This window comes from Parasaccharibacter sp. TMW 2.1884 (assembly GCF_023337695.1).
Lineage (GTDB): Bacteria > Pseudomonadota > Alphaproteobacteria > Acetobacterales > Acetobacteraceae > Bombella > Bombella apis.
Window position 1 is genome coordinate 398641 of record NZ_QORR01000001.1, and the last position, 57671, is coordinate 456311.

Annotated in this window: 48 protein-coding genes and 2 tRNA genes (2 of these 50 only partly in view); 27 read left to right on the top strand and 23 right to left on the bottom strand. The window is 59.1% G+C overall.

The window, feature by feature from the left end; genetic code table 11:
• The 4 genes from DTI93_RS01755 to galE all read left to right on the top strand — a co-directional run.
• Positions 1 to 502: the final stretch of an ABC transporter substrate-binding protein gene (locus DTI93_RS01755; protein WP_043560542.1), read on the top strand. The gene continues 638 nt to the left of window position 1, outside the view; only the last 502 of its 1140 coding nucleotides appear in the window; its start codon lies beyond the left edge, outside the window; the stop codon is at positions 500 to 502.
• Between the two features lie 37 nt (positions 503 to 539).
• Positions 540 to 1586, top strand: a complete 1047-nt coding sequence (locus DTI93_RS01760; RefSeq protein ID WP_249079458.1) for an iron ABC transporter permease — start codon at positions 540 to 542, stop codon at positions 1584 to 1586.
• Position 1587: 1 nt separating this feature from the next.
• Positions 1588 to 2385 (top strand): ABC transporter ATP-binding protein, encoded by a 798-nt coding sequence (locus tag DTI93_RS01765; RefSeq protein ID WP_043560539.1) that lies wholly within the window; start codon positions 1588 to 1590, stop codon positions 2383 to 2385.
• A gap of 148 nt (positions 2386 to 2533) precedes the next feature.
• A complete protein-coding gene (galE, locus tag DTI93_RS01770) occupies positions 2534 to 3520 on the top strand; it encodes a UDP-glucose 4-epimerase GalE (RefSeq protein ID WP_043560537.1) in 987 nt (328 codons plus the stop codon).
• Positions 3521 to 3558: 38 nt separating this feature from the next.
• On the opposite strand, the gene hemF is transcribed toward galE, so the two are convergent.
• Positions 3559 to 4464: an oxygen-dependent coproporphyrinogen oxidase gene (gene hemF / locus DTI93_RS01775; protein WP_081563047.1), complete on the bottom strand. Its 906-nt coding sequence runs from the start codon at positions 4462 to 4464 to the stop codon at positions 3559 to 3561.
• A 261-nt stretch (positions 4465 to 4725) separates the two neighbouring features.
• Here hemF and DTI93_RS01780 point away from each other — a divergent pair, with 261 nt between their 5' ends.
• Positions 4726 to 5622, top strand: coding sequence for an S-methyl-5'-thioadenosine phosphorylase (locus tag DTI93_RS01780; RefSeq protein ID WP_043560531.1), 897 nt, complete (start codon positions 4726 to 4728; stop codon positions 5620 to 5622).
• A gap of 75 nt (positions 5623 to 5697) precedes the next feature.
• Here DTI93_RS01780 and DTI93_RS01785 read toward each other — a convergent pair whose 3' ends face one another.
• Entirely contained in the window at positions 5698 to 6486 is a 789-nt protein-coding gene (locus tag DTI93_RS01785; RefSeq protein ID WP_249079459.1) for an SDR family oxidoreductase, read from the bottom strand.
• Positions 6487 to 6808: 322 nt separating this feature from the next.
• Here DTI93_RS01785 and groES point away from each other — a divergent pair, with 322 nt between their 5' ends.
• On the top strand, positions 6809 to 7099 hold the full coding sequence (gene groES / locus DTI93_RS01790) for a co-chaperone GroES (RefSeq protein ID WP_043560528.1): 291 nt from the start codon (positions 6809 to 6811) through the stop codon (positions 7097 to 7099).
• 54 nt (positions 7100 to 7153) lie between these two features.
• Entirely contained in the window at positions 7154 to 8815 is a 1662-nt protein-coding gene (groL, locus tag DTI93_RS01795; RefSeq protein ID WP_043560525.1) for a chaperonin GroEL, read from the top strand.
• Between the two features lie 105 nt (positions 8816 to 8920).
• Here groL and DTI93_RS01800 read toward each other — a convergent pair whose 3' ends face one another.
• Entirely contained in the window at positions 8921 to 11914 is a 2994-nt protein-coding gene (locus DTI93_RS01800; RefSeq protein WP_249079461.1) for an ATP-dependent DNA helicase, read from the bottom strand.
• 94 nt (positions 11915 to 12008) lie between these two features.
• Between DTI93_RS01800 and DTI93_RS01805 the strand changes: the two genes are divergently transcribed.
• Both DTI93_RS01805 and DTI93_RS01810 read left to right on the top strand, forming a co-directional pair.
• Positions 12009 to 13631 carry a lysine--tRNA ligase gene (locus DTI93_RS01805; RefSeq protein ID WP_248630427.1) on the top strand — a complete coding sequence of 541 codons (1623 nt, stop codon included), beginning with the start codon at positions 12009 to 12011 and terminating at the stop codon, positions 13629 to 13631.
• A gap of 3 nt (positions 13632 to 13634) precedes the next feature.
• Positions 13635 to 15674: a lysylphosphatidylglycerol synthase domain-containing protein gene (locus DTI93_RS01810; RefSeq protein WP_249079463.1), complete on the top strand. Its 2040-nt coding sequence runs from the start codon at positions 13635 to 13637 to the stop codon at positions 15672 to 15674.
• On the opposite strand, the gene DTI93_RS01815 is transcribed toward DTI93_RS01810, so the two are convergent.
• Positions 15671 to 16264 (bottom strand): 2'-5' RNA ligase family protein, encoded by a 594-nt coding sequence (locus DTI93_RS01815; RefSeq protein WP_249079465.1) that lies wholly within the window; start codon positions 16262 to 16264, stop codon positions 15671 to 15673. The two genes, DTI93_RS01810 and DTI93_RS01815, sit on opposite strands and share 4 nt — an antisense overlap.
• A 154-nt stretch (positions 16265 to 16418) precedes the next feature.
• Here DTI93_RS01815 and DTI93_RS01820 point away from each other — a divergent pair, with 154 nt between their 5' ends.
• The 5 genes from DTI93_RS01820 to cyoD all read left to right on the top strand — a co-directional run bounded on the left by DTI93_RS01820 (position 16419) and on the right by cyoD (position 21591).
• The gene (locus DTI93_RS01820; RefSeq protein WP_248460507.1) at positions 16419 to 17183 is read left to right on the top strand and encodes a Bax inhibitor-1/YccA family protein; all 765 of its coding nucleotides are present in this window, start codon (positions 16419 to 16421) and stop codon (positions 17181 to 17183) included.
• A 432-nt stretch (positions 17184 to 17615) separates the two neighbouring features.
• Positions 17616 to 18608, top strand: coding sequence for a ubiquinol oxidase subunit II (gene cyoA, locus DTI93_RS01825; RefSeq protein WP_232086318.1), 993 nt, complete (start codon positions 17616 to 17618; stop codon positions 18606 to 18608).
• 14 nt (positions 18609 to 18622) lie between these two features.
• Complete coding sequence (locus tag DTI93_RS01830) at positions 18623 to 20620, top strand: cbb3-type cytochrome c oxidase subunit I (RefSeq protein ID WP_043560513.1); 1998 nt, start codon at positions 18623 to 18625, stop codon at positions 20618 to 20620.
• An 18-nt stretch (positions 20621 to 20638) separates the two neighbouring features.
• Complete coding sequence (cyoC, locus tag DTI93_RS01835; RefSeq protein ID WP_043561362.1) at positions 20639 to 21253, top strand: cytochrome o ubiquinol oxidase subunit III; 615 nt, start codon at positions 20639 to 20641, stop codon at positions 21251 to 21253.
• A complete protein-coding gene (gene cyoD, locus DTI93_RS01840) occupies positions 21253 to 21591 on the top strand; it encodes a cytochrome o ubiquinol oxidase subunit IV (protein ID WP_043560511.1) in 339 nt (112 codons plus the stop codon). The genes cyoC and cyoD overlap by 1 nt, the downstream gene beginning before the upstream one ends.
• Positions 21592 to 21753: 162 nt before the next feature.
• On the opposite strand, the gene fdxA is transcribed toward cyoD, so the two are convergent.
• The 3 genes from fdxA to DTI93_RS01855 form a co-directional block, all read right to left on the bottom strand.
• Positions 21754 to 22086, bottom strand: coding sequence for a ferredoxin FdxA (gene fdxA, locus DTI93_RS01845; RefSeq protein WP_043561359.1), 333 nt, complete (start codon positions 22084 to 22086; stop codon positions 21754 to 21756).
• Positions 22087 to 22188: 102 nt separating this feature from the next.
• Positions 22189 to 22476 (bottom strand): RNA-binding S4 domain-containing protein, encoded by a 288-nt coding sequence (locus DTI93_RS01850; protein WP_043560508.1) that lies wholly within the window; start codon positions 22474 to 22476, stop codon positions 22189 to 22191.
• Positions 22473 to 25079, bottom strand: a complete 2607-nt coding sequence (locus DTI93_RS01855; RefSeq protein WP_249079467.1) for a helicase-related protein — start codon at positions 25077 to 25079, stop codon at positions 22473 to 22475. The genes DTI93_RS01850 and DTI93_RS01855 overlap by 4 nt, the downstream gene beginning before the upstream one ends.
• Positions 25080 to 25178: 99 nt before the next feature.
• On the opposite strand from DTI93_RS01855, the gene DTI93_RS01860 reads away from it, so the two are divergent.
• The 4 genes from DTI93_RS01860 to DTI93_RS01875 all read left to right on the top strand — a co-directional run bounded on the left by DTI93_RS01860 (position 25179) and on the right by DTI93_RS01875 (position 28786).
• The gene (locus DTI93_RS01860) at positions 25179 to 26585 is read left to right on the top strand and encodes a M17 family metallopeptidase (protein ID WP_249079469.1); all 1407 of its coding nucleotides are present in this window, start codon (positions 25179 to 25181) and stop codon (positions 26583 to 26585) included.
• A 240-nt stretch (positions 26586 to 26825) separates the two neighbouring features.
• Entirely contained in the window at positions 26826 to 27227 is a 402-nt protein-coding gene (locus DTI93_RS01865; RefSeq protein WP_043561353.1) for a MarR family transcriptional regulator, read from the top strand.
• Positions 27228 to 27231: 4 nt separating this feature from the next.
• Positions 27232 to 28386, top strand: a complete 1155-nt coding sequence (locus tag DTI93_RS01870) for a DegT/DnrJ/EryC1/StrS aminotransferase family protein (protein ID WP_227656582.1) — start codon at positions 27232 to 27234, stop codon at positions 28384 to 28386.
• A complete protein-coding gene (locus DTI93_RS01875) occupies positions 28370 to 28786 on the top strand; it encodes a hypothetical protein (RefSeq protein WP_043560501.1) in 417 nt (138 codons plus the stop codon). The genes DTI93_RS01870 and DTI93_RS01875 overlap by 17 nt, the downstream gene beginning before the upstream one ends.
• A 13-nt stretch (positions 28787 to 28799) precedes the next feature.
• Here the strand turns inward: DTI93_RS01875 and DTI93_RS01880 are convergent, their stop codons facing one another.
• A complete protein-coding gene (locus DTI93_RS01880) occupies positions 28800 to 30002 on the bottom strand; it encodes an AI-2E family transporter (RefSeq protein WP_086431072.1) in 1203 nt (400 codons plus the stop codon).
• A 70-nt stretch (positions 30003 to 30072) separates the two neighbouring features.
• Positions 30073 to 31989 carry an ABC-F family ATP-binding cassette domain-containing protein gene (locus DTI93_RS01885; protein ID WP_086431071.1) on the bottom strand — a complete coding sequence of 639 codons (1917 nt, stop codon included), beginning with the start codon at positions 31987 to 31989 and terminating at the stop codon, positions 30073 to 30075.
• 112 nt (positions 31990 to 32101) lie between these two features.
• On the opposite strand from DTI93_RS01885, the gene ndk reads away from it, so the two are divergent.
• A complete protein-coding gene (gene ndk / locus DTI93_RS01890; protein WP_043560494.1) occupies positions 32102 to 32524 on the top strand; it encodes a nucleoside-diphosphate kinase in 423 nt (140 codons plus the stop codon).
• Between the two features lie 96 nt (positions 32525 to 32620).
• Here the strand turns inward: ndk and purN are convergent, their stop codons facing one another.
• Together purN and purM are read right to left on the bottom strand one after the other, a co-directional pair.
• Positions 32621 to 33211, bottom strand: coding sequence for a phosphoribosylglycinamide formyltransferase (purN, locus tag DTI93_RS01895; protein WP_081563055.1), 591 nt, complete (start codon positions 33209 to 33211; stop codon positions 32621 to 32623).
• A gap of 7 nt (positions 33212 to 33218) precedes the next feature.
• On the bottom strand, positions 33219 to 34277 hold the full coding sequence (gene purM, locus DTI93_RS01900; protein WP_043561347.1) for a phosphoribosylformylglycinamidine cyclo-ligase: 1059 nt from the start codon (positions 34275 to 34277) through the stop codon (positions 33219 to 33221).
• Positions 34278 to 34448: 171 nt separating this feature from the next.
• On the opposite strand from purM, the gene DTI93_RS01905 reads away from it, so the two are divergent.
• The 4 genes from DTI93_RS01905 to DTI93_RS01920 all read left to right on the top strand — a co-directional run bounded on the left by DTI93_RS01905 (position 34449) and on the right by DTI93_RS01920 (position 40380).
• Entirely contained in the window at positions 34449 to 35159 is a 711-nt protein-coding gene (locus DTI93_RS01905; protein ID WP_081563056.1) for a DnaA ATPase domain-containing protein, read from the top strand.
• Positions 35160 to 35411: 252 nt separating this feature from the next.
• Positions 35412 to 37529: an RNA degradosome polyphosphate kinase gene (locus tag DTI93_RS01910; protein WP_249079471.1), complete on the top strand. Its 2118-nt coding sequence runs from the start codon at positions 35412 to 35414 to the stop codon at positions 37527 to 37529.
• Positions 37530 to 37531: 2 nt separating this feature from the next.
• Positions 37532 to 39043, top strand: coding sequence for a Ppx/GppA family phosphatase (locus tag DTI93_RS01915; protein ID WP_249079474.1), 1512 nt, complete (start codon positions 37532 to 37534; stop codon positions 39041 to 39043).
• A gap of 743 nt (positions 39044 to 39786) precedes the next feature.
• The gene (locus DTI93_RS01920) at positions 39787 to 40380 is read left to right on the top strand and encodes a hypothetical protein (protein WP_154981563.1); all 594 of its coding nucleotides are present in this window, start codon (positions 39787 to 39789) and stop codon (positions 40378 to 40380) included.
• 515 nt (positions 40381 to 40895) lie between these two features.
• On the opposite strand, the gene DTI93_RS01925 is transcribed toward DTI93_RS01920, so the two are convergent.
• From DTI93_RS01925 to DTI93_RS01945, 5 genes are all read right to left on the bottom strand, one after another.
• Positions 40896 to 43568 (bottom strand): DUF4175 family protein, encoded by a 2673-nt coding sequence (locus tag DTI93_RS01925; RefSeq protein WP_249079476.1) that lies wholly within the window; start codon positions 43566 to 43568, stop codon positions 40896 to 40898.
• 5 nt (positions 43569 to 43573) lie between these two features.
• A complete protein-coding gene (gene lysA / locus DTI93_RS01930; RefSeq protein ID WP_249079478.1) occupies positions 43574 to 44896 on the bottom strand; it encodes a diaminopimelate decarboxylase in 1323 nt (440 codons plus the stop codon).
• 149 nt (positions 44897 to 45045) lie between these two features.
• Positions 45046 to 45122 (bottom strand) — tRNA-Arg (locus DTI93_RS01935).
• Positions 45123 to 45153: 31 nt separating this feature from the next.
• A tRNA-Arg gene (locus DTI93_RS01940) sits at positions 45154 to 45230 on the bottom strand.
• Positions 45231 to 45328: 98 nt separating this feature from the next.
• A complete protein-coding gene (locus DTI93_RS01945) occupies positions 45329 to 45706 on the bottom strand; it encodes a hypothetical protein (protein ID WP_086431066.1) in 378 nt (125 codons plus the stop codon).
• A gap of 165 nt (positions 45707 to 45871) precedes the next feature.
• Here DTI93_RS01945 and guaA point away from each other — a divergent pair, with 165 nt between their 5' ends.
• A complete protein-coding gene (gene guaA / locus DTI93_RS01950; protein WP_086441507.1) occupies positions 45872 to 47467 on the top strand; it encodes a glutamine-hydrolyzing GMP synthase in 1596 nt (531 codons plus the stop codon).
• 282 nt (positions 47468 to 47749) lie between these two features.
• On the opposite strand, the gene DTI93_RS01955 is transcribed toward guaA, so the two are convergent.
• From DTI93_RS01955 to DTI93_RS01975, 5 genes are all read right to left on the bottom strand, one after another.
• Positions 47750 to 48507, bottom strand: a protein-coding gene (locus DTI93_RS01955; RefSeq protein WP_249079480.1) for an IS5 family transposase whose coding sequence is annotated in 2 segments (ribosomal slippage) — positions 47750 to 48186 and positions 48186 to 48507 — 759 coding nt in all. Because the reading frame shifts where the segments join, the coding sequence is not laid out codon by codon here.
• A gap of 141 nt (positions 48508 to 48648) precedes the next feature.
• A complete protein-coding gene (locus tag DTI93_RS01960; RefSeq protein ID WP_249079481.1) occupies positions 48649 to 49860 on the bottom strand; it encodes an MvaI/BcnI family restriction endonuclease in 1212 nt (403 codons plus the stop codon).
• Between the two features lie 3 nt (positions 49861 to 49863).
• Positions 49864 to 51288 carry a DNA cytosine methyltransferase gene (locus DTI93_RS01965; RefSeq protein ID WP_249079483.1) on the bottom strand — a complete coding sequence of 475 codons (1425 nt, stop codon included), beginning with the start codon at positions 51286 to 51288 and terminating at the stop codon, positions 49864 to 49866.
• A 104-nt stretch (positions 51289 to 51392) separates the two neighbouring features.
• Positions 51393 to 51971, bottom strand: coding sequence for a hypothetical protein (locus tag DTI93_RS01970; protein ID WP_249079485.1), 579 nt, complete (start codon positions 51969 to 51971; stop codon positions 51393 to 51395).
• Positions 51972 to 52653: 682 nt separating this feature from the next.
• Positions 52654 to 52935 (bottom strand): hypothetical protein, encoded by a 282-nt coding sequence (locus DTI93_RS01975; RefSeq protein WP_249079487.1) that lies wholly within the window; start codon positions 52933 to 52935, stop codon positions 52654 to 52656.
• 315 nt (positions 52936 to 53250) lie between these two features.
• On the opposite strand from DTI93_RS01975, the gene DTI93_RS01980 reads away from it, so the two are divergent.
• Together DTI93_RS01980 and pyk are read left to right on the top strand one after the other, a co-directional pair.
• A complete protein-coding gene (locus tag DTI93_RS01980) occupies positions 53251 to 53970 on the top strand; it encodes an SH3 domain-containing protein (RefSeq protein ID WP_227431355.1) in 720 nt (239 codons plus the stop codon).
• 24 nt (positions 53971 to 53994) lie between these two features.
• On the top strand, positions 53995 to 55359 hold the full coding sequence (gene pyk, locus DTI93_RS01985) for a pyruvate kinase (protein WP_249079488.1): 1365 nt from the start codon (positions 53995 to 53997) through the stop codon (positions 55357 to 55359).
• 126 nt (positions 55360 to 55485) lie between these two features.
• Here the strand turns inward: pyk and DTI93_RS01990 are convergent, their stop codons facing one another.
• Together DTI93_RS01990 and DTI93_RS01995 are read right to left on the bottom strand one after the other, a co-directional pair.
• Positions 55486 to 56376 carry a prephenate dehydrogenase/arogenate dehydrogenase family protein gene (locus DTI93_RS01990; RefSeq protein WP_043560473.1) on the bottom strand — a complete coding sequence of 297 codons (891 nt, stop codon included), beginning with the start codon at positions 56374 to 56376 and terminating at the stop codon, positions 55486 to 55488.
• Between the two features lie 48 nt (positions 56377 to 56424).
• Positions 56425 to 57435: a lysylphosphatidylglycerol synthase domain-containing protein gene (locus DTI93_RS01995; RefSeq protein WP_249079491.1), complete on the bottom strand. Its 1011-nt coding sequence runs from the start codon at positions 57433 to 57435 to the stop codon at positions 56425 to 56427.
• Positions 57436 to 57565: 130 nt separating this feature from the next.
• Between DTI93_RS01995 and hpnA the strand changes: the two genes are divergently transcribed.
• On the top strand, positions 57566 to 57671 hold the beginning of the coding sequence (gene hpnA, locus DTI93_RS02000; protein ID WP_043560468.1) for a hopanoid-associated sugar epimerase. 902 nt of this gene lie beyond the right edge of the window; only the first 106 of its 1008 coding nucleotides appear in the window; it begins with the start codon at positions 57566 to 57568; its stop codon lies beyond the right edge, outside the window.

Below are 57671 nucleotides of genomic sequence, written 5' to 3' on the forward strand. Positions count from 1 at the left end.
CATGCTGGCCGGGGCGCGGCAGAGCTGCTGCCATACGGCAGGGCGAGGCAACATGGGAGCCTTTATCGAGGCTGCCGGGGGGCGCAACATCGCAGCCGATCTTCTACCGGGTTATATCGGCGATGTTTCGGCAGAGATGGTCATCGCCAAAGATCCCGACGTGCTGATTCTGGATGGTACCCGGGGGCCGGGCAACAGCGGGCCGGGCCTGAAGATGGGATCACAGGTGACGCCGGAGATGGCGCAGGCCTCTCTTGCTGCCCTGCTGAAAGCGCCTGAACTTGCCGGGCTTGGGGCGGTCCGCAATGGACGTGCCTATGGTATCTGGCACACGTTCTATGACAGTCCGTTCAATATTCTCGCCATTGAGGTCATGGCAAAATGGTTTTATCCCGAACGCTTCAGGGATCTGGACCCGGATGCTGACCGCAGCCTGGTACAGAGCCGTTTTACAGTGATGCCGAACAGCGGGACATATTGGATCAAGGCGAATGCCCATTAAAGAGACAGAGACCAGAACAGACGGGCCATCAGACGAAATGGCCCGTCTTGCCGCACGATTGACAGGCATACAGGCATCCTATGTAAAGCTGACCCGCCACAGGGTGGGTGTCCTCTGCCTGATGGCAGGGCTGATCCTTTTTTCCATACTGCTTGATTTTTCCCTGGGCCCGGCCGGTCTTGGCCCGGCGGCCTTGTTTCATGCGCTCATGCATCCCTCATCCGGGACGAATGCCGTCATCGTATGGCATATCCGCCTGCCTTATGCCCTGATGGCGGCCCTGGTGGGCGTTGCTTTGGGAATATCCGGTGGGGAGATGCAGACGGTGCTGGATAACCCCCTGGCCAGCCCTTACACGCTGGGTGTGTCGGCGGCGGCGGCATTTGGGGCCTCTCTGGCCATCGTGCTGCATTGGCATATCCCTTATGTGTCGGAAAACTGGATGGTCCCGCTGGAGGCGTTCGTGTTTGCTGTGGGTTCGGCTGGTCTGCTGGAGCTGGTGGCCCGGGCACGGGGCCATTCCACGGCCATGGTGGTGCTGTTCGGTATTGCGCTGGTATTCACTTTTCATGCCTTCGTGGCCTTGATGCAGTTCATCGCTGATGAGGATGCTCTTCAGGACCTTGTTTTCTGGACGATGGGTAGCCTGACCCGGGCTGACTGGGGCAAGATTTCCGTCATGAGCCTCGGTTGCCTGTTGGTGCTGCCGTTCTGCTTCCGGGCGGCTCCGGCCCTGACAGCCCTGCGGCTGGGAGAGGACCGGGCTGCAAGCTATGGTGTGGATACGAAACGCCTGCGGATGATGTCTCTGCTGCGTATCAGTGTGCTGTCTGCCCTGGCTGTATCCTTTGTCGGGACGATCGGTTTCGTGGGGCTGGTTGCGCCCCACATTGCCCGCCGCCTGCTGGGGGAGGATCATCGTTTTTATCTGCCCGGGGCTGCCCTGTGCGGTGGGCTCATCATGTCGCTGGCCTCCATCGCGGCCAAGAACATTCTGCCGGGGGTCGTGATTCCGGTGGGGATTGTTACCTCACTGGTGGGAATTCCTTTCTTCCTTGCCGTGGTTCTGAGAAAGGGGGCCTGAAATGGGGAACTGTCAGACACATCAGCTGGAAGTTGAAAATTTCAGTGTCCATTATGGGCGGCGGCAGGTCCTGCATGACATGACGCTTGCCCCCATGCGGGCCGGGCGTGTAACGGCCCTGCTGGGGCCGAATGGCTCGGGCAAGTCCACCTTCATGCGGGGAGTTGCCGGCCTGACCCGGGCGGAGGGATGTGTTCGCCTTGCCGGGCAGGATCTTTCAAAACTGGGGGTTGGTGAGCGGGCCAGGCTGGCTGCCTATCTGCCACAGAGCCTGCCGCCTGCCGTTCATCTTCAGGTGATCGAGGCGGTGATGGTGGCCCGTCGGGCGGGGGAGGCCGTGTCTGCCGAGTGTGCCCTGCGGGAAAGCACCGACGTTCTGGAGGAGCTGGGTATCGGCAGGCTGGCCCTGCGCTACATGGATGAACTGTCTGGTGGTCAGCGGCAGATGGTGGGACTGGCGCAGGCCCTGGTGCGCCGTCCGGCCATGTTGCTGCTGGATGAACCCTTGAGTGCGCTGGACCTGCGGTATCAGTTTGCCGTCATGGACGTCGTCCGTCGTGAGACACGGAAACGTGATATCGTGACGCTACTGGTTGTTCACGATCTGAACATCGCTCTGCAACGTGCTCATGATGTTGTCTATATGCGGGATGGTCGGCTTGTGGCACAGGGGGCTGTCATGGCCGTGACAACACCTGCCGTGCTGGGAGATGTCTATGGTGTCCAGACCCGTCTGGAGGTCTGTCCCCGTGGGCTGCCCCATGTGCTGGTGGATGGCATTATTGGGAGTGATGGCTGAGGCACTGTGCTGCCGGAAAGTCCCATGATGACCCGCACGGATACCATGGCGTGTTTGTCAGGTAGGGACAGGATGAGCCATTGCCCAGTAACGGACTGTTTTCAGATGTCGTGAGTTCTTTCGGGGCTTTTCTGGTCAGGAGGCCCCGATGCGTTATCTCGTGACGGGTGGTGCCGGTTTTGTTGGCAGTCATGTCGTGCTTGCCCTGCTGGATGCAGGGCATGAAGTTGCTGTTCTTGATGATCTGAGCACAGGGCATCGGGCAGCCGTGCCACCTGGTGTCCCTTTCTTTCTGGTCGATCTGGCCAGTCAGGAGGCCACAGCGGGTGTGATGGCCCAGGGGCCGTGGGATGGTGTGCTGCATTTCGCTGCCCTGTCCCGTGTTGGTGACAGTGTGAGAAGGCCCCTCCATTATCTGAGGCGGAATTATCTCACCACGCTCAATCTCATCGAAGCCTGTGTGGCCCATGGCGTGAAGAAATTTGTCTTTTCCTCCACAGCGGCACTGTTTGGAGGAACGGAGCGCACTGGCCTCATTTCAGAAGCGGCATCTGTTGATCCCGGTTCCCCCTATGGGGAAAGCAAATTCATGATCGAACGTGTCCTGCATTGGGCTGACAGGATATACGGCATGAGAAGCGCCTGCCTGCGTTATTTTAATGCTGCTGGGGCCGATCCCGCTGGAAGGGCAGGTGAAGATCATCGGCCTGAAACGCACCTGATTCCTTTGACGATCGAGGCTGCGTTGGGAATGCGGCCAACGCTGAAGCTGTTTGGCCTGGATTATCCAACGATGGACGGGTCCTGTATTCGTGACTATGTGCATGTCGCCGATATTGCCGAAGCCCATCTCAGGGCGCTGGAGCAGATGGAGCAGGGCAGCATATGCTACAATATCGGGACCGGGTGTGGTTATTCCAATCTGGAGGTTATTGCCAGTGTTGAAAGGGTAAGCGGCCGGTCGGTACCTTGGGAGCCTGCTCCAAGGCGGGAAGGAGACCCTGTCAGACTGGTGGCAGACCCGGCACGACTGCACGCCGATACAGGCTGGACGCCCAGATTTGCAGGGCTTGACATGATTGTTGAAACAGCCCTGCGCTGGCGGCAGGCTCATCCGCAGGGCTATGCTGACTGATCATTCTTCAGCTCCGTATGGAGCTGGACATGAATGCTTCAGGGCCAGATGACTTCTGGTGGCATGGACATCAGGATGGCCTCGGTATTGCCGCCTGTTTTCAAGCCGAAGAGCGTCCCCCGGTCATAAAGGAGGTTGAACTCCACATAACGGCCCCGTCGCCTGAGCTGGGCCTGACGGTCTCCATCCGTCCAGGGAGTGAACATCCGCCCCCGGACGATGCCGGCATAGCTGTTCAGGAAGGCTTCTCCCACATCCCGGGTGAAGGTGAAGTCATTGGCGAGGTTCTGGCTGTCCAGCCAGTCATAGAAGATGCCGCCCAGCCCACGGGGTTCGTTGCGGTGTTTCAGGAAGAAATACTCATCACACCATTTCTTGAAGCGGGGATAGTAGTCCGGGTCGTGTCTGTCGCAGGCCTCCTGAAAGGCCCTGTGGAACGTGGCCGCATCTTCGAGGGCTTCCGGGCTTTCAGGGAACATGGGCGTGATGTCGCCACCCCCACCGAACCATCCCTTTGAGGTGATGATCATGCGGGTGTTGAAATGCGCCGCACTGACATGGGGGTTGCAGGGATGGGCCACCAGAGAGATGCCTGTGGCAAAGAAGCGTGGGTCCTCCGCCGCACCGGGAATGGTCTTGCGGAATTCTGGTGAAAATTCCCCCCAGACGGTTGAGACATTCACGCCAACCTTCTCAAAGACACGCCCCTTCATGACAGACATGACACCACCGCCACCTTCAGGCCTCTCCCAGGCCGTACGCTGGAAACGCCCCGGCAGCTCATGCCCGGCCAGAACGGGAGCGTCCCCGGCTGCTGCCTCGTCTTCCAGAGCCTCATAGGCGGCGCATATCCTGTCACGCAGGCTTTCGAACCAGCTGCGGGCCTCGTCCGTCAGGCCGGCATGGGGCAGGTCGGGCAGGGCAAAAGGCGTTGAGGATGGCATGGGCATCTCCTGATCTGTGTGGGGCAGAAATGGATGGTTTGTCACTCTGGGGTGTCATGCTGTTCATAGGCCAAAAGGCTCATTCTGGCTTACTGGCTTTTCCTGATGTTGTAAAAAGGGCAGGCAACCCTGCCTATTGATTTTTGGGTTGGTCTTCTGAAAGACTGTCCGCTATCTGATGAGAGGACTGCCGGAAGGGTTGTGCGGGACTGTGTGCCCTGCGAGCGGCGACCGGGTCGAGGCAGGATGGAGTGAGGATTTATGGTTGCAGACAAGATGATCGAACCTGTCATTGGTGTCATCGGGGGCTCAGGCCTTTATGAGATTGACGGGCTGGAAAACCGGGAGTGGCGGCGTTGTGAATCCCCTTGGGGCGCTCCTTCCGATGAGCTCCTCTTTGGCACGCTGGAGGGGGTGCGCTGCGTGTTTCTGCCCCGTCATGGCCGTGGGCATCCCATTCCGCCCTCACGTCTGAATTACCGTGCGAACATTGATGCCCTCAAGCGGGCCGGTGTGACGGACATCATCTCTCTCTCTGCCGTGGGGTCTCTGAAGGAAGAGCTGGCTCCGGGCCATTTTGTGCTGGTGGATCAGTTCATTGACCTGACACAGGGGCGTCCCCGGACCTTTTTTGAGGAAGGCTGCGTGGCCCATGTCAGCATGGGTGAGCCGGTTTCCGCCCGCATGGCCACCACGCTGGCTGATGAGGCCGAAAAGCTGGGTATCACGGTTACACGGGGCGGCAGCTATGTCGTTATCGAGGGGCCGCAGTTTTCCACCCGGGCCGAGAGCGAGCTTTATCGCTCATGGGGGGCGTCGGTCATCGGCATGACGAACATGCCGGAGGCCCGTCTGGCCCGTGAGGCAGAAATGAACTATGCCACCGTTGCCATGGTGACCGATTATGACTGCTGGCACGAAGAGCATGAGCACGTCACGGTGGATGCTGTCGTCCGTACCATGAAGAGCAACTCCAAACATGCCCGGGAGCTTGTTCGCCGGGCCATTCCGGCCCTTGGCAAGGCCCGCCCCATCTGCACCGGTACCGGTGCAGCCGAGCGTGCGCTGGACAATGCCATCATCACGCCGCCGGAAGCCAGAGACTTCTCCGTTCTGGCCCGTCTGGACGCTGTTGCGGGGCGTGTGCTGTTCAGCTGAGCGCCAGCCTGATGGCTTTGTGAAGGGAGGGCCTCCCCGCTGGATGGCGGGGAGGTCTTTCTGCATGCAGGGCTTTCAGAAACCGTGAAGCAGGCCCCCGTCAACCGGGATGCGGGTCCCGGTGATGTAGGCCGCCAGAGGGCTGGCCAGAAAGGCGGCCATGTGCCCCAGCTCTTCGGGTTGGCCGTAGCGGCCTGCGGGCACGCCGTTTTCTTTCTGCCTGCGGAACTCTTCGAGCGGAATACCAGCCTTTTCAGCCCGTATTCTGTTCAGGGTGGCGACGCGGTCCGTCTCGAAGCGGCCGGGCAGCAGCGTATTGACCGTCACGCCATCATGGGCGACCTCCCGGGCGAGGGTTTTGCCCCAGCTGGCCAGTGCGGAGCGGAGTGCGCTGGAGAGAACGAGGTTGGGAATGGGCTCCACGATACTGGTGGAGGACACCATGATGATCCGGCCGAACTGTCGTTGCCTCATGCCCGGCAGATACTGGCCGACAAGCTGCATGACAGGCAGAAGCATCGTGGCGGTTTCTTTCTGCCAGAGTGCCGGATCGCAGGCCGCGGCAGGCTCCAGGGGCGGTCCGCCGCCATTGCCGATGATGATGTCCGTCTCCGGCATGATATTCTGGAGGGCTGTCAGGCAGGTCTGTACGCTGTCTGGTGCCGAGAAATCCACGGTATGCCAGTGCGGGGTGATGCCGGTATCGGCTGCCAGATCATGAGCGGCCTGCCGCAGTCTGTTTTCATCACGGGCCAGCAGACAGGGGCGGACGCCTTCCCGTGCCAGGGATCGGGCAATGCCCAGTCCCAGCCCCCGGCTTCCTCCCATGATGATGGCTGTTCGTTCTTGCAGATGCAGGTCCATGATGGCCTCTCCTGATCCTGTAAAGACGCCCCTTTTCAGGGAATGGAAAAGAGAAGTTTTCACCTCTTTGTGGTCAGGAGCAAGAGGGAATGAAACGGTGTGGTTCATGACAGGATGCGCCTGTTCATGAATGTTTGTTTGAAAGTAAGAACGATTAAAAAATCTCCGGTGCCTCGGAGGGGAGTTCTTGACGCTACAGGGGGGCATCACTATCTCTCATTCGCCCCGTTTGATCGGGGAGTTTACTGGTGCGCTGCTAGAATGAGCGCAATAACCCGGCTGCGCTGCTTTATGGAAGGGCCAGCCTAAAATGGAGTGATCCATGACGAAGTTTCGTCCCCTTCACGACCGTGTAGTGGTCCGCCGTCTGGACGGTGAAGAAAAAACCGCCGGTGGCATCATCATTCCTGAAACCGCCAAGGAAAAGCCGATGGAAGGCGAGGTCCTGGCCGTTGGGTCCGGTGCCCGCAATGAGCAGGGTCAGGTCGTGCCGCTGGATGTCAAGGCTGGCGACCGTGTCCTGTTTGGCAAGTGGTCCGGTACCGAGGTGAAGATCGGCGGTGAAGACCTGCTGATCATGAAAGAGAGCGACATTCTGGGCATCGTCGGCTGAGGCCACATTTCCGGACATTTTTCTCTCTGACCATCTTTGAAGGAATTAGGTGTTATGGCTGCTAAAGACGTGAAATTTGGTGCTGATGCCCGTGAGCGCATGCTCCGTGGTGTTGATATTCTTGCCAATGCCGTGAAGGTGACGCTCGGTCCGAAGGGCCGCAATGTCGTTCTGGACAAGAGCTACGGTGCCCCCCGCATCACCAAGGACGGCGTTTCCGTCGCCAAGGAGATCGAGCTGGCCGACAAGTTCGAGAACATGGGCGCACAGATGGTGCGTGAAGTGTCCTCCAAGACCAACGATGTGGCTGGTGACGGCACCACGACCGCTACCGTTCTGGCCCAGGCCATCATCCGTGAGGGTGCCAAGGCTGTCGCCGCCGGCATGAACCCGATGGACCTGAAGCGTGGCATCGACAAGGCCGTGCTGCGTGTCGTGGAAGAACTGAAGACCCGCACCAAGAAGATCTCCTCCCAGGATGAGATTTCCCAGGTCGGCACGATCTCTGCCAACGGCGAGTCCGAAGTCGGCAAGATGATCTCCGAAGCCATGGAGAAGGTCGGTCACGAGGGTGTCATCACGGTGGAAGAGGCCAAGGGCCTGCACACCGAGCTGGATGTCGTGGAAGGCATGCAGTTTGACCGTGGCTACATCTCCCCGTACTTCGTGACGAACACGGAGAAGATGACGGCTGATCTGGAAAACCCCTACATCCTGATCCATGAGAAGAAGATCTCTTCTCTCCAGCCGATGCTGCCGCTGCTGGAAAGCGTCGTGCAGTCTGGCCGCCCGCTGCTGATCATCGCCGAGGAAGTCGATGGTGAGGCTCTGGCCACGCTGGTCGTCAACAAGCTGCGTGGTGGCCTGAAGATCGCTGCCGTGAAGGCTCCGGGCTTCGGTGACCGTCGCAAGGCCATGCTGGAAGACATCGCCATCGTGACCGGTGGTCAGGTCGTCTCCGAGGATATCGGCATCAAGCTGGAATCCGTCACGCTGGACATGCTTGGCACGGCCAAGAAGGTGCATATCGACAAGGAGAACACCACCATCGTCGAGGGGGCCGGTGCTGCCGAGGGCATCAAGGGTCGTTGCGCCCAGATCCGCTCCCAGATCGAGGCCACGACATCCGACTATGACCGTGAGAAGCTCCAGGAGCGTCTGGCCAAGCTGGCTGGTGGCGTTGCCGTCATCCGTGTCGGTGGCAGCACCGAGGTCGAGGTGAAGGAGCGCAAGGACCGTGTTGATGACGCCCTGCACGCAACCCGCGCCGCTGTTGAGGAAGGTATCGTCCCGGGTGGTGGTACGGCTCTGGCCCGTGCAAGCCTGCTGTTCGATGACCTGACCTTCGAGAATGACGACCAGCGTGCTGGTGCCCAGATCGTTCGCAAGGCTCTTCAGGCTCCGCTGCGCCAGATTGCCCACAATGCTGGTGAAGATGGTGCCGTGATTGCTGGCAAGGTGCTGGAACTGAGCAACTATAACGAAGGCTTTGACGCCCAGAAGGGTGAGTACAAGGACCTCGTGGCTGCCGGTATCATTGACCCGACCAAGGTCGTCCGCACGGCCCTTCAGGATGCAGCCTCCGTGGCTGGCCTGCTGATCACCACCGAAGCCATGGTTGCCGAGCGTCCGGAGAAGAAGTCCGACGATGCTGCTGGTGCCGGTATGGGTGGCATGGGCGGAATGGGTGGCATGGGTGGTATGGGCGGCTTCTGATCGCTCATCCTTCCCCATCCCGGTCACTCTGGCCGGGATGGCCTCCTGTCCCGTACAGGCAGAAAGAAAAGCCTCGCTCTTTCGGGAGCGGGGCTTTTTTGTGTTTTACCTGTTCAGGAAGCCGTCAATGTCTGTCAGTGCTTCGGTCAGTGGCAGCCGCTGGACAGGTACGCCATCAGGGAAGGCGGAGAGAAGGCGGGACGGCATCCGGCTGTCCAGAATGATGAACACGCCCCGGTCATCAGCCCGGCGGATGAGGCGCCCGAAGGCCTGACGCAGGCGCATCCGGGTGATGAGGTCGTCATAATCGCCCGGCCTGCCGCCGGAAAGATGGCGGCGGCGTTCCCGGTGAAGAATGTCGGGCCGGGGCCAGGGGGTACGTTCCATCACCACCATGCGGAGGGCCTCTCCAGGGACATCCACGCCATCACGCATGGCATCCGTGCCCAGCAGGCAGCTGTTCGTCTCGGTACGGAAGACATCCACCAGCGTGGCGTTGTTCATGGCGTCCACATGCTGGGCGTAGAGGGGGATGTTCTTCATCCCCAGCGGCTCATGGATGCGGCGGTGGACCTCTTTCAGCCGTTGAATGGCTGTGAAAAGCCCCAGAGCTCCTCCATTGGCGGTTTCAAAAAGAGCCTGAAAGGCCTGCGCCTGTGCTGCCGGGTCCCGTGAGACATCCGTGATGATGTAGGCCCGTGTCTGGTGGGCATAGTCGAAGGGACTCATCAGGGCAGCCCGCATGGGGGGCTTGAGGAAATGCGCCGTGCCCAGTCGTCGCTCAGCCTTTTCCCATCCGGCTTCCCCGTCTTCATCCGGGCTGCGGTCCCGCAGGGTGGCGGAGGTGATGAGCAGCCCGTGCGTGGTGCTTTGCAGGGTGCTGGCGAAGGGAATGGTCGGGTCCAGCCAGTGGCGGTTCAGGGCAATGTCGTGTCCTCCCTGGAGGAGCCGTGTGGGGGGTAAAGGCTCCCGGTGGATGAAGTCCACATAGGTCGGCAGGCTTGTCTGGGCAACGGGTTGCTCCATGATGGCCCGTACCATGCTGATCCACCCTTGAAGGCGGGAGAGGGCACGGCGATGCAGGCTGCGTATGGTTCCCTCCAGCCGTTGCTGGAAGGCTGTATCGGGGTCTTCCTCCTGCGCTTCCAGAGCTTCCTGAAGGTGCCGGATGATCCGGTCCAGCGGGGTGACGATGTCCTGAAGGGCCGTGAGCAGGGTTTCGGCGTGCTCACGCAGCGGGGCGGGTATGGGGTGCAGGTCGCATTCCTGGCGAGGATAATGGCCCTGCTGGCCGCGGGTCTGCATCTGTATTTCCGCTATGCGGGCATCCAGATGCATGTCCAGCATCTGGAGGAACGCCTCGGCCGGTTGGGGGAGGGACGCTTCCTCGACCATGGCGAGGGGGAAAGGGTCTTCCTCATCGTCATCAGGCGGGGTGGCAGGCCTGTCTTCCAGCGGGGGGACGTCTGGTGGCGGCGGGGCCATGCGGGCCTGCCGGGCCTCATGCAGGCGTCCGCTCCAGCCGGGGCGTGGCAGGCCTTTCTGTGTGGCAAGGACAAGCTCCTGAAGGGCATCCTTGAGGGCTGGCAGGCGCTCCATCAGGTCTTCCATGCGGCGCATCAGGCCACGGGCACGGGAGCGGCTCCCCTCAGCCCCGAGTATCCAGCGGCGCAGGTCGGCTGCTTCCAGCCCGGAGAAGACCAGAGAGAAGGCACTGTCTGCTGCATCAGGGATATGATGGCCTTCATCAAAGACATAACGGGTGGGGACGCCATTTTCGTCTGCCAGATTGCCGGGTGCCATGTCCTGCGGCAGCATGGCGTTCCACGCTGCCTGGGACAGGACGAGCGCATGGTTGGCGATGACGAACCGGGCATGTTGTGCACGGCGTATGCCATGCTCGATGAAGCAGCTCTGATAATGCGGGCAGGCGGAATGGATGCACTCGCCCCGCCGGTCGGCAATCATGTTCAGCAGCCCGGGCTGGAACAGGTCCCCGAACCAGCCGGGAAGGTCGCCCCCCATCAGGTCGCCATCTTCCGTGGTCTCGGCCCAGAGAGCGAGAAAGACCAGCGGGATGAGGCCAGGCTGCGCCTGTGGCTGGCGGTTGAGAAGGGCGGTGGTGATATCTTCCAGGTTCAGGAGGCAGAGATAGTTTTCCCGCCCCTTGCGGATGACGGCAAGTTCATGCCGTTCTGTCGGATCGGGGTAAAGACGGGTCAGTTCCTGTTCGATCTGCCGTTGCAGATGGCGGGTATAGGTACTGACCCAGACAGCTCCGTCATTCTTTTCGGCCCAGAGGCTGGCCGGGGCGATGTAGCCCATTGTCTTGCCCGTGCCGGTACCCGCCTCGGCCAGCATGATGTTGGGGGCATTGGCGACATCCCGGGGGGTGAAGGCGTAGCTGGTGGCCGAGGCAAAATCGGCCTGACCGGGGCGGGGTTCTGCATGCCTGCCCAGCAGGGCGGAAAGACGCCTGCGGGCTTCCTGCTGGCTGACTGGTTGGCTGCCAGCAGGGGGACGGGGCGCACGCTCCTCCCACTGGGGCAGGCGCCGCCATATTTTCAGGGCATCAATTTCTCTGGATCGTCCCGAAGATGCAGAGGGAGGAGGCAGGGCCTCTTTCACGATGTCGTGCCAGCTCCATCCGGCCTGGTCCAGAGTGGGCAGCAGAAGGTGGAGCGTGGCGATTTTCTGGGGAGGCTGTCCCGACAGCTCATCCAGAAGGTGCTGGGCAATACGGTAGAGACTGTCGGCCTGTAGGGGAGCTGTATCCGTCGGTTCTGCAAGGCCCAGCTCCAGGGCGAGGCCACGGGCTGTCGGGGTCACGCTCCGGGCCGGATGGACGAGAAGGAAGAGTTCCAGCAGGTCCAGCCAGGGAGCGGGAGGAGGTTCCGGGGGCAGTTCCAGCAGGCGGAGCGTGGCAGGCCCGTGGATGAGCAGCGGTGGCGGCAGCTGGCGGAGCATGTCCCGGACTTCGGCAAGGGGAATGTCCAGCACCTCACCATCAGGCGTGATGAGGGAGGAGAGGCCATGTCGTGCGATCAGGGCTGGCGCATCAAGGTGGGAGCGGAACAGGCTGGGCATGCTCCAACTCATACACAGGAAGTCCTCCTTCTGCGAGGGGAAAGCAGTGCACGTCCCGCCTGCATACTTGACCAGAGGGGGGAGGGTTCATAATTAACGTAGTCTTATGCAGAACAAAACGCCTTCTCCCCAGAATGATTCGTCTTTCCCCAAGCTCTGGCCGTTTGAGGAAGCCCGTAAACTGGCCGCCCGTGTGGCAGACAGGGACCCCAGCAAACCGGTTCTGATGGAGACAGGCTACGGGCCTTCCGGCCTGCCGCATATCGGTACGTTCGGCGAAGTGGCCCGGACGACATGGGTCCGGCAGGCTTTTGAGAAGTTGACAGGTCGCCAGACCCGTCTTCTGGCCTTTTCTGATGACATGGATGCCCTGCGCAAGGTGCCGGGCAATGTCCCCCAGCAGGAGATGCTGGCTGAGCATCTTGGCCTGCCGCTCTCCCGTATTCCCGATCCGTTTGGCACGCATGAGAGTTTTGCGGCGCACAACAATGCTCGCCTGCGCCAGTTCCTTGATGCGTTCGGGTTCGATTATGAATTTGCTTCTGCAACCGATTACTACACGTCCGGCATCTTCGATGCGGCCCTGAAGCGTGTTCTGGAAGAGCATGACCGCATCATCGAGGTGATCGCTCCCACGCTGGGCAAGGAACGGCGGGCGACCTATTCCCCTGTGCTGCCGATCCATCCCGAGACGGGCCGTGTCATGCAGGTGCCCATCATCAGCGTGAACCCGGAAGCCGGGACAGTCGTCTGGAAGGACGAGGACGGGAAGAGCTTTGAGACATCCGTCTATGGCGGACAGGCCAAGATGCAGTGGAAGGCTGACTGGGCCATGCGCTGGTATGCTCTGGGTGTCGATTATGAGATGTCCGGCAAGGACCTCATCGACAGCGTGAAGCTTTCCTCCAGGATATGCCGCATTCTTGGCAGTGAGCCACCGCTGAACCTGACCTATGAGCTGTTCCTCGATGCCAATGGGCAGAAGATCAGCAAGTCCAAGGGAAATGGCCTCTCCGTGGAGGAATGGCTGCGGTACGGCCCGTCGGAGAGTCTGGCTCATTACATGTTTCAGCAGCCGACCCGTGCCAAAAGGCTCTATACGGACATGATCCCCAGAGCCACGGATGAATATCTGGCCCTCGTGCAGAAGGGTGAGCAGCAGAGCGCAGAGGAGTTCCTTTCCAACCCGGTATGGTTCATCCATGAAGGGAAACTGCGCCCGCAGGATACCAGCCCGGTTTCCTTCACAGCCCTGCTGAATCTGGCCAGCGTGGCCAATGCCCGGGAAGTGGAGACACTCTGGAAGTTCCTGCGGCGTTATGATTCCAGCCTGTCGCCAGAGACACATCCTTATGTGGCACGGCTGGTGCAGCACGCTCTGGATTACTTCAATGAGCGTGTCCGTCCGACCAAGGTGTTCCGTGCTCCGACGGAGACAGAGCGCAAAGGTCTGGAAGACCTCGCAGCAACGCTGAAGACGGTGCCGGACAATGCGACCCCGGATGATGTGCAGAATGTCGTATTTGAGGTCGGCAAGCGTTACTTTGCCAAGCCGGAGCTGCGGTCCTGGTTCGGGTGCCTGTATGAGGTGCTGCTGGGGCAGAAAGAGGGCCCCCGCTTCGGCATTTTTGCGGCTTTGTTTGGCCTGAAGGAGACTGTTGCCCTCATTGATGAGGCTCTGGCACGTCCTGTTGAGCCTGCCGGGGCAACGGAGGAAACCAGAGGCTGAGGCATGACGGCTCCCTCCGGTATGCCAGATGGTGCGGATGCCTCTCCGTCACTTGCTGACGGACGGCTGCGGCGTTTTCTGACGCGTCTGCCGGCCATGGTGGGGCTGGTCCTGCTCATTTTTGCGGGGCTGGTGATCTGGCGGGAGCTTCAGCATCTGTCCCTCCAGCAGGTGATGGCGGGGCTTCATGCCATTCCTGCCGCCGCCTTGTGGAAGGGGGCCGGGGCAACCATTCTTTCTTATGCCATCCTGTCTTTCTACGATGGTCTGGCCTGTCATCATGTGCAGGCGGGCATTTCGTGGCGGCGGTCAGCCTTTGTGGCGTTCTGTTCCTATGTCCTGTCCCATAATCTTGGGTGCGCAGCCATTTCGGGCACGGCTGTGCGCTACAGGCTCTATCGTAACTGGGGTGTGCCGGGGATCAAGATTGCGGCCATCGTGGCGTTCTGTTCCGTCACCTACTGGCTGGGGATGCTGGGGCTTGTGGGGTTCATCCTGCTGGCCCAGCCGGGCATTATTCCTTATGTCCGTCATCTGCCGCCCTGGGTAACTGATCTTGGGGGAGCAGCCTGTTTCTCTGTCCTGCTGGCCTATGTGCTTCTGCCCTGCTGGAAGCAGGAAGTGCATATTGGCAGGTGGACATTGCGGTTTCCAGACTGGCGGATCGGGCTGGGGCAGATCCTGTCCAGCATGGCGGATATGTCTGCTACCGCCCTGATCGCATGGTGTGTGCTGGATACGCTGCCCAATGGGAGCGGCCTGACATTTGGCGGGTTTCTGGCCATTTATATCGGGGCTTACACGGCCGGTCTGCTGGCCAATGTTCCGGGTGGGCTGGGAGTGTTCGACAGCACCATGCTGCTGGCGCTGTCCCCGTGGTTTTCCGTGCCGCACATCATGGCAGGGATTCTGGTTTTTCGCCTGTTCTATTACATCATTCCCCTGCTTCTGGCGGGTGCCATGTTTGCCGGGCATGAGCTGTTCATAAAAGGGGCACCTCTGCTGGCCCGGTTTGGCAGGACCGTGGAGCACAGCCAGAGTCTGCGTTCATCTGAAGCGGATTTCGCCACGATCGTTGCCACGGGCAGTCAGGCCGTGCTGGGCATCGTCATCGTGGTTTATGCCCTTCTGGCACCATTGCCTCCGTTCCATTCTTTCTGGAGTGCGGTCCTTCTTCAGGGCGCCGCTTTTCTGCTGACCCTCATCGGGGTGATGCTCGTCGGCCTGTCTCTGGGGCTGTCCCAGCGGGTGGCGTTGGCCTGGCGGCTTTCTGTCGGGGCTCTGTCCATCACGCTGTTGATCCTGACCGTAAGGCAGGCCCATTGGGTGGCTTTTCTTGTCGTGCTGGCCGTGCTGTTCGTTTTGCTGCCATTCCGCAAGACCTATTACAGGCAGGCTTACTGGCGGGTAGAGCCGTTTTCTCCTTTTGTTCTGGCGCCATTCTCGCTCTGGCTGTGCGGGTTGGCCGGTGTCAGCTGGATCGCCCGTCAGCGGCATCTCGGGCATGTCTGGTGGCGTTCTATGGTTCATGATGCCCATACGGCGGTCGGGCGCTGGTTTCTCGGTGGTGCGGCCGTGTGCTGTCTGCTGGGGCTGTGGTTTGCCCTGAGGAAAGCACGGCTGCATCTTCTCCCATGGAACATGGATGCCCGGGTGCAGTACGCCTGCCTTCAGGATTCAGCAGAGGCTCTTTCCCTGCCGTGTGAGCGCCTTTTCGTGCCTGATGGCATGTTGTCGGATGCAACAGGGAAAGCTGCCTGCGCGGTGGTCCGGCTGAAGCCTTTCTTGCTGTCGGAGCCAGTGCTCCTGTGTCTGGGCGGAGCTGTGGGAGCACGGGGACAGCGGGGTGGTGCTGTCTGGCGGCTGCGGGATTACGCCGTGCAGGAAGGGTGCCAGCTGGCCGTCCTTCAGCAGGGAGCACGGCAGGCGGACATCTACGCCTCTTTCGGCCTTGGTCTTTTTACTCTTGAAGGCGACGAGGGATGGTTTCTTGTCTGCCGGCCGGAAGATTATCACGCCCTGAAGCTGCTGCTGGGCCTTTAGAAAAACCTGTTTTCCTCATCAGTCAGAAGAGGGCTGACGTGCGGCAGGGCAAGCCCCGGCTGGGCCGGGTAGGCTTCCAGAATCTGGAGATGGGGGCCGGTGCCAGAAGACAGATGCTCTACCAGACTGATGTGGTCTACTGTCATTTCAGAGCTGTGAAAGAGGTTGTGCCGCTGTATCCATGGGATGAGATCGGTCGGGGAGGCCGGTTCCAGCCAGGCAATGGTCACTTCCGGGACGACGGCACGGCGGGGCAGGGAGAGGCCTGCGCGGCGGAGGGTGCTGGCAAGCCGCTTCTGCAAGGCAAGCAGCGGAGCCTGCGGAGTGAGGCTGACTGTCAGCCGGTCTTCCATCTCTCCCATCTGATGGCCGACCTGATGGAGGGCCAGAGAGAAAGGTTCCCATCGCAGGTGGGACAGGGTCATGTCCAGCTCCTCCATCTCGTGGCGGCTGTTTAGGTGGCCAAGGGGCTGGAGGGGGATCAGACACTGTTCTGCCGGTGACCAGCGGACATCATCCAGACTGCCACGCAGCAGGCCAAGTTCTGCCTGTATGGTGGGAGACAGCGTGAGGGCGAGGGAAAGATTCATGGGGCCTCCCGCAAATCAGGGAGATTAACAAAAAGAAAGTCAGGGTCTTGTCCTGAATTCTTGACTTGGGAAGAAACTACCCCACATTCTACGGGAACGATAGGGGCGGGCCCAGTGAGTCCCCCCTGAAGACTTATCGCAGCAAGTGGATATCATGGCTTTCCATTCCGATTACGAGACAACACGAGGACAGGCGGCTGCCGCTTTTGATGCGGGTCTGCGGGCTTACATGCTGCGTGTCTACAACTGGATGGCTCTTGCTCTGGGGATAACGGGGGTGACGGCCTATGCCGTGGTCCATACGTCGCTCCGGGCGCTGTTCTTTCATGTCGTGCAGAGAGGGGATGCTTTTGCGCTGGCTCCGACCGGACTGGGGATGGTGAGTGTTTTCGCCCCTCTGGTCTTTGTCATGGTGCTGTCCTTTGGTGTGAACCGTCTCTCCCGTTCGACAGTGCAGCTTCTGTTTGTGCTGTTCAGCGTGGCCATGGGCGTCAGCATGGCATCGCTGCTTCTGGCCTACACAGGGTCTTCTGTTGTCCGGACATTCTTTATTGCCGCCTCCCTGTATGGCGTCATGTCTCTCTGGGGGTATGTGACGAACCGGTCCCTCATGGGGATGGGGTCGTTCCTGACGATGGGGCTGATAGGTCTGGTGATCGCTTCTCTGGTCAACATGTTCATCCCGGCCCATGGGCTGACAGTGGCCATATCTTTCATCGGGGTGCTGCTGTTCACGGGGCTGACAGCTTATGACACCCAGCGCATCAAGCTTTCCTATCAGCAGTATGCGTCTGTCCTTCCGGCTGAAGAGACGGGGAAGATGGGGATCTATGATGCCCTGACGATGTATCTGAATTTTGTAAATCTCTTTCAGTTCCTGCTGCAGTTTACAGGAACAAGATCTGGTGGGCGCGATTGATCCACTGATGAGTCGGGTCAGTGCCCTGACAGGAAGAGGAGCCTCCGGGCTCCTTTTTTGTTGCGATTTTTTGCGGTTGAAAGGAAAATGGAAAATTAAGCGATCATCTTCTTGTTTTTGATGAAAATATGATGTTTTCTCAGAAATGGCAGATAACCGGTCTTTTTTTAAAAAGACCGACGGGGTTCCTTTTTTTTATGAGGCTTGCCCCCTTGTAATCTCCGTTATTCGGGAAGAATAAAGTGGGCGGCACTGGGGTCTCAGGGCTCCATATTTCATATTGAGTACGGAGGGAGTTCCCTTCTGTTGTCAGGATACGAACGGGAAAGGCACATATAAGATGACAACGTTCGGTGGCGATCGCGCTGTCCTGACTGTGTCAGAAAGTGTTCCGGCCTTTTTATGGCGGAACAACAGATAGAGGCAGGATCCATGAAAAGACTCTGGCGATTTTTCCCGGCGTTGCCTGCATTGATGCTGTCGGGCTGTACGGTTGATCTTCTTCAGCCAGCCGGCCCGATCGGGGAAGGTAATCGCGACATGATGGTGCTTGAATGGGCCGTCATGATGTGCGTTGTGGTTCCGGTGATTATTGCGACACTCGTATTTGCCTGGAAATACCGGGCTTCCAATACGAAGGCGGAATATCTGCGGAACTGGTCACATTCAAACAAGATTGAAGTGTTCATCTGGGGTGTCCCCATTCTGATCATTCTTGTTCTGAGTGGCTTCAATTACTGGAGCACGCATTATTACGACCCGTACAAGCCCATCTCCAAAGAGATGCAGGTAAAAGTTGGTGCGCCCGATGCAAAGCCGCTCCATGTGGAAGTTGTTTCCCTGGACTGGAAGTGGCTGTTCATTTACCCAGACCTTGGGATTGCAACCATCAACGAGCTGGATGTCCCCACAAAGACACCTCTGGATTTCCGGATTACGTCTGACAGTGTGATGACATCGTTCTTCATTCCGCAGCTGGGGTCACAGATCTACAGCATGGCCGGGATGGAAACACAGCTCCACCTGATGGCAAGCCGCCCGGGCAATTTCCAGGGTGAGGCCGCCCAGTACACGGGGCCGGGCTTCTCCGACATGCGCTTCCGCACGATTGCCATGCCGCAGGAGCAGTTTGACGCCTGGGTACAGAATGTACGCAGTGGCGACAATCCGCTCGCAGCCAAGGAAGCCCTGGATGCACAGACGTACCTGAAATATCACGCCGCACCGGCTGCCCCGCATGCTGAGGCACCCAAGCCGGCTCCGGTCGTGTATTTCTCCAACGTACAGTCTGGGCTGTTTGAGAGCATTGTTGCGAAATACAATGTCGGCATGACCCATGAGAACCACGGCACGAGCATGGGCGATAAGTCCATGGACATGCCTGCTGAGTCTCATACGGCTGCACCTTCCAATACCGGCATGTGAGGACTGATCTAAAGATGCTCGGAAAACTTACCCTTTCGTCCATACCGTATGATGTGCCGATTCTTGTCGGTACATTCATCGGTGTGGCTGTAATCGGGATTGCCGTTCTTGCGGCGGTCACCTATTTCAAAAAATGGGGTTATCTGTGGCGCGAGTGGCTGACCACGGTCGACCACAAGAAGCTCGCCATCATGTATGTTGTTCTCGGTCTCGTCATGCTTGTGCGTGGCTTTGCCGATGCGCTGATGATGCGTACACAGCTTGCCCTTGCCTACGCAGGTAACCCCGGTTATCTGCCTCCGCACCATTATGACCAGGTCTTCTCGGCCCATGGTACGATCATGATCTTCTTCATGGCCATGGTGATGATGCAGGCCCTGTTCAACTTCGTGGTGCCATTGCAGATTGGTGCGCGCGACGTTGCGTTCCCGCTGATCAACTCGATCAGCTTCTACATGACGCTCGTCAGTGCCATTCTCATCAACATCTCCCTCTTCATTGGTGAGTTCTCCAATGTTGGCTGGCTCGGCTACCCGCCGATCTCCGAACTGCAGTTCAATCCCGGCGTCGGTGTGGATTACTACATCTGGTCGGTGCAGATCTCCGGTATCGGTACTCTGCTGACAGGGATGAACTTCCTGACGACGATCATCAAGCTGCGTGCCCCCGGCATGAAGTGGATGCACATTCCTGTCTTCACATGGACGGCTTTCTTTGCCTGCATCATGATCCTGACGACCTTCCCGGTTCTGACGGTTTCCATGGCTCTGCTGGCTCTGGATCGTTACCTCGGCATGCACTTCTTTACCAATGATGGTGGCGGTAGCGTCATGCTCTACCTGAACCTGATCTGGTCCTGGGGTCATCCGGAAGTTTACATCCTCATCCTGCCTGCCTTCGGTGTGTTCTCCGAAATTGCAGCGACCTTCTCCGGCAAGCCGCTCTTCGGTTATGCCACGATGGTCATCGCAACGGGTATCATCACCTTCCTGGGCAGCATCGTGTGGGTTCACCACTTCTTCACGATGGGTGCTGGTGCTGATGTGAACACCTTCTTCGGTATCATGACGATGTTCATCGCCGTGCCGACGGGTGTGAAGATCTTCAACTGGCTCTTCACCATGTACAAGGGGCGTGTCCGCTTCGAAGGTCCGATGCACTGGATCGTCGGCTTCATGATCACCTTCTCCATCGGTGGTATGACCGGTGTCATGATGGCCATGCCGGCAGCAGACTGGGTGATCCACAACTCCCTGTTCCTGGTGGCGCACTTCCATAACGTGATTATTGGTGGTGTGTTCTTCGGTTACGTGGCTGGTCTGAGCTACTGGTTCCCGAAGGCTTTCGGCTACAAGATGCGCGATGTCTGGGGTAAATGGGCGTTCCGTTTCTGGTTCGTCGGTTTCTACCTTTCCTTCATCCCGCTCTATGCTGTTGGTCTGGAGGGCATGACCCGTCGTATGAACCATTACGACAACCCGAACTGGCACCCCTGGCTGCTCGTGGCCTGTGTTGGCGTGTTCGTTCTGGCTGCCGGTCTGGCCTGCCAGGTCATCCAGTTCGTGCTGGCTGCGTTTGACGCCGTCAACAAGAAGCCGGATGCTCTGGATCTGACGGGTGACAACTGGGGTTCTGGCCGTACGCTGGAATGGTCCCTTCCGTCTCCGGTTCCGCACTACAACTTCGCACGTCTGCCGGTCATCCGTGGCCTGGATACGTTCCATATCGAGAAGGAGCTGGGTCGCCCGGCACCGGTCTCCGAGCTGGAGCCGATCCACATGCCGAAATATTCGGCTGTTGGCCCGATGCTGGGTGCCTGCGGGCTGCTGATCGGCTTTGCGCTGGTCTGGCACATCTGGTGGGCTGTGATCGTAGGGCTGGTCGTAGCCTTCTTCACCATCGTTCACCGCAGTGCGAACCTGGATGTTGATTTCTACGTCACCGTGGAAGAGATCCGTGCTGATGAAGAAGCTTTTGCCCGGCGGCTTGCCGCTGCCAAGGCAGCAGAGTAAAGGGAGGCGATGAAAACCATGTCTTATGACGTAATGCACGCGCCCTCTGCTCATCACGATGAGCATGAGCATCATCAGCAGGAAACCACGATCTTTGGTTTCTGGATCTACCTGATGACAGACTGTATCATTTTCGGCACGCTGTTTGCCGTCTTTGCTACACTCTGCCATCACTTTGCTGGTGGGCCGACGGGGAAGGACCTGTTCGATATCAAGAATGTTGAGATCGAAACAGCCATCCTGCTTTTCTCCTCCATCACCTACGGCTTTGCTTCCATCAACGCCCACAAGAAGAACAAGGGTGCCGTGCTGGGTTGGCTGCTGCTGACCTTCGTGCTCGGCGTGTCCTTCGTCGTTCTGGAGATCAACGAGTTCCACGAGCTCGTGGCTCACGGCGCAGGGCCGGACAAGTCCGCCTTCCTGTCTTCTTTCTTCACGCTGGTAGGGACACATGGGCTGCATGTCACGATCGGTCTGATCTGGATGCTGGTCCTGTTCTTCCAGATCATGGGCAAACAGGGGCTTAGCACCCGGATGCAGACGAAACTGACGTGCCTGAGCCTGTTCTGGCATTTCCTTGACATCGTCTGGATCTGCGTCTTTTCCTTCGTTTACCTGGGGAGTGTTGTCTAATGAGCGGGAATCATACGACATCGCACGAAGGTGAAAATCACGGCTCCTATGGCTCCTACATTGTAGGGTTCATCCTTGCCGTGGTCCTGACAGTGGCATCCTTTGCCACTGTTCTCAGCAAGGCCTTCTCCTTCTGGCAGACGATTGCCATTCTCGGTGTGCTGGCTGCAGTCCAGATGGTCGTCCATCTGATCTTCTTCCTGCACATGGGTACGAAGAGCCTCTCCCAGCGGCAGAATCTGGCAGCTTTCATCGTGACGGCCCTGATGGTCCTGATCGTGGTTGCCGGGTATCTGTTCGTTCTCTGGGACGCTCAGGCGAACATGATGGCTGGTTGATAGACCGGCCCATCATGTCAGCGACATGAAGAAACCGGTGGGGGGAAACCTCCACCGGTTTTTTTATGTGTGATGCAGCCGTGGCAGCCATGCAAAGAAAAACCCCCGGAGGGACAATTCCCCCGGGGGTTCTGTTCCGTTCCAGCAGGAAGAAGGCTGGCGTCAGTCCTTGTGTGGCTCTTCGGAGAGCATCTCACGCTTGCCTTCCTTGCCGTTCCATTCCTCACGGTCGGCCGGGGGCGTGCCCTTCTGGCTCATGTTCGGCCAGATGGCTGAATATTTGGCATTGATCTCCATCCAGTCAGCGGCACGGGCATCACTGTCGGGGAAGATGGCTTCTGCCGGGCACTCAGGCTCGCACACGCCGCAGTCAATGCATTCATCAGGATTGATGACGAGGAAGTTCTCACCAGCGTAGAAGCAGTCAACGGGGCAGACTTCCACACAGTCCATGAACTTGCAGCGAACACAGTTTTCTGTGACCACATAGGCCATTATTGCCGTCTCCGGTTTGGTGTTGCAGGCCAGCCAAACGGCCCATTTCAAAGATTCCAGCACTGATATGCCGAAAGCGGAGGGCCTTTTGCAAGCCTATTGTCAGAAATTGGCCGTCTTTTCCTCGATCCGTTCATAAAGGAGGGCGGCCTCTCTGGCAGGACCACGCCGCTCTCCCAGCTGCATGACACGCCATACGCAGACCTCCCCCTGACGGTGGGGAGAGGCGAAGCTGACGATGTCTCCCAACCGGAGGCGGGCATGGGTCTTGTGGGTCCGCTGCCCGTTGATGCGAACCCGTCCCTTGCGGATGAAGGCGGCGCAGAGACCACGGGTTTTGGCCAGGCGGGTGTAATAGAGCCAGAGATCAAGTCGCTGTCCGTCCATCATGATGATCTGCCAGATGACCAGTTCCGGAGGGCTGCGAATGGTGAGTCGGCCTGCTTCTGGGCGGCTTTCTGTTCCCTGCGGCCAGCAGACGGTTTCTGTTGCCGGTTCCTGCGCCGTTCGGTGCCTTTCTGGCGGCCGGAAGGCCGTGTGTCCCTGCGGCCCGTCCGACCCAGAATGATGAGGGGCGAGGCGACGCCATACTGCCCGGCCGAAAGCGGCTGTGGCGCATGATGGGGAATGTTCAGGCTCTTGAGCAGGGCGGGCAGCAGGGTCGCCTTTATCCCGAGGGATGAAGCCAGTGTGTCGGGAGCCATGATATTGCGGCCGGGCTGCCTGCCGTGGGGACGAAGGATGGAGAGCAGGGCATCCAGCCTGTCCAGACGGACATGCACGGGGCCGGCCTTTTCCCAGCCCGGCGGGGGGATGGGATGGCCATCGCTTGTGAGACAGATTCGGGCGGCATCGGGTGTGGCCTGCTGGCGGTCATGCCAGATGTTGTGCAGCAGGACCATCATCGGCAGGCAGGCCGGGCGGAACAGCTGCGGGCAGTAGACCTGCCGCCAGCCGATGCGAACCCCGCTGCGGTGCAGGCGTTTTCTCTCGGCAGGGGTAAGGGTGCGGTCTTCGGGCAGGGTAGGGGTGGTGCCGCCATCCTCCCGCAGGCGGTAATAGAGGCCACGCAGGATGGGACTGTCCTGCAGCTTGTCTTCCAGACGGAAAAAGAATTCCAGAACGGTGCTGATCCGCTCCGTCATCAGGGCCTGAAGATGGGTCTGTACCTGTCGGCTCTGGTGGTTGTCCTGAAACTCACCGGGCAGAAGCTGGATGAGGGGGTGAAACAGGTCATCGCCCCGCACGAGGGTGGCAATGGGGGCACCTTCCCAGTGAATCTGCCTGTCATCGGTCAGGGTGAACCGGCTGATGTCCTGTGTGCGGAAATGGCGTATCCGGGCGGGCATGGCCTGCCGCAGGGCACGCCTGCCTGCCCGGCGCAGCAGGTCACCCTCCCGGCTGTCGGCGGGCGTGTCGATCTGCATGGTGAAGCCCACAATCTGCCCGACCTCGTGCCCTTCCACGATGATGCGGTTCTGGGGGGTGACGGCATGGAGAGCCTCGGAGGCCGCCCCGGGTTCAGGACGGCGGAGCAGGGCGGTGGCCCGCCTGTTGACGAAGCGTTCCTTCAGCCGTTCATGCAGCGTGTCGGAGAGGCGGTCCTCCACGGCACGGCAGCGTTCCTGCCACTGGCGGCTCTGGTGCATCCAGCCCGTCCGGGCAGCCACATAGGCGCAGACCCGCACGCCGGAGAGCCGGTGCATCAGTGTGTCCATGTCGCCATCCAGCCTGTCCAGCCCTCTCAGCTGGCTTTCCATCCACGCTGGAGGGATGCGGCGATGTTTCAGGAGGTCAAGGAACAGGCGGGCACAGAGGCGTGTATGGCTGCCATCGCCCAGCTTGCGGAAGTCCGGAATCTGGCAGACATCCCAGAGCAGTTCCGTTGCCCTGTGGCCACGGGCCACCTCCCGGATGTCGTCCATCTGCATGAGGCCGGTCAGGACATCCAGATCGGAGGCCGTACGCCCGGTGATCAGGCCGGGGCGGGGAGGCTTGCGCATCAGGCTGTTGAGAAGCGTCTCGGGCGAGGTGTAATCCAGAGCCGTCTGCCGCCAGTAGACGGCCTTGATGGCCTCGAACTCATGGTCTTCCACCGCCTTGACGAGCTGCTGGCTCATGGGCGGGCAGGAGGCCGTCGTGCCGAAGGTACCATCCCTCATGCCCCGGCCAGCCCGACCGGTGATCTGGGCGACTTCCTGCGGCGTGAGGGCACGGGAGTTCTGGCCGTCAAACTTGTGCAGGGCGGCGAGGGCGACATGGTCCACATCCATGTTCAGCCCCATTCCGATGGCGTCGGTAGCCACGAGATAGTCCACATCCCGGTTCTGGTAGAGGGCGACCTGTGCATTGCGGGTACGGGGGCTGAGACGGCCCATGATGATGGCACAGCCACCCCGTTTCTGCCGGATGGCCTCGGCAATGGCATATACCTCCGTGGCGGAGAAGGCCACGATGGCCGAGCGTGGTGGCAGACGGGTGAGGTTGACCGGCCCGATGTTCGTCAGCCGGGAGAGGCGTTCCCGGGTCTCGATCGTGATGCCGGGAACCAGCTGCCGGAGCAGCCCCCGGATGGTCTCAGCCCCCAGAAAGAGCGTTTCTCCCTTGCCACGGGCATGGAGGAGCCGGTCGGTGAAGATGTGGCCACGGTCCGGGTCTGCGGCGAGCTGTATCTCGTCAATGCCGACAAAATCCACCTTCCGGTCCAGCGGCATGGCCTCCACCGTGCAGGAGAACCAGCGGGCCCCCGGTGGAATGATTTTTTCTTCCCCTGTCAGCAGGGCGACATGGCGCTCGCCTTTCAGCTTCACAAGGCGCTCGTAATTCTCCCGGGCCAGCAGGCGGAGGGGAAAGCCGATGATGCCGCTCTGGTGCGCCATCATGCGGGTCAGGGCGTAATGGGTCTTGCCGGTGTTGGTGGGGCCAAGTACGGCATGGATCACCCCCGATTGCCGGGAAGTGGCTGGGGCAAAGGCTGGATGTGGTCCCGTCATGGCTGGAATGATCTTGCCTGAATCGGATAAAAGCAAGACATTCCATGCAGTTTTTCAGGAAGGCCAGAGTCACGCTCTGGATGATGGGACGGTATCCATATGTCTGACGCTCCGTTTTTGCCCCTCTGTACCTCTGGCGATGGTGGGGTGGCTCTCCCCCTCCATCTGGTCAAGGCGGGTGATGAGGCGACCCTTGCCCACCTGCTGGGGAAGCATGAGGCCTTCCTGCGGCAGCAGGGCTTCGAGGGGCGTGCGGGGCAGTTCACCTTCCTGCCGGGTGGTTCCGGTGTGGCCGGGGCCGTGTTCTGCGTGGAGGAGGGGCGAGGCCCCATGCCTTATGGTGCCCTGCCTGCCCATCTGAAGGAAGGATGCTGGCAGCCGCAGCCTGAAGGGCAGGAGGACGCCGCTCACGACGCCATGCTGGAGGAGCTGGTTCTGGGGTTCTGCCTTGGGGCGTATGATTATTCGCTGAAGCATGAGGGAGGCAAAGACCAGAAGACGGGGCCAAAACTCTGCATTCCGGCCAGCCTCGGGAGAGAGGCCCGGATTCTGGCCCGGGCTGCCTGGCTGGGGCGGGATCTTATCAACACGCCCGCCAATCTCATGGGACCGGCGGAGCTGGCTACTGCTGCCCGCAGGATGCTGGAGGAGCGGAAGGTTGCGGTTGAGCTGGTGGAAGGTGAGGCTCTGGAGAAAGCCTATCCCTGTCTGGCGGCGGTGGGTGCCGGGTCGGACAGACCAGCCGTGGTCGTGATCGGCCGCCGGGATGGCCGGAGCAAGGATGCTCCCCGCCTGTCCCTCGTGGGGAAGGGCGTCTGCTTCGATACGGGCGGGTATGACATCAAGCCCGGCTCCTCCATGGCGAAGATGAAGAAGGACATGGGCGGGGCTGCCCTGATGCTGGCACTGGCCTGTGCCCTGCTGGATGCCGGAACCGACATTGCGCTGGAAATCCGCCTCGGCTGTGTGGAGAACAGCGTCTCCGGCCATGCCATGCGCCCGGGGGACGTGCTGACAACCCGAAGGGGGCTGCGTGTCGAGGTGGGCAACACGGATGCGGAGGGTCGTCTCGTTCTGGCAGACCTTCTGGCAGAGGCTGCCGAGAGCCAGCCTGACGTCCTGTTGGATGCGGCGACGCTGACGGGGGCCGCCCGTGTGGCTCTGGGGCCTGACCTGCCCGCCCTTTTCAGCAATGACGAGGAGCTGGCGGACCATATCCTGGCCTCCGGCAGGGAAGCTCACGACCCGCTCTGGCAGCTGCCGCTCTGGGCAGATTATGACGGCTGGATGGACAGCTCCATTGCGGACTGCAACAACCTGTCATCCCGCCCGATGGCCGGGGCGATCACGGCAGCCCTGTTCCTCCAGCGTTTCGTTCCGGAAGGGCAGAGATGGGCGCATGTGGATACCTATGCGTGGAATGACACGGCCCGGCCCGGTCGTCCCGCAGGCGGGGAGGTGCTGGCCCTGAGGGCACTTTTCCGTGCGTTCTCGGAAAGTTTCTAAAAAGAAACAATTTGTAATCTTGTGTGCAGCAACCTGTTTTTTCTTGCCTTTTGCAAGGGAAACGGGTTTTGGAATGGCTGCCTTGCGCTGAGAGTGCTTGTCATTTCGATGTGAAAACGTCACAGAATGGATAGTAGAATGAAATCCCTATACAGGTGCGTCTGATACCACAGCCGGAAGGCTTGCTGGGCCGGCAGGATGATAGGGTGTGTGAAACCGGGAAACGATGGGGCTTTTGTTATGAGTCGGAATGCTGATAATCGCATGCTTCAGTTGCTGCGTGATACGATCGTTTCCACAGTACGTGGTGAGGGGCCGGATCTTTCTGCCCGTCAGCTGGCTGTGTTTCTGAGCTGCTATCTGGAAGATGGCGCCCATACGGTGCGGGGCCTTGCCCAGTCTCTCAATGTGTCCAAACCAGCTATTACCCGTGCGCTGGACCGATTGAGCGAGCTTGATCTGGCCCGCCGCAAGGTGGACCCGCTGGACCGTCGTTCCATTCTTGTTCAGCGAACCCTGAAAGGCTCGGCCTATTTGCGGGACCTGCGTGGCGTGATGGAAGAAGCCTGCGCTGATGATGTGGTTGTCCGTGCGCCTGTTCTTTCATCCGTGGCGTCTCTCCAGACCCGTCGGGCTGGCTGATTTCTTGTCCGGGCCTGTTTCTTTTCTCGACCTGCCCGCCCAGCAGAGGCGTCTTGGGGCGGCCCTGCGGGAGCGGCTGGATCGGGTTCTGGCTCATTGCCGTTTCGTAATGGGGCCGGAAGTGGCGGAGCTGGAGGAGCGTCTGGCCCGTCATGGCGGTGCCAGACATGCTGTCGGCGTGTCCTCCGGGACGGATGCTCTGCTGATGGTTCTGATGGCGGAGGGCATTGGCCCCGGCATGGCGGTTTTTCTGCCAGCCTTTACCTACACGGCCACTGCGGAGGTGGTGCTTCTGCTGGGGGCGGTGCCAGTTTTTGTGGATGTGGACCCGCATACCTTCCAGATCAGCCTGCCATCTCTGGAGCAGCGTCTGGCGGATGTCCGGCAGGATGGTCGTCTGAAACCTGTAGCCATCATGGGGGTGGATCTGTTCGGGCAGCCAGCCCCATGGGATGAGCTGAACGATCTTGCCACCCGGGAAGGGCTTTTTCTTGTTGCGGACTGCGCCCAGTCTTTTGGCGCTTCTTACAGGGGGCGCCGGCTGGGGCATGAGGCCAGAGCCACGACTTTGTCCTTTTTCCCTTCCAAACCGTTGGGATGTTATGGCGATGGCGGGGCCGTCCTGACGGACGATGACGACAGGGCCGCACTTTATCGCTCTCTGAGAAGCCATGGGGAAGGGCCGCAGCGTTATGACGTGCAGCGCATCGGGCTGAATGCCCGGCTGGACAGTCTTCAGGCAGCTGTTCTGTTGGCCAAGATGGATGTTTTTGATGAGGAGCTGAAGAGGCGTGAGGCTGTGGCCTGTGCTTATGATGCTGGTCTGCCGTCGCTGGTCCGTCCGCCAGCACGGGTGCCGGAAAGCCAGAGCGCTTGGGCTGTCTATTGCGTGACCCTGCCATCCCGTGCCCTGCGGGACAGTCTGCGGGCCCGCCTTGCCGAGGCGGAAATCGCCACGGCCATCTATTATCCCATGCCGTTGCACCAGCAGCCAGCGTACCGGGCGGTGCATGATGGCGTTGCCCTGCCTGTGGCAGAGAGGATAGGAGAGCATGTGCTGGCCCTGCCGATCCATCCTGATCTTTCTGATGAGGCGGTTGCGCATGTGCTGGCTGTGACTGGAACATGGGCGGAGGAGCAGGATGAGCCGCAACAATAAGTTTCTTCTGGTTTTTGCGGTGGCGGTGATCGTGCCGGTCGTGCTGATCTGGACGGTGGCGTGGCCCATTCTGCGCCCCTGGTCCCTGCCGGACATTGCCCGTGGGACAGTGCAGGAAGCTGGAGAAGAGCGGAACCTCATGGCCGATGAGATCACGGCCATGAACCAGTGGCTGCACCAGCACCAGACAGGCTGGGGAATTTCTGGCGAGGTCCCCCCCAAGGATACACCGGCGGAGGCTGTTTATCAGCTTTCCAGTGCCGATGGTCAGGCCGTCATTCTGTCAGCCTGGCACTTCCGGCATGGTGCCGATGTGGTGGGTATCCAGACAAAGGCAGGTGGGGCGTACCGGATGCGTTCTTTCGAACGTGGGACACTCCATCTGCCTGATCTTCCCTGAGGGGGAAAGTCGCTCATTTCTTGGGCGGAGAGGTTGAGCCATCCGTCTCCTTTTTTGTGCTGTCAGATTGTTCCTGCCTGTTTCTGGCCATTTCCAGCTGGGTCAGCTCACTGGTTTCCAGCTGGGTTTTTGTAGCATCCGCCAGTGGTGGAGTCGCCTTGTCAAACACGGCCAACAGGGCGGCCGTGATGGGGGACGCCAGCACAAGCCCTGGCACACCAAGGATGGAGCCGAAAACACTCTGTGACAGGATGGCCAGAGCAGGCGGCATGTGAACGGCCCGCCGCTGGATGAGGGGGGCCAGGATGTTCCCTTCGCAGAACTGGATGATGCTGTAGAGAATGGCCACGAAGAAAGCCTCTCGTGTGCCGAGGGACAGGCTGATGAGCAGGGCGGGCACAGCCCCCAGGATGGCCCCGATATAGGGTATGAAGTTGCAGAGCCCGGCCACGACACCCAGAGCAAGGGCCAGCGGAATGCCGATCAGATACAGGCCGAGGCCGGAGAAAAGACCGACAGCCAGCATGTCCAGAGCCTGTCCGGCGGTCCATGCCCAGAGAGTGTTGCCTGCACTGTAGAGGAGGTTGCGGGCGGTTTCCCGCTGGTCGGGCGGTACGAGCCGAAGAAAGCCGTTGATGTAGAGGGACGGGGAGACGGCAAAATAGAAGGCTGAAATCAGCACGACAAAGAGCGTACCAACCAGACCGAAAGCGCTGCCCAGCAGGCCGGTGACGGACCCGGCAAGACCAAAGCCAAAGCTGCTGAGGGGGGTTGTTGCATCATTGCCACCCAGCGAGACGGGCAGGTGGTCCAGCACCATCTGCCCGATGGTTGTCTGGGAGAGATGCTGGTGCATGTCACCGGACTGTGCAACCAGGGCGTTCTTGAGGGCAATGAACTGTTCCCCGATGGCCGGGCCGTTGCTCCAGACCAGAGCCGTCATGATGCCAATGACAGCGAGGGCGACAAGGCTGACAGCAACCGGATAGGGAATGAATTTCATGTGTCGCCGCAGGATGCGGGCCAGCCCGTGCAGAACAATGGCCATCAGTGTGGCAGCAAACAGGACCGCCAGTACCTCGCCCATGAGCCAGATGGCCAGCATGATGAGGGAAAGCCATAACGTCAGGCGAATGATGCCGTAGATACGGTCCAGCGCATTGGCGGGAGTCTGCTGTGCCGCAGGAATGGGAGGGCGGTTGAAGAAAAAAGACATCGGGCGGGGCAGTTCCTGTGAGGGGCGGCGAAGATGACGAAAGAGATAATGTGGCTTATTTCATGGCAGGTCAATTTGTGGCTTTTTCAAGTTCATCCTGCGCTTCCAGCCAGTGCATTTCCGTTTCGTCCTGTTTCTGGCTGACGAGGGCGAGATCGCTGTTCAGCGTGGCAATATCTTCTGCACGGCTGGACTGATAAAGGTCTGGGTCGGCCAGTTTGGCTTCCAGCTGGGCTTTGGCTTTTTCCAGACGTTCCAGCCGTGTTTCCAGATCACGGATCTTGCGGCGGAGTGGAGCGAGCTGGCGGGTCTGCTCCTTGCGCTGGGCACGCTGCTGGTTCCTGTCCGGCTGCGGGATGTCGTCATCCGTGTCTTTCCGGGATCGGGCTGCCTGACGCTGGTTTTCCTGCGTGGCCTGTCTGGCCCGTTCGTCCAGCCATGTGCGGTAATCGTCCATGTCGCCGTCAAAAGGCGTGATCGTTCCGTTTTCGGCAATCCAGAGCTGGTCAGCGACGGATTCCACCAGATGGCTGTCATGGCTGATGAGAATGACGGCCCCTTCAAACTCACCGAGGGCACGGATGAGCGCATCGCGGGCATCAAGGTCCAGATGGTTGGTCGGTTCGTCCAGCAGCAGCAGATGGGGAGCGTGGCGGGTGGCCAGAGCCAGAAGCAGGCGAGCCTTCTCGCCACCGGAGAGGCTGCTGACAGGGGTTTCCGCCCGTTCTGCATCCAGCCCGAAACGGGCCAGCTGGGCACGGACCTGTGGCGGGGTGGCCTCCTTCAGCGTACGGGCCATGTGCTGGACGGGGGTTTCATCCAGAACCAGCTCATCCGTCTGATGCTGGGCAAAATAGCCGACCCGCAGGCGGGAGGAGGCCTGCACCTCGCCGGACATGGGAGACAGCTGCCCTGCCAGAAGTTTGGCGAAGGTGGATTTGCCGTGCCCGTTGCGGCCCAGAAGGGCTATCCTGTCCTCACTGTCCAGCCGGAGGGAGAGGCGGCGCAGGATGGCCGTCTCACCATAGCCGACGGACACGTCATCCAGTTTCAGCATGGGGGGTGGCAGGGCACCGGGGGCCGGGAAGGAGAAATGGGTGGGGGTGTCTTCCACCACCGCATCAATCTGCGGGAGGCGGGCCAGAGCCTTCAGGCGGGACTGGGCCTGCTTGGCTTTCGTGGCCTTGGCCCGGAAGCGGGCCACGAAGGCCTCCATCTTCGCCCGCTGGTCCGCCAGCTTTTCGGCCTGCCGGTTCTGCTGGAGCCTTTGTTCCGTGCGTATCTGCACGAAGCGTTCATAGCCGCCGGGGGTGAGAGAGAGTTTTTTCTGGTCCAGATGGGCAATGGCCTGCACGCTGTTGTCCAGCAGCGCACGGTCATGGCTGACGATCAGGGCCGCACCGGGGAAGCGGGCCAGCCAGTTCTCCAGCCAGAGCGTGGCCTCGATGTCCAGATGGTTCGTCGGCTCGTCCAGCAGCAGGAGGTCGGGGGCCAGAAAGAGCGCACTGGCCAGGGCCACACGCATCCGCCATCCGCCCGAGAAATCATTGACGGGACGCTGCTGCGCCGCCTGATCGAACCCCAGACCCGCAAGAATGGTGCTGGCCCGGGCTGGCGCACTGTGGGCATCGATGGCGAGCAGGCGTTCATGCACGTCCGCCAGACGGGTCGGGTCTGTCGTGCTGTCGGCCTCTGCCAGAAGGCGGGTGCGTTCCTCATGGCTGTTCAGGACCGTGTCCAGAAGAGAGAGGTGGCCGGAGGGTGTTTCCTGCTTCACCCGGCCCATCGTGGCACGGCCGGAAAGGGTGATGCTGCCGCCATCGGGAGAGATGTCCCCGGCAATGGCGGCCAGAAGGGTGGATTTTCCTGCCCCGTTATGGCCGATCAGCCCGATGCGCCGCCCGGGTTCGATGGTGAGGGAGGCCTGATCGAGCAGGGTACGGCCTGCGATGCGCAAGGTAAGATCGGTAATGGAAAGCAGACTCACGCAGGCCCTCGGACGATGAAAATACGAAAAAAGATGCCCCGAACACTACCAGAAACAGGTTTTTTCCTCTAGGGGAGGCTGATTATAGACGTCTATTACTGAGGAGGGTCTTATGGCTCTGGAACGTACACTGTCCATCATCAAGCCTGATGCCACACGTCGCAACCTGACCGGCAAGGTGAATACTGTATTCGAGAATGCAGGCCTGCGCATCGTGGCCCAGAAGCGCATCCAGCTGACAGAGAAGCAGGCTGGTGCTTTCTACGAAGTCCACAAGGACCGCCCCTTCTTTGGTGAGCTGGTGTCCTTCATGTGCTCCGCTCCGGTGGTCGTGCAGGTTCTGGAGGGCGAGAATGCTGTTGCCCACCATCGTGACGTGATGGGTGCCACCAACCCGGCCGAAGCCGCAGAGGGAACCGTCCGCAAGCTTTATGCCCAGAGCATTGGCGAGAATTCCGTTCATGGCTCTGACAGCCTCGAGAATGCAAAGCGTGAGATTTCTTTCTTCTTTGCCGAGACGGAAATCCTGCCCTGATCCCTCTCTGAATGGAGAGCGGCATGGGGCATCGGCCCCTATAAGAAAGGGAGCCGGAGACGGCTCCCTTTTCTGTATCCAGCTGGTGGATCCTGTTCAGGAAATCTGCCGTCCCTCGATGAACCGGCGCAGTGTTTCCGGGTAGAGGCGGTGTTCCTGCTCCAGAACACGGGCTGCCAGAGTGTCAGCATCATCGCCGGGCAGGACGGGGACATGGGCCTGGGCCAGAATGGGGCCTTCATCCACACCATCCGTTACGAGATGGATGGTGCAGCCATGCTCCTTGGCTCCAGCCTTAAGGGCGGCCTCATGCGTATGCAGGCCGGGGAAGGCGGGCAGCAGGCTGGGATGGATGTTGATCATGCGGCCCTGCCACTGCTGGACAAGCCAGGGGGTCAGCACCCGCATGTAGCCTGCAAGGCAGATCAGCTTCGCACCAGAGGCCCGGACGGCCTCGTCCAGTGCCCGCTCATGAGCTTCACGATCCTTGCCGTATTCCTTGTGGGGAATGCAGAGTGTTTTTATTCCAGCCCTGCTGGCCGTTTCCAGCCCGGCCGCATCGGCCCGGTTGCTGAGGACAAGAACGATCTCGGCAGGAAAGTCTGGCCGGGCACAGGCTTCCATCAGGGCGACCATGTTGCTGCCACGACCGCTGATGAAAACGGCGATGGGGGTCTTCTTCACCATTGGTTCCTCAGCCCAGATTCAGCGGGGAGGTGAGGCGGAACGGCGTGCTGCTGCGGACTACACGGCCAATCAGCATGGCTTCTTCATCACGCTGTTCCAGCTCTGCCATGACCTTCTCCGGCTCGCTGGTGACCAGCACCATGCCGATGCCGCAGTTGAAGACCTTCAGCATTTCATCCTCGCTGACAGGTCCCTGTTCGGCAAGCCATGAGAAGATGCCGGGGATCGGCCAGCTCTGCCCGTCCACTTCCACACCCAGCCCTTCAGGCAGGACACGGGGCAGGTTCCCGGGCAGGCCGCCACCGGTGATGTGGGCGCAGCCATTGATCAGCTTCTTCTCATGCAGGGCAAGAACGGTGCTGACATAGAGGCGTGTGGGCGTCAGGAAGGCTTCGGCCAGCGTCTGCTTCGGGGAGAAGGGGGCAGGGTCGTTCCAGCTCAGGCCGGAGGCTCCCACGATGTGGCGGACGAGGGAGAAGCCGTTGGAATGGACACCGGAGGATGGCAGGGCGATCAGGCTGTCGCCTTCATGGATGGTGGCGGGCAGCATGGCATCACGTTCCACGGCACCAACGCTGAAGCCTGCAAGGTCGTAATGGCCCTTGCCATAGAGGCCCGGCATTTCGGCCGTTTCACCCCCCACCAGGGCGCAGCCGCTTTCCTTGCAGGCGTTGGCAATGCCCTTGATGATCCGTTCCGCCACGGCGACGGAAAGGCTGCCCGTTGCCATGTAGTCTAGGAAGAAGAGCGGCTGGGCACCCTGCACGATCAGGTCATTGACGCACATGGCCACGAGGTCGATGCCGATCTCATCATGCAGGCCGCTTTCGATGGCGAGCAGGAGCTTCGTGCCTACACCATCCGTGCAGCTGACGAGCACGGGGTCTTTCAGGCCCGCTGCCTTGGGGTCGAACAGGGCACCGAACCCTCCAAGCCCGCCCATGACACCGGGGCGTGTCGTGGCCTTGGCCGCCGGCTTGATGGCATCGACCAAGGCATCTCCGGCTTCGATGTCCACACCGGCTGCGGCGTAACTGGCACTGGGGGAGGAGGATGTCTTGGTCATGGGGGTATGATGTCCCTGCTGGTTGATGCTGGTGCCTTTATAGAGCATCCTGCGTGAAGACGGAATGTGCAGGACTGTCAAATCATTTCGGTTTTGTGAAAGAATGGGAAACCTTCTGCTCCCCGATGACAGGGGCAGGCAGGCTGAGGCAAGGGGGCGGATGAAGCGGGGATGACAGACGCACGGGTACAGCTGGTGTTGGATCTTCAGCAGGACCGTCCTTTCTCGGCGGAACGGTTCATTGCTGGTTCGTCCAATGCGTCGGCGCGTGCATGGCTGGCACGGGCCCGCTGGCCGGAAGGGAGGCTCTGGCTGTGGGGGCCTGCGGGTACAGGCAAAAGCCATCTGCTGCATGTCTGGGCGCAGCAGAATGGGGCTGTGCAGTTCGAGGCTGCGGCACTGTCCTGTGATGCAGATGGGGCCCTGCTGGTGGCGGGGCAGAAGCTGGAGCCGGGCGTGACCCCGTTTGTGATCGACCATCTGGAGGGGCTGGAGCAGAAACAGGAAGTGGCGCTGCTGCATCTGCTCAACCGTGCCCATGCGGCGGGCAGGCGGGTGCTCATGGCATCCCGGCACCCACCGGCACGCCGTTTTTTCCATCTGCCAGACCTTGCGAGTCGGCTCAGGGCGACCATGACAGCGGGGCTGGAAGAGCCAGAGGATGAGTTGCGGGCAACCCTGCTGCTGTCTCTCATGGCTGAGCGGCAGCTTGTCGTGCCACAGTCCGTCACGGACTGGCTCTGGCGTCAGCTGCCCCGGACAGGGGAGGCACTGGTCCGGGCGGTGAACAGACTGGATGATGCTGCCATGAAACGGGGCAGCGCCATCAGCCGTGCTCTGGCCATGGAGGTGCTGGCCGATCTTCTCAAAGAAGAAGACTGATGGAGCCTTGCATGGTTTAGGGGAAGAAATAAGCGGCGGTTTTCTGCCAGATCAGGAACTGTCCAGTCCCAATTGCATTTGTTACCTGCAAGGCTGAAATACTATCTTAATAATTGTCATATTGACGGAACCTCTGTCTTATTGAAGCAATAAAGAAGCGGGATTATGCCTGCTGACCAGCCAGGTGAGGAGACTGTCATGTCCAACATAGGGAATATGGCGTTTGTTGAGACAAACATGGCGAGTGAAGCCATGACAAAGAAACATCAGACCCGTTTCATCAATCGTGAGCTTGGTTGGCTGGATTTCAACCAGCGTGTTCTGGATGAAGCTGAAAATCCGGCAGCGCCCCTGCTGGAGCGGCTGCGCTTTCTCTCCATCAGTGCGGGCAACATGGATGAATTCTACGCCGTCCGTGTCGCTGGGCTGGTGCACCAGCTGAAGGATGGTTCCGGCAAGAAAAGCCCCGACGGGCTGACCCTGGCCCAGCAGCTTGAAACGGTACGGCACCAGGCATGGCATCTCCAGGGAGAGCAGCAGCGCATCTGGGGTGACATGCTGAAGGAGCTGCGGGACGAGAATATTCTCATCAGGAATGTTGAGAAGCTCCATCATCACGATCAGGAGTGGCTTTCCAAATATTTTGACAGCCAGCTTTTTCCTGTACTGACGCCGCTGACCCTGAATCCCACCCATCCCCTGCCGTTCATCTTCAGTGGCGGGCAGGCGCTGGTGCTCTGTCTCAAGGACCCGAAGACGGATCATCACATGATGGATGGCATGGTTGTCCTGCCAGAGCAGCTGCCTCGTTTCATCCGTCTGCCGGACCAGGATGACACGATCCGCTTCGTATTGCTGGAGGATGTGATCTTCCGCTTTGCCAAACGTCTGTATCCGGGGCTTCATGCCAGCCGTTCAGGCATGTTGCGCCTTGTGCGTGACCTGGATGTGGAGCTGGAAGAAGATGCTGAAGACCTGCTGAACAGCTTCGAGAAGGCTGTGAAGGAACGGCGGCGTGGGGCCTGCATCCATCTGGAGGTGGATGGTCGCCTGCCCGGGCATCTTATCCGCAAGCTGGGCGTGGCCAAGGATGATGTTGTCCATCTGCCGACCATGGTCGGTGTGGGCGATGTCAAGCAGCTCATCGTGTCCGACCGGCCGGAGCTTCTTTTCAGACCGTATCATCCCAGTATTCCGCAGCGTGTCCTGAAGCATGACGGCGATTATTTTGCCACGATCCGGGAGGCTGACCTTGTCGTCCATCATCCGTATGAGAGTTTTGATACGGTTGTTCATTTCCTCCAGCAGGCAGCACGGGATCCGGATGTCCTGTCCATCAAGCAGTCCATCTACCGGACATCGCATGACAGCCCGATCGTGGATGCGCTGATCGAGGCTGTTGAGGCGGGTAAATCCGTTACGGTAGAGGTGGAGCTGCGGGCCAGGTTTGACGAAGAAGCCAATATCCGTCTTGCCCGGGCACTGGAGACCAGAGGCGTGCAGGTCGTGTATGGTCTGGCGGCTTACAAGACCCATGCCAAGATGATCCTGGTGGTACGGCGTGAAGGCGATCACCTCCAGTCCTATGCCCATTACGGGACGGGCAACTATCATCCCAATACAGCTAAGATCTATACGGACATTTCCTATTTTACCTGTAATCCCGTCCTGGTTGATGACTGTGCCCGGCTCTTCAACTGTATTACCGGCGCTGCGGTGCCGGAGCTTCATGCGGTGGCTTTTTCGCCTCTTACCATTCGCCCGACGCTGGAAAAGCTGGTGCGGGAAGAGATGGAGCATGTCAGCGCCGGACGGCCCGGGCAGATATGGCTGAAGATGAACAGCCTTGTGGATAGGAAGCTGATCGAGCTTCTCTACGAGGCATCACAGGCCGGTGTGAAGATCACCATTGTGGTGAGGGGGATGTGCAGCCTGCGGCCGGGTGTGCCGGGCCTTTCTGAAGGGATTGAGGTACGGTCCATCGTGGGGCGGTATCTGGAGCATGCCCGTGTCTTTGCCTTTGGCAACGGGTGTGAGCTGCCTTCCCGCCAGGCAAAGCTGTACATTGCATCGGCTGACTGGATGAAACGGAACATGGACCGCCGCATTGAGGCCATGGTGCCCATTACGGATACGGAGTCTCATGACCGCATCCTGGGCGAGATCATGGTGGTGAATGTTCATGATACGTTGCAGAGCTGGGTAATGCTGCCTGATGGCCGCTGGAAACGTGTCGAACCCGGCGAATCTCCCCTTTCCGCGCATGAGTATTTTATGGAAAAAGCCTCTGCGTCGGCTAAAGAAGCAGACACTCCAGCGAATCCCCGGCTGGACTCCGAGGATGGGGAAGGGCCTGCGAAGGAGGCGTAAGAATGGTGTATACGGCAGCGCAGTGGGGGGGACGGGAGTCCCGCCGGGCTGCAATCGTGGACCTGGGCTCCAACTCCGTGCGGATGGTGGTCTATGAGGGGGTTGCCCGCAATCCCGTTCCCATCTTCAACGAAAAGGCCACTCTGCGTCTTGGCGCAGGGCTGGAGGCCACAGGGATGCTGAGCGAGGAAGGCATCAACCGCGCGTTGGAGGTCCTTGCCCGTTATCAGGCCATTGGTCAGGCCATGAAGGTGGAACCGTTCGATGTTCTCGCCACGGCTGCCGTGAGGGATGCCCATAATGGGGCTGACTTTGTGAAAGCGGCCAAAGCCCGCATGCCGGAAGCCCGCTTCCGTGTGCTGAATGGAGAGGAAGAAGCGGATTATTCCGCCGCAGGGGTGCTGTGTGCCCTGCCGGATGCTGATGGTGTGGTGGCCGATATTGGAGGGGGCTCGCTGGAGCTGATCCGTGTCAGGAACGGGGCCTATTTCGAGGCTGGGACGACACCGCTTGGAGTGATCCGGTTGCGAGAGCGTTCGCAGGAGGACTTGGGAGAGGCTAGCAAGATTGCCAGAAAGACGCTGGCAGATGTCTCATGGCTGGCAACGGCGGCCGGCAAGCCTCTTTATCTGGTGGGTGGGGCCTTCCGGGCGCTGGCCCGCCTGCATGTGGCCCGTATGGAGTATCCTCTGAACATGGTCCATCTCTTCCGGCTCAGCCGGTCAGAGGCAGAGGAAATGGCAGGCTGGGTCATCGGGGCCAGCCGCAAGCAGATGGAAAAGATCGGCAATGTCCCACGCAAGCGGATGGTGGATGCGCCATTTGCAGCCCAGGTTCTGCTCGCCCTGCTGGCCCAGACGGATGCGCAGGAGGTCGTTTTCAGTGCGGAGGGTCTGCGGGAAGGCTGGTACATGCGTGAGGTTGCCTCCTCTGTTGCTGAGGAAGACCCTATGGAGGCTCTGGCGCGGGAGATGGCAGGGCGGCTTGGCCGTAATGCCTCCTTGGCCGAGCCTCTTATCACATGGGTGTCTCCTGTCTTCCTGACCGGACTGGACTGGGTAGAAGATTCTTTTCTGGCAGCACAGCTCCGGCTGGCCTGTACCATCTCCGATATCGGGTCATATGACCATCCGCAATATCGGGCAGAGCAGACCTATCGACGGGTCCTGTACTGTCATGGTGTTGGTTTTTCCCATGAATCGCGGGCCTTTCTGGCCCTCGTGCTGGCCGTGCGGTACGAGATCAACAGGGATGATCCCGTTCTGGAGCCGTCCCGCCGTCTGCTGAGCAAGGGACGCTACGAGGCGGCCGTGCAGCTCGGGTTGGTGCTGCGTCTGGTCTATACATTATGTGCTGGGACAGAGGTTCTTCTGGAAAGAACACATCTGGCCATGAAGGATGACAAGCTGGTGCTCAGCCTGCATGGCAGTCGACTGCGTTCTGGTGGCAGCGCCATTTCCCGTCAGCTGGAACGCCTGGCCGAGGCACTGGGGATGAAACCGTCCCTGCGCTGACAGGCGGCTGTTTTCTGTACAAAGAGCCAGCATCCCCGATAGGATGGCTGGCTCTTTTTTAATCTGACATGATCCTGCGGGCCTGGTCCTATTCCCAGACGTTTTGTCGTCCTTCAGGGGGCATGTCAGACGGTTCAGCTGTTAGGGGACAGAAAGAATAGCACAGGAAGGGTGTCGTCCATTCTGATAAGGTGCGGGAGGCGGAGGCAGATCGTTTCGCCTCATCTTTCCTGATGCCTGAAATGGATGTTCGTGTGCATGTAGAGGGTGTTGTAGAGTACCTCTGCTTCTGAATAGCAAGAAACGGTGGAATATTTCAGCTTTTTCTTTTGCAAGACGTTTAAAAAGTTTGGGGATGTTTGTCTCTGATGATCATTATTGGCGGATATGCATTGAGCTTACACGCCGTGGTTTCCGCAAAAGTGAGCCCGGCGGCGTGGACAGGCAGACTTCAATGGTATGGAATCAAGTCAGCATGCATCTGTGGAAAAACAAGATGACTTTTTAAGACATCGCAAGATAATTCTGCCTGTCGCCTGATGAAGTGCAGGCCCTTCTAATGGGACGCTTGACGCCTAAGAGGCTTGGACAGGTGGCAGAAAAGCCGCCATCGGATTATGCTGAAGGGCGTAAAATGTTCAAAGTGTTTGGGGTAGGATCATTAAAGAAACTGAACGGGGCCAGACCGGCCTTTTTTGTGGTAGCGTTCCTACCCTGATTTCGCTGACAGGGGGGTACATGTCATGAAAGATGCCAAGAAGAAAAAATCCACACTGCTTAGCATCATTGTCGGATTGCTACTGGGCGGTTTTTTCGTCCTGTTATTTTTGGGGTTTTGTTCGAATGATCCACCTGTCCCTGCACACACACAAGACGTACTATCTGACACAGCTCCATCTCTGTCACAGGATCTGATGGGGCATCTCCGGTTTCTTGATGTGCCTGACAGCAAGAAGGAAATTGTGAGGCAGGCTGCTGTATCTGTGTTGAGGGCATGCCCGCGCATTGCTCAATATGCCACGCATGGTGAGGCGCCATCTGTGTCGTATTATCCCGAAGGTTGGGAGGGTACACCAGCCCATATCGAGTTTGATATTGACCTTGCTGAAGACAGCCAGCTGTCCTTTCCGCAAGGGATGAAAGACCCGCAATGGAGCGGCCATGTTGGCTTGGGGATATCAGGAGATGGCCACCCCGGCATTTATATGCATTCGCCACTGGAAATGTGGATATGCGGTATCCGCCTGAGTCATGGCCTGTTGCAGGGCTATGTTCGCAAATGGCCGGACCGTGTTCACTTTCTGCCGGTAAAAGATATTCCGCATCACAGTTTCTGAATTTTTCTTTGCACTTTGTCACAGTGTCTGTCCGATAGATGTGGCGGCGAGCATTATGCTGTGCCCATACTGATAAGTTGGCAAATCAGAAAACTGGTCATGATGGGCCTGTCCCATAACGATATCGTGGTGCAGGTTGGTGTTTCCCGCCCTCAGATTTATAGTGAGCTCTACAAGATCGGAGCGGCCCTTTCATTCAGCAGACGGATTGTCGATGAACGTCAGCTTTCACTGTTTTCAATGCGTTTTTCAGGGCCCGTAAAAAGGCGTTTAAGGTAGTTTGAGATAGGATTTTTGCCCTTTCTTTTTTGTTTCGGGGGAAAGGTCTGAGTCCTGATAGCCAGCATCCCCGATAGGATGCTGGCTCTTTTTTTAATCTGACATGATCTTGCGGGCCTGGTCCTATTCCCAGACGTTTTGTCGTCCTTCAGGGGGCATGTCAGACGGTTCAGCTTTTTCTCCATTCCACCCGATATGACGGGTTTCTGCCGGCTGGCTCCCGCCATCTGACAGGGTCAGTGCGACTGACGGAGGGGGGCAAGAAGCCGGTTGAGATAATCCAGCTCACTCTGGGGGCGGGTGCGGTCAGAGGCACGACGTTGCAGTTCACGCTCGATGTCATGGGCACGGTTGCGTTCATGGTCCGGGATGTGGGCATCAGAGTCCGGACTGTCATCCAGTTTCCGGCCCAGCGGGTCCTGATTCTCCGGCTGTTTTTCCTCATCATCATGTGTGTCCTCATCCTGCCCGCTGTTCGGGTCGTCATTGGGGGAGGCAGAGGGGGTGCCGTTCTGCTCATCTGGCGATGAGGAGGCAGAAGGAGGAGGAATGAAGCCAAGATGCCCCTTGCTTTCCTGACTGGATGCAGATTGGTTCCGGCTCATCTCATGACGGGACTGTGACAGATCATTCAGGACGGTCTGGATGTTCTTCACGCTTTCTTCGTCCTGACGGTTGGCGAGGCTCTTCAGGACAGCTCCCATATCTTTTTCCGCTTTTAGCAGATTGGACATTTTTTTCTTTGTCAGGGTTTCCCCACGATGGTTGAGCGTGCTGGCCAGAAGGCGCAGGGCATATTGGGTTGCATGGTCCTTTTGCCGTTCATCAGCATGGAGGAGAACGGCCTCCTGATCCAACTGTGATGTTGTGGAAGAACTGTCTGTTGAGGCGGAAACCATGCCAAGCTGGCTGAGCAGTTCGGCTGTGGACATCTGGGAGACATCCTTGTGCCGGGTGTCCTGATCATCCGTTTTGGGGCGCTCTGAGGCAAGACGTTTCTGGGCGTGGTTCAGAAGGTCGGTTTCCTGCCGTATCAGATCCCGCAGGGCGAGGCGCTGGGTACGGGCTTCAGCCTGCGCCTGCATGGAGGCGGCCAGCGACTGCATGTCTGGCAGGGTCGCCTGCCGGAGCTGTTCGGCAGGTTCCACCATATTGCGCAGGTGCTCCAGAGCCTGTTCTGTCCGTCCGGCCAACGCATCAGACTGGACCTGCCCGGCAAGGCGGATCCAGGGCATTCCCCGGCCACCGGGCATGGGCATGACGAGGCCGCTTTGGCTGGCCTTCTGGAAAATGAAGGCCATGTGGCCGTCCAGAGCAGTTTTCAGGCTTTCCAGTTCGTCATGCAGCGCCTGCTGTTCAGCTGGAGGCGGGGGAGCGGGATGCTGCCCGAGGGCGAGAAGATGCAGGCGTATCCCGTTCTGCAAGGCCCGTACATGAAGCATGGAGGCCGCAATGGCCTGCCCGGATTGTGAACGGTCTTCCGCATAAAGGGCTGTGAACCAGAGCTGTTCAGTCAGGGCCTGGAGGGGCAGGCCTGTCGTTGCCTGCCGCTGTAGCAGGGCGAGTGGCAGGCTGAGATCAGCCGGAAGAGGCAGGTCTGTCAGAAGGGCCAGCAGGTGGGCTGCCTGTGCTTCTGTTGTGCGCTTGAGAACAAGAGCCAATCGCAGGTCCAGCAGTGCGCGGCTCAGTGGATCGTGAAAGGAACGGTGCCCCAGGCGGAAGGTCTGGAGTTTGGAGCAGCGTTCTTTGCCAGAGCTGCTGCGGGCGCAGAGCTGCCCGGCAACTTCCAGCCCGGCGAAGGGGCTGTCGGAGAGGTCGAGCCGGGTGGTGCCCGTGGCTTTGGTCGGCTGTTTTTCCAGCGGTAGGGGAATGGTCAGACCATGAGCAGGGTCCGGCGTGTGCGCTGGTGGAATGATGGGGTGCAGTCTGGCCTCCAAGGAAGCGACGCCATGGGGCTGGCTGACTGACCATGGAAAGCTGGTATACCAGTCCTGCGATATGGCACCGGCTGTGGCGGTCCATTGAATGTCTGGCGGTGTGTCGGCACTGACATGAAGCTGCCAGCGCCCCAGCCTGCGGCCCCGGACAGAAAGACTTATGGTGCCGCTCTTTCGCAGGGTTCCTTCAATCTGCCAGCTTCCTTTCTCCCGGGATGTCTGGCTGTGCTCGACAGTACCATGCAGGGCGGGGCGTCCTGATGTGGCGTCCAGCACGGCGTGGAGCCGTGCTCCTTCCGGTAGTGAGAGGGCGGGACTGTGTGCCGTCAGGAAAATGGGTGGGCCGGGTGAATAGGCGGGCTGGTCGATCCATGCCTGCATGGCAGGGAGCGGTGCGGCGTCATCATCCATGCCGGGGATGAAGCCAGCCTTCAGTCTCAGCCCGGCCTGTGGTCCCGCCAGCCCCCCAAGGACGAACAGGCAGAGTACGACAAGAGCGGTTGTCAGCCTGCCTGCCCAGTGTGGAAAGAGCCGTGGAAGACGCAGGCGGAGAGAGTCGAACGAGTCCAGAAGCCGTTGCCGGTGGATGGTCCAGAGCTGCCCTTCCCGGCGTATGTCTTCCTCGGAGAGGCCTTCAGGCAGAGCGGGGCGGTCTGTCAGGGCTGCCAAGGGCGGAAAGGCAAGCCCGGAATCGCTGGCGATACGCTGATCCACCTGTGCAGCGGAGGGACGGGGCAGGCGGTGGAGGCGCCGGGCTGCCAAGAACAGCACACTTCCGAAGGAGGAGACTTCCAGCAGGAGGTGCAGGCTGTCAGGCAGGGATTGTGGGAGATGAAGCAGGGCCGCACAGCCCCACAGGCCAGCAAGCAGCAGGGGCCAGCGGGCATGATGCCAGCACTGTTCCAGCCGGAGCCGACGGTAGGCCTGCCGCTGGATGTGGGCAAACCGGGGAGGGAGGGGTGTGGGCTTCACGGGGGTCAGGGGCGGGCCAGCCAGTCGGGGACGGCTTCCTGTGCCAGCAGCTCTTCAAGTGTCTGGCGTCTGCGGATGATGGCTTTCCGGCCGCCTTCAATCATGACCTGCGCAGCAAGGGGGCGTGAATTGTAGGTGGAGCTCATGACTGTGCCATAGGCTCCGGCATCCAGCAGAGCAACCAGATCTCCTTTCTTCAAAGGGGGCAGGGAACGCTGGCGGGCAAAGATGTCGCTGCTCTCACAGATGGGACCGACCACATCTACGCACTCTTCGGTGGTGGTGTCCGGTTCGTTCAGGGGGAGGATGCCATGCCAGGAATCATACATGGCTGGGCGGACGAGGTCATTCATGCCAGCATCAATGATGACGAAACGGCGGGCAGCGTCCTTCACGTCGATCACACGGGCCAGAAGAACCCCGGCGGGTGCCGCCAGCCAGCGGCCGGGCTCGACATGCAGCTGCACATCCAGGTCTCCCAGTGTCTCGGCAATGACATCAGCCAGCATGGCGGGGGGAGGTGCCTGCTCGTTCCGGTAGGCGATACCAAGGCCGCCGCCGCAGTCAATGTCGCTGACACGCAGCCCATCTTCCCGCAGGGTGCGGACGAGTGCGGCAATTCGCTCATAGCCTTTGCGGAAGGGAGCTGCCGTCACCATCTGGCTGCCGAGATGAACGGCAAGACCGACCAGCTCCACACCGTGCATGTCTGTCTGTGCCTTCCGGTAGAGGGCTGGGATGGCGTCATGGGCAATGCCGAATTTGTCTTCGGCACGCCCTGTCGTGATCTTGCTGTGTGTCTGGGCGTCAATATCGGGATTGACCCGGAAGGCGATGCGGGTCCGCTGCTGCATGTTTTGTGCCAGAGCGTTGAGCCGGTGCAGTTCTTCCACACTTTCGACATTGATCTGACCGATCTGATGATGAATCGCCAGCTCCAGCTCGTCATCCGTCTTGCCGATTCCTGAGAAGACGATGTCACGGGCCCTGATGCCCGCCGCAAGAGCCCGACGCAGTTCTCCACCGCTGACGACATCAGCCCCGAAGCCACATTGTGCCAGAACGGTCAGGCAGGCCTGATGATCCTGTGCCTTGACGGCAAAGTGGCAATGGATGGGTAGATTGCGGGCCCTGAATGCATCCTGAAGGGCATGGGCACGCTGGCGTAGCGTATCAGCGCTGATGACCCAGCAGGGTGTTCCATGCTCTCTGGCAATATCCGTGAGAGAGGTGCCATCCATGACCAGCCCCTGTCTGCCTTCGTAGGACAGGTTGGGGTGGTTGTTCAGGAGGGTCTGGAATGTCGGGTCGGGATGTGTCGAAGTCATGACCGCATGATTACAGACCAGCAGCCAAAATGGGAAGGTGTAACCCGCAGGAAACAGGGGCGCAGCCGCAGACAGTACGGAACACCCTGACGCTCTTCCCAAGCAGCTATGGAAGCGCTTCAATCATGTATTCTGGATGAGGAGATATGTGGTGCACCCGAGAGGACTCGAACCTCTAACCCCCAGATTCGTAGTCTGGTGCTCTATCCAATTGAGCTACGGGTGCAGACCTCGGAAGACCCGAGTATATGATGACATGGTGCACCCGAGAGGACTCGAACCTCTAACCCCCAGATTCGTAGTCTGGTGCTCTATCCAATTGAGCTACGGGTGCGCCGTGTTGAGGAGGCTTCTATCCGGTCTGGGGCAGTGGTGCAACCCCACTGGAGAAGTTTTTTTAAATATTTTCCAGTGGGATGTTCCCGGCGTTTTTCAGCGGCGAATCAGCGAAACATGGGCACGGCAGCGTGGTGACGTGTAGGTCCCACCGATGGCCGTACCAACCGGATAGCCGTTGAATGTCTGCCTGTAGGGGGTATCGTTCATTCCCTTGTCGGTCAGTTCGGCCAGGTAGTGCTGCTGGCCTTTTTCATAGGTGCCCCGGAGAGTGGATGTACTCATGCCGGGGTTGAAAACGACCTCATGCCCACGGATGCGAAGGGAGGATATGTCCCTGGTCGGGCAGATTCCCTGCTCGGTAACGAGCTTGCCCGTCCACAGGCCATAGGGGTCGGAAGCCGGGTCGGGAAGGGAGGAGCAGGCCCCCAGAGTGCAGAGGCTGACCAGACAGGTGAGAAAAGCGGGACGCATTGCGCAGTTCCTGAAAAGCATGTTCGAGTAATGTGAGCCGCCGCGGAAATCTTTGCCGGAAGGTAAAAACCGGTGGAGAATAAGGATGACGTTGGCGGTCGATCGTCCTATAGAGACTAGCACGAATTGAGCATTGTGCCATATCCAGCAGGCGAGGCCCGGAACTTGACGCAGAAAAACGCAGACACCCTTCAGCAGCTTGATGAAACCCTCCATGAAGACCGTATCCTGATTCTGGATTTCGGCAGCCAGGTGACCCAGCTGATCGCCCGCCGTGTGCGGGAAAGCGGGGTGTATTGCGAGATCTGGCCGTTCACTTCCCCGCTGGAGAAAATCCGTGAGTTCAACCCGCGGGGCATCATCCTGTCCGGCAGCCCGGCCAGCGTGCATGACGACAATGCGCCGACCCTGCCGGAAGGGCTGCTGGAGCTGAAGCGCCCCATTCTGGGTATCTGCTACGGCCAGCAGGTTCTCTGCCATACGCTGGGCGGGCGTGTGGAAACCCATGACCACCGTGAATTTGGCCGTGCCTATATTGATGTCGCCGAGGAATGTGCGCTGTTCCACGGTCTCTGGGCACAGGGTGGGCGTGAGCAGGTCTGGATGAGCCACGGTGACCGTGTGGCGGCCCTGCCGCCGGGCTTCAGGGCCGTGGCCTATTCCGAGGGGGCACCGTTTGCCATCATCGCCAATGAAGAACGCCGCATCTATGGCGTGCAGTTCCACCCGGAGGTGGTGCATACGCCACATGGGGCGGAGCTGATCCGCAACTTCACGCATGGTGTGGCAGGCTGCTCCGGCACGTGGACGATGGCCGGTTTCCGTGATCTGGAAATTGCCCGTATCCGCAAGCAGGTGGGTGATGGCAAGGTGATCTGCGGTCTCTCCGGTGGTGTGGACAGCTCCGTGGCAGCCAAGCTGATCCATGATGCCATCGGGGACCAGCTGACCTGCATCTTTGTCGATCCGGGCATCCTGCGTGCCGGTGAGGCTGATGAGGTGGTGAAGACCTTCCGTGACCGTTTCAACATCCGTCTGGTCCATCGTGATGCCTCCGACCTGTTCCTTGGCGAGCTGGCCGGAGTGACGGACCCGGAGGTGAAGCGCAAGACCATTGGTCGTCTCTTCATTGAAGTCTTTGAACAGGAAGCCGCCAAGCTGGGCGGGGCGCAGTTCCTGGCGCAGGGCACGCTGTATCCGGATGTGATCGAGAGTGTCAGCTTCAATGGCGGGCCGTCCGTGACCATCAAGTCCCATCACAATGTGGGCGGTCTGCCAGAACGGATGAACATGGAGCTGGTCGAGCCGCTGCGTGAGCTCTTCAAGGATGAGGTCCGTGCGCTGGGTCGTGAGATTGGCGTGCCGGAGCATATTGTCGGGCGGCATCCATTCCCGGGGCCGGGGCTGGCCATCCGTATTCCCGGTGACATCACACGGGAGAAGCTGGACCTCCTGCGGAAGGTGGACAGCATCTATCTGGAGGAAATCCGCAAGGCTGGCCTGTATGATGAAATCTGGCAGGCTTTTGCGGTTCTCCTGCCTGTCCGCACAGTGGGCGTGATGGGTGATGACCGTACCTACGATCAGGCCTGCGCCCTGCGTGCCGTCACCAGCACGGACGGCATGACCGCCGAGGTCTATCCCTTCACTTTCGAGTTCCTCAACCGTGTTGCCGGCCGCATCGTGAACGAGGTGCGTGGCATCAACCGTGTCACCTACGACATCACCTCCAAGCCACCGGGCACGATCGAGTGGGAATGATCCCGCGTCTGGCATAGGATGGCACCACCCGGCATGGAAGTGCCTTAAAGCCCGCAGAAATGCGGGCTTTTTTGTTTTTTGGTCCGGCATTGTCTGGCGTCTGACGGTATCGCCAAGCAGTTATTTTTTATGGCATAGTGCGTGGCACTGACTGAGTCTGATGCCATGATTTTTGTTGATACCATGTCAGGAATTCTATGGGTGTCATGGTATCGATATTTAATAACCATATGAATAATAAGGATTTTATCCGGTTATTTTGATGGTTTTTAGGTTCAGGACTCATAACCAGAACATGATGGTTGCGGCGAGGCAGACGGCTGAGAAAAAGACTGTCGGAGACCTGTCATAGCGTGTTGCGATCCGCCGCCAGTCCTTGAGCCTTCCGAACATGATCTCGATGCGGTTGCGTCTTTTGTATTTTCGCTTGTCGTATTTGACTGGTTTTCCGCGAGATTTCCGTCCTGGAATGCAGGGCTTTATCCCTTTCTCTTCCAGGGCGTCTCTGAACCAGTCAGCATCATAACCTCGATCTCCCAGCATCCATTGTGCTGCAGGCAGACTGTCCAGCAGGGCAGCGGCACCGGTATAATCGCTGATCTGCCCTGCCGTCATGAAAAAGCTCAGCGGTCGTCCGTTCTGATCGGTGACCGCATGGAGCTTGGTATTCATACCGCCTTTGGTGCGACCGATCAGGCGGCCTGGATCCCCTTTTTTAGCCGCAGGCTCGAAGCCGTGCGGTGCGCCTTGAGATAGGTCGCATCAATCATAATCGTCTGGGGCTCTGTCCTTCCGGCAGCCAGACCGTCCATCATCCGGGAAAAGATCCCCATGTCGCTCCAACGCTTCCAACGGTTGTAGAGCGTCTTGTGGGGGCCGTATTCCCGGGGCGCATCACGCCAGCGCATCCCATTGCGGTTCACAAAAATGATCCCGCTCAACACTCGGCGGTCATCAACGCGAGGTTTGCCGTGGCTCTTGGGAAAGAACGGCCGAAGACGCCCCATTTGTTCGTCCGTCAGCCAAAACAGGTCGCTCATCTTCAGTCTCCTCACAGAGCCTGAATCAAAATTCCCCACAAAAATCAATGGGTCCTGAGCCTATGAAAAGACGGGGAAATATGGCATCGTTCGCCCGATTTTTTTTGTTTTTTGCCACGCAGGCGGATGCCTCTTCCCTCGTCATGCGAGGGCATAGGTCTTACTTGGCGGGAACAATAAGTCGAGCGAACCGGCCTCGATTTTGAACGATGGCCCGCGTTCATGGGCACGCCCTGAATCCAGCCGTTTCATCATATGGTCCATCGTGATTACACCCTGCTCGACAAGAATGTCGAACTGCGAGCCTATCGGTTTCCGAGTGTGTATCACGTCTATGAATTCAAAGTGCTCGTGGCCATCAATGCAATGGACCTTTGCCCCAATCCAGAATGTTTCGGCGTGTTTTTTCTCAAGGTCGGCACGCAGCTCTGACAAATACCACGACGCGAATGCGCCATGTTCCGCGGTGGTTGAAACCTCGTTCAATATGCCGTTTTTATCATCGATCTTGAACGTGAGTCCCTGCGAGTTGACGTTAACTGCGCTGACCGTACAGTTTAGACGGTCGCGGCCATTTCGGAAATATCCGAAGGTGTCGAGCACCTCCGTCATGCTGTTGAATTTGCTGATTTCCCAGTTGGGAACCTTGGTGAACAGTTGCTTTCGGTTCTCCCGGGACTTGGGCTTTTGTCGGTACGACTTCAGCTCAATACCCTTGTAATCGGGCTCACGTCGCGCGTTCATGGCAATACCAAGCGCGGCCTCAAGGGTGCGCCCGATGGCTGTATCCGCTCGTTCGACCATGATTGAAGGAATATAGCCGCCTGCTGCAATGATACGGAGCTTACCCAAGAGCTCGTCCGCGATGCTAGTCGCCTCGGCACTGATATCCTGAAGAATATCCCATAAGGGACCGCTTCTTTGGACATCCAGCACATGGGCGACATCAACCTGAGAGAGGTTGATAACTACGAGCTGATCGTTGTGCTCCGTGATGGCAAGTATGTCATCCGGATTGGCATGATGATGCAGCTTAGAAAACCAGATGCGCGGATCGCCGTCCTTGCCCGGCTTAGCCTTCGGTTTATAGAGGGATGCTGGAGCATTGATTTGCTCCTGTTCGCTGACAAGAAGGGCCTCGATCTTCACCCCGTTCTCACGTGCGCCGCGACCTTGGAGTCCGAAGTCGTGCAACCCGTTCTCCTTGAGGTAGTTTCGAACGGGAGCCGTGGCGTCCATGTAGCCCTTATCCAAGGCGGTCCATGTGGGCTGTAACAAGGTAATATCAACGGACTCGGCCGTAAGACGCTTCATCCGTTGCCGCTCGATCGCGGTGAGCTGACGAAGGGGCATGGCCTATCTCGCGCCCAACGCCTGATCCAGAATTCCTCTGAAGTGTTCGCCCACTTTTTGCGCTAATCCCACAGGAACGGCGTTTCCAATTTGAGTATACTTGGGCACCTCCCGGTCGAAAATTCCTTCGAGCGGATTTCCTGCGCGACGGATACCGCCGGTTGTGCGCTTACCTGCAAAACGGTACCAGTCAGGGAATAATTGCAGTCTGGCCCATTCACGCACGGTTAGAATGCGAGGTTGGCAGTAATGCACGTAGTCGTCAGGCAGGGAAGTCGCGGTCATATTCGGCTCTTTATTTCCCCAGACCGGTGGCAGAACCCTCTGCGAGAACTTTCGGGTCCGGTAATGGACTGGAATCTCACCATTATTTGCAAGCATATGTTCGAACTTATCAACTACTGCCGACTTGTGCTTAGAGTACTCTTGCTCGGTAAGCCGCACCCGACCATTCGGCTCCCACAGGGGAGGCGTCCGCAGGTGCTTCTGGATAGGTGTGCGTGCCGGACGCGGATAGCTTGTTGTCTCGAAGGCGCCAGACGCGAACTGACCAGACCGCAGCGTCTCCGTAACGCTTTCGTCTACTAGATCACCAAGCAAGTCTTGCAGGTCTGGGAACGACCCTGGTTCACCGGCAGGAAGGAACCCGCATTTGACCGCATCTTCTTCATCAGCCTCAGGCTTGAGTGAAGGGCAGGCCCCCAAGATGTCTTTACGGATCCCGACGAGTAGAACTCGTGGACGGTTCTGGGGGACACCATAATCCTTGGCAAATACCAGAGACCAGCGGACTTCATACCCAGGGATCTGCCGAAATGCAGCCTTGACGTCAGGCCAGATCGGCTCTTCACCTTCCCGTGTCCACTTTGCGTTCAACAGCCCGCGAACGTTCTCAAACAAGAAAATTCTCGGACGCAGGCGGTAAATGATTTTTGCCATACGACCGTACAGCACATTCGACGGGATTTCCTTGCGGTCAACAGCATAGGACCGACGGATGCCGATGCCAGAATACCCTTGGCAGGGGGGGCCTCCAGCCAAGACGTCTAGGGAACTGCCGCTACCACTTTCTGGACTGCCCGTGTCAAAGCGAAAGTCGGCTTCGGGCATAGTGCTGAGGTCCGAAACCATTTGCTCAAGGCGCTTCCCCTGAAGCTCATGCGCATCATGGCAGCGCAACGCAGGGTTTTTAGAGAACATCTCGCCCCCGAGCTTGTGGTGGCGGTTCTTGAGGTAGGTTTGCAGCGCATCTGTGTTCAACTCACTGACAAACAGCGGTGTGAACTTGGCGTTTTCGAACCCCATGGACAGACCGCCACATCCAGCAAAGAGGTCAACCATGGTATATAAGCCGGAACCATCCAGATTCCGAGGGCGATCTCCGCTTGCAGATTCCTGGTGGAAATTCTCTTTAACCACTTCACTCATATTGTTTTTATCCGCCTAGATGCTGCCTATCGAAACCATTAGCATATCTTGTGCCAGAGGTCCAGGTGCTCACTACAGGGGGCAGTGGTCATCGGCGAAAAAGCTTACGTGACAGCATCTCCGCGGAAAATTTTTAGCATTTGTTCACAGGTGAGCAGCTTCTCCATGTTCACGTTAAGGCATGCTGTCCAGAACTTAGTCCTGTTGTCAGGATCAACATCTCCCGCATTCCAACGCCTTCCCTCACGGTCCAAGGTATCGATGTCAATTCCTCCGACTAGATAGGCCGCTTCGAAGCGTCGGATATCTTCGATGGCACTTTTCCGGTCCCGATAAAGAGATACGAAAAAATAATAGCTCGGCCTTTGGTGTTCATGGTTGTAGAGTGGGACAGAGTTGTCGTGAAACGGCTCTGGTTTTACAGTTCGATCCTTCGTTTTGAGGTCCAGAGAAAATCTCTTTTCTCCAATTAAATAATCGTGTGTTGTGGTATCTCGACAGTCTTCGAAAGGAATGTTGTTCTGCAAGAGGAAGGATTCGAATGCAATTTCACCGATGCATCCAACGATATTTGCCTGCTTTTTCCGATGCGAGTTTTGAAAAATGGGTAGGGCGTCGGCCCTAACCTGAGCTGCTTCCAACAGCGCCGTGGTCAGCAAAATTTTATGTGGTGTCCACACCATCTGGCTAAGGTCCTACTAAATGATTAAAGTCGGGAGACTATCCCGTTGATTTTTGAAATACAAGTCTCCTCGGGCTATTACCCGGCCCAAACGGGCGGCCTCCTAGAACTGGGGAGCGAAGGGGGAAGCCGCCACAGGCGCTGTCACGTTAACGCTACGTATTACACCTTAGTAATGTGACAGCTCCAGCGTAGGGACAGGTGCAACAGAGCCGCCCGCTACGACAAACTGAAACCACCTTCCTTACAGCCGTTCAATTCGCATCAGTTATAACCCTGCTTAACTGACGACACGCCGTAGGGAGAGGCCCTATGAGTCCGGACGCTCAAAATTGAGTTTCAAGAGGTGCATCGTAGATAAAATGGTATTTTCCATGGTATCCACGCATTGGCAATTTTTAAGTTACTGATTTATAATGGAAAATCTTATCAATTAATAATTGAGTGGGAGAGACTGCAGAACATTATGGGGAATGATGGGGAAGGCCTGCAGGAATGCAGGCCTTTTTTGTGCCCTGATGATGGTCAGGAAGATGTCAGTCTGTACAGAAAGGTCATGAGATATGAAAGCATGTCCTATGAGGGAAAAGATGAGTGAATAGAGACTGCCAGGCGGTTGGATTTTATTGCATTTCCCTCCTTTCCTGGGAGGAGTGGTGTTCAGTCCGGGTAAGGGATGGCTTTCACAAGCAGAGTTGAACCGGAAACAAAGAGGATGTTCCAGCCATTGCTCCCAGCATGAAGCCGATTCTTCGCCCTAGTCTGCCCATGAGGATCGAAGCTCCAAAAGTTGTCAGGCAGGCCACGAGCGTGATGAGGGAGTAAGGGAGAGTGGCCAGCGTCTTGTCAGGCGTCAGCTGATAGCCGACAATCCCTGTCAGGGTCAGATCGACTGAGAATGAAGCCGTGAAAAGCAGCTGCCCCAGAAACAGGATCATGAGGCGGCCTCTGGTGGTCTGGGGCATGATCAGGACTCCCTGATGCCTCATTGTTGGTCCTGATTTGTGGTATGAGTGTGTTCTGGTTCGCATGGGCGGACAGAAGCGTGGCGTGACCATGCCACGCTTTTCTGGCAGGGCAGGGTTGCTGTACATGAGCGGATTTTTTGGACATGAGAGGGGGAATACGGCTTGCCCAAATGGCTGTCCCTTGGCAGGGATAAAGGGATGAGAGTACCTGTTTCATTTTCCTGTAGGCTGCCCGTGCAGGGGGCGTTACCGATTATGGTGATGGCCCTGTTTGCAGCTTGTCCCGCCCGTGGGGCGGAGGGAGAGCAGGCTATGTCTCATGCTTCCCATCATCATGGTAAGCGGCATGAAAAGCACCACGCCGCCGTGCATGAGCCAGCCCATGCGGCAAAAGCGCATGGGCGTGTCCACCATGGGCGCACCACCCCTCACAAGGTCGCTCCTGCGGCTCCGACGACGCAGCCAGCTCCGCCTCCTGTTCCCGATAATGTCGGTACGGAGACAAAGCTGCCACTGCCCCGCTATGCCGCCATGCGGGCGGACCGTGTTTATATGCGGCGTGGCCCCGGTGAGCGGTATCCGATCGACTGGGTCTATCATCGCCGTGGATATCCGGTGTTGATCGAGCGGGAATTCGGGGTCTGGCGTCTTGTGGAGGATCAGGATGGCCAGAAGGGCTGGGTACATCAGGTGACGCTGCATGGCAGCCGTTCCTTTATCATACCCGGTTCCGTGTCCTATGATGGGGATGCGTCTAAAGTTTCGACCACGGGTCATGCTGATTCCCGCATTGTGGCATACGTGCCGGCGGGGGAGGTGGCACGGGGCCAGAATCATGACGTCCCTCTGATGAGTTCGGACAAGCCGGACCGGACCGTCGTCGCCCTGCTGGAGCCGGGGGCGATCGGAAAGATCAAGGCCTGTCCACAGGGCTCATCATGGTGTCATGTCACAGTCAGGGGCTATGACGGGTGGATCGAACGCCGCCTGTTATGGGGGGTGCAACCCGGTGAAATCATTCAGCCTGACTGAACAAATGAAAAGTCGAGGAATGTTATGACAGCCAACATCCATCATCGCCGCACTCGGATTGTTGCGACCCTCGGGCCGGCATCAGAAACCGCTGAGCAGATTCTCCATCTTGCCAAGACCGGTGTGAATGTTTTCCGCCTGAACTTCTCCCACGGTGCCCATGATGAGCACGCCGCCCGTCACAAGGCCGTGCGTGAGGCCGAAGCCAAGCTGGGCCGCCCTCTGGCCGTCCTGGCCGACTTCCAGGGGCCGAAGCTGCGTGTTGGCGTGTTCAAGGATGGCCCGGTCCAGCTGAAGGTCGGCCAGAAATTCACGCTGGATCTGGACAAGACCCCCGGCGATGCCAACCGTGTCAACCTGCCGCACCCGGAGATCATCGCCGCTGTTGATGTCGGCCACCGCCTCCTGCTGGATGACGGCAAGCTGGCTCTGCGCGTCACGAAGAAGCACAAGGAAGCGCTGGAGACGGAAGTTCTCGTGGGGGGCAAGCTCTCCGAGCGCAAAGGTGTGAACGTTCCTGACGTTGCCCTGCCGATCCCGGCCCTGACAGAGAAGGACCACAAGGATCTCCAGTTCGCCCTCTCCATTGGTGTGGATCTGATCGCCCTGTCCTTCGTCCAGCGTCCGGAAGACATTCAGGAAGCCCGTGACATCGTCAAGGGCCGTGCATGGATCGTCACCAAGCTGGAGAAGCCGCAGGCTGTTGAGTGCCTCGATGAGATCATCCGTCTCTCCGATGCGCTGATGGTGGCCCGTGGCGACCTGGGTGTCGAGCTGCCGGCCGAGGATGTTCCGGTCATCCAGAAGCGTGCCATCACCGAGGCCCGTCGTCAGGGACGTCCGGTCATCGTGGCAACGCAGATGATGGAAAGCATGATCAGCAGCCCGGTGGCAACCCGTGCGGAAGTTTCCGACGTGGCCAATGCTGTTTACGACGGTGCTGATGCTGTCATGCTCTCCGCTGAGAGTGCTGCCGGTTCCTTCGGGCCGGAAGCCGTGGCCACGATGGCCCGTGTCACCGCCCGTGTGGAACAGGACCCGGAATGGCGTGCCCGCATGGACCGCATGCGCCCGGTCTCCGAGCACACGATCCAGGGTGCACAGGCCAAGTCAGCCTTTGATGTGGCCCGCAACGCTCGTGCAGCCGCTCTGGCCGTGCATACGGAGAATGGCCGCAGTGCCGTGCTGGTTTCCCGGGAGCGTCCGCATGAGCCGGTCGTGGCCCTGACGAACGAGACGACCTCCCGCCGCCTGTGCGTGGTCTGGGGCGTGTTCCCGAAGGTTGTTTCCAGCAAGGATGATGTGAAGGCCGTTGGCGAGTTCGCCAAGGGTGGTGAGCATGTCGTCCTGCTCGACAGCTCCAAGAACCTGCGCATCGTCAAGGCCTGATCCTTCGCTGATGCGTTGTCTGCGTCCTTGGGGGCTTCGGTCTTCAGGGACGCAGGGAGAAAAGAAGAAGCCCGGCAGACTGATCACCTGCCGGGCTTCTTTTGCATGGGGTTGAAGAAGAAACGGTCAGGCCTGCTTGTTCTCGATCAACCCCTGCCGGATACGGCGTCCACGCCTGATGCGTTCCGTGATGGCCTCGGAATCGCCATTACGTATGGCCTCGACCATGAGGTGGGCATCCTTCTCGAAACGCTCGAACGTGGCGAGCAGGACATCCCTGTTTGTCAGGAAGATGTCTCGCCACATGGTCGGGTCGGATGCAGCGATGCGGGTGAAGTCCCGAAAGCCCGAAGCGGCATATTCCAGCACATCGGCCCGGAGGTCGGCGGAAAGACGGTCCGCAGTATCGCATATGGTGAAGGCCAGAAGATGCGGGAGATGGCTGACCATGGCGCATATCTGGTCATGATACTGGTCGGTAATCTGTCGGGTGCGGGCCCCACAGCGCTGCCAGAAAGTTTCCATCGTGGTGATGGCTTCAGAGGGTGTTCCCGCGGGGGGGACGAGCAGGGTCCAGCGATTCTCGAACAGGGTGGCGAACCCGGCATCTGGGCCGGAATATTCCGTACCAGCCATGGGGTGAGCCGGAACATAGCTGACATCTTCTGGCAGCAGAGCGCTGATGTCCGGCCCCAATGTGCTGCGGACGGAGGCGACGTCACTGAGGATGCTCCCGGGCCTCATGTGGGGAAGGATGGCCGCAGCGACCGGCCGGATGGCCCCCGTGGGAATGCAGAGGATGACAGCATCGGATTTTGCGGCTGCCTCTGTCAGGGAGGCTGTGACTTCATCCGCCAGGTCCAGCTCTCTTGCCCGCTGGAGAACAGCCGGGGCGCTGTCGGCTGTGATGAGGCGGCGGGCAAGGGTGCCTGTCTGTCGGGCACGGCGGAGGATGGAAGAGCCGATCAGCCCCGGGCCGATGATGGTCAGGGTGTCAAAGAGGGGGGCATCAGCCATGGAGATATCCGTTTCATCCTGTAAAGCGCATGTGGGCCAGTGTGTTGTTCAGGACCGGCGCAGCTGGCGGAACTCATAGAGCTGCCAGAGCAACAGGACAGGCACGCCGATGACGATGTCCCGTCCCCGTCGCAGCAGGGAGATGCTGATGGAAATGTCGGCACTGATGCCGAACAGATGCCCCAGAGCCACATAACCTGCTTCCTGCACCCCCAAGGCACCGGGCACCAGAAAACCGGCGGACATGATACCACAGACGGCCCCTTCAATGGCCAGTGCATTGAGAAAAGAACAGTGTGCGCCCAGCAGGATAAGGGACAGCCATGTCAGCAGGGCGCTACCAATCCAGCAGAGCAGATGCAGCGCTGCCCCCAGGCCGATGCGAACCGGCTGGTCCCAGAGGCTTTCAATATAGCTCTGGAAATTTTCGCTGTTTTCAGCCAGCGCATCATGCCAGTCGGCAGAGATGTGCTTGGAAAGAAAACGGGCCAGCGCCTGGAGGGCATTGCCGCTGCGCTGCTGTGTCCAGATGAAACCCGCCATACCGACGCTCAGCAGAACGATGCCAATGGCCAGCGGCCAGACAAATCGCCCGGCATCGGCCTGGCCGACAAGGCAGAGCAGGGCGATGATGATGAAAGCGAGCTGCCCCAGAACTTCCGTTGTGATGTCAACAATGTTGGCGGCAACTCCCTCTGTCCAGCTGATGGGCTGCCCATCCGTCGTATGGCGGGGGTGGCCCGCCGTGGTGGCCCGTATGCCGATGAGCATTCCGCCAAGCTGGGAAAAAGGCAGGCACGCTGCTGCAGCATCCCGGACAAACCGGGAAAAGGTCAGGCGGAGGAAGCTGATGCTGGCGATGCTGCTTTTCCAGGCGACGCCGAGGAGAACGTTGACGGCCAGCTGGCTGAGGATCAGCAGGATGAACCCGCTGAGGCCGATCTTGGCAAGTGAGGCCAAAATCGGGTGTATGCCAGTACGCAGGGTCAGAAAACAGAAAAGGACGACACCTGTAAGGGAAAGAACAAAGGGAAGTATTTTTTTCAAGGTGTCCGCCATAGTGTTAAATTCATGTTCATGTCCTTCTAGGCCACTCCGTGGCGCACGTCCAATCAGCAGGGCTTTACCCGCCATGATGACGGGGCCTATATCCGGCAGAACAAGGCGCTGAAGTGAGGAAGGAGCGGAGATGTCAGAAGATGTGACCCTGGTGACCGGGGCAACCGGTTTTGTGGGATCGGCCGTCGCACGGGCTTTGCTGGAGCGTGGTCGTCGTCTGCGCCTTCTGGTCCGGC

Coding starts and splice junctions, on each gene's coding strand:
- DTI93_RS01765 (WP_043560539.1), top strand. CDS start 1,588: ATGGGGAACTGTCAGACACATCAGCTGGAAGTTGAAAATTTCAGTGTC.
- DTI93_RS01970 (WP_249079485.1), bottom strand. CDS start 51,971: ATGGTGTGGACACCACATAAAATTTTGCTGACCACGGCGCTGTTGGAA.
- DTI93_RS01815 (WP_249079465.1), bottom strand. CDS start 16,264: ATGAATCTTTCCCTCGCCCTCACGCTGTCTCCCACCATACAGGCAGAA.
- groL (WP_043560525.1), top strand. CDS start 7,154: ATGGCTGCTAAAGACGTGAAATTTGGTGCTGATGCCCGTGAGCGCATG.
- DTI93_RS01920 (WP_154981563.1), top strand. CDS start 39,787: ATGAAAGATGCCAAGAAGAAAAAATCCACACTGCTTAGCATCATTGTC.
- DTI93_RS01975 (WP_249079487.1), bottom strand. CDS start 52,935: ATGCCCCAGACCACCAGAGGCCGCCTCATGATCCTGTTTCTGGGGCAG.
- purM (WP_043561347.1), bottom strand. CDS start 34,277: ATGACCAAGACATCCTCCTCCCCCAGTGCCAGTTACGCCGCAGCCGGT.
- DTI93_RS01915 (WP_249079474.1), top strand. CDS start 37,532: ATGGTGTATACGGCAGCGCAGTGGGGGGGACGGGAGTCCCGCCGGGCT.
- ndk (WP_043560494.1), top strand. CDS start 32,102: ATGGCTCTGGAACGTACACTGTCCATCATCAAGCCTGATGCCACACGT.
- lysA (WP_249079478.1), bottom strand. CDS start 44,896: ATGACTTCGACACATCCCGACCCGACATTCCAGACCCTCCTGAACAAC.
- cyoD (WP_043560511.1), top strand. CDS start 21,253: ATGAGCGGGAATCATACGACATCGCACGAAGGTGAAAATCACGGCTCC.
- hemF (WP_081563047.1), bottom strand. CDS start 4,464: ATGCCATCCTCAACGCCTTTTGCCCTGCCCGACCTGCCCCATGCCGGC.
- DTI93_RS01830 (WP_043560513.1), top strand. CDS start 18,623: ATGCTCGGAAAACTTACCCTTTCGTCCATACCGTATGATGTGCCGATT.
- DTI93_RS01865 (WP_043561353.1), top strand. CDS start 26,826: ATGAGTCGGAATGCTGATAATCGCATGCTTCAGTTGCTGCGTGATACG.
- DTI93_RS01965 (WP_249079483.1), bottom strand. CDS start 51,288: ATGAGTGAAGTGGTTAAAGAGAATTTCCACCAGGAATCTGCAAGCGGA.
- DTI93_RS01945 (WP_086431066.1), bottom strand. CDS start 45,706: ATGCGTCCCGCTTTTCTCACCTGTCTGGTCAGCCTCTGCACTCTGGGG.
- DTI93_RS01780 (WP_043560531.1), top strand. CDS start 4,726: ATGGTTGCAGACAAGATGATCGAACCTGTCATTGGTGTCATCGGGGGC.
- cyoC (WP_043561362.1), top strand. CDS start 20,639: ATGTCTTATGACGTAATGCACGCGCCCTCTGCTCATCACGATGAGCAT.
- cyoA (WP_232086318.1), top strand. CDS start 17,616: ATGAAAAGACTCTGGCGATTTTTCCCGGCGTTGCCTGCATTGATGCTG.
- DTI93_RS01990 (WP_043560473.1), bottom strand. CDS start 56,376: ATGGCTGATGCCCCCCTCTTTGACACCCTGACCATCATCGGCCCGGGG.
- DTI93_RS01850 (WP_043560508.1), bottom strand. CDS start 22,476: ATGATGGACGGACAGCGACTTGATCTCTGGCTCTATTACACCCGCCTG.
- groES (WP_043560528.1), top strand. CDS start 6,809: ATGACGAAGTTTCGTCCCCTTCACGACCGTGTAGTGGTCCGCCGTCTG.
- DTI93_RS01855 (WP_249079467.1), bottom strand. CDS start 25,079: ATGACGGGACCACATCCAGCCTTTGCCCCAGCCACTTCCCGGCAATCG.
- DTI93_RS01960 (WP_249079481.1), bottom strand. CDS start 49,860: ATGCCCCTTCGTCAGCTCACCGCGATCGAGCGGCAACGGATGAAGCGT.
- DTI93_RS01910 (WP_249079471.1), top strand. CDS start 35,412: ATGACAAAGAAACATCAGACCCGTTTCATCAATCGTGAGCTTGGTTGG.
- DTI93_RS01860 (WP_249079469.1), top strand. CDS start 25,179: ATGTCTGACGCTCCGTTTTTGCCCCTCTGTACCTCTGGCGATGGTGGG.
- purN (WP_081563055.1), bottom strand. CDS start 33,211: ATGGTGAAGAAGACCCCCATCGCCGTTTTCATCAGCGGTCGTGGCAGC.
- DTI93_RS01805 (WP_248630427.1), top strand. CDS start 12,009: ATGCAGAACAAAACGCCTTCTCCCCAGAATGATTCGTCTTTCCCCAAG.
- DTI93_RS01980 (WP_227431355.1), top strand. CDS start 53,251: ATGTCTCATGCTTCCCATCATCATGGTAAGCGGCATGAAAAGCACCAC.
- DTI93_RS01785 (WP_249079459.1), bottom strand. CDS start 6,486: ATGGACCTGCATCTGCAAGAACGAACAGCCATCATCATGGGAGGAAGC.
- fdxA (WP_043561359.1), bottom strand. CDS start 22,086: ATGGCCTATGTGGTCACAGAAAACTGTGTTCGCTGCAAGTTCATGGAC.
- DTI93_RS01820 (WP_248460507.1), top strand. CDS start 16,419: ATGGCTTTCCATTCCGATTACGAGACAACACGAGGACAGGCGGCTGCC.
- DTI93_RS01875 (WP_043560501.1), top strand. CDS start 28,370: ATGAGCCGCAACAATAAGTTTCTTCTGGTTTTTGCGGTGGCGGTGATC.
- DTI93_RS01800 (WP_249079461.1), bottom strand. CDS start 11,914: ATGAGTTGGAGCATGCCCAGCCTGTTCCGCTCCCACCTTGATGCGCCA.
- DTI93_RS01880 (WP_086431072.1), bottom strand. CDS start 30,002: ATGTCTTTTTTCTTCAACCGCCCTCCCATTCCTGCGGCACAGCAGACT.
- galE (WP_043560537.1), top strand. CDS start 2,534: ATGCGTTATCTCGTGACGGGTGGTGCCGGTTTTGTTGGCAGTCATGTC.
- DTI93_RS01995 (WP_249079491.1), bottom strand. CDS start 57,435: ATGGCGGACACCTTGAAAAAAATACTTCCCTTTGTTCTTTCCCTTACA.
- DTI93_RS01810 (WP_249079463.1), top strand. CDS start 13,635: ATGACGGCTCCCTCCGGTATGCCAGATGGTGCGGATGCCTCTCCGTCA.
- DTI93_RS01760 (WP_249079458.1), top strand. CDS start 540: ATGGCCCGTCTTGCCGCACGATTGACAGGCATACAGGCATCCTATGTA.
- pyk (WP_249079488.1), top strand. CDS start 53,995: ATGACAGCCAACATCCATCATCGCCGCACTCGGATTGTTGCGACCCTC.
- DTI93_RS01905 (WP_081563056.1), top strand. CDS start 34,449: ATGACAGACGCACGGGTACAGCTGGTGTTGGATCTTCAGCAGGACCGT.